This is a genomic window from Desulfuromonas acetexigens, assembly GCF_900111775.1.
Classification (GTDB): Bacteria; Desulfobacterota; Desulfuromonadia; order Desulfuromonadales; family Trichloromonadaceae; genus Trichloromonas; species Trichloromonas acetexigens.
Genome location: NZ_FOJJ01000002.1, coordinates 57,672 through 115,342 on the forward strand (window position 1 = coordinate 57,672; position 57,671 = coordinate 115,342).

Consider the following 57,671-nt stretch of genomic DNA (forward strand, 5'->3'; position numbering starts at 1 on the left):
CAACCTCGGTACCGGTGAATTACGTCAGTCGGGTTTTCCGCGCCGTCCCCTATACCCATCCCGACAGCGCCGCCCTGATGGTCCTGGCGAAGCTGCTGCGCGCCGGTTATCTCCACCGGGAAATCCGCGAAAAAGGCGGCGCCTATGGCGGCCTTGCCAACTACGGCGCCGAAGGCGGCATCTTCTCCTTCCTCTCCTATCGCGACCCGCATCTGACTCGCACCCTGCAAGTCTATGATGATGCCGTGGACTGGGCCGTCGCCGGGCGCTTCGACGATGAACAGATCAAGGAGGGAATTCTCTCTATTTTCGCCGATCTCGACCGACCGCTCTCGCCGGGAGGGCGCGGGAGCCAGGAATTCGCCAACATTGAACAGGGGTTGACCCTGGAGATGCGCAACGCCCTGCGCCGCCGAATCCTGGCCATCGACCGGGAAACCCTCTGCCAGACCGCCGCCCGCTACCTCTCCCGGGAAAAGCGCCTCAGCGCCGTCGGGGTCATCGCCGGTGAAACGGCCCTGCGCCAAGCCAACCAGGAACTTGGCGAAGATTTTCTCCACATCGAAACGATCTGATCGCAGCCTTACGGCCGCCGAAACAAAAAACCCCTCGCGACGCCATGTCGCGAGGGGTTTTTTGCTGTGTGAAAGGCGGGGAAATACGGCGTTTCTACTCGGCGTAGCGGATCGTCATGACCGGGATGGCAGACTTGCGTACCACCTTCTCGGCGGTGCTGCCGAAAAGCACATGGTCAAGACCGGTGCGTCCGTGGGTACCCATAATAATCAGGTCGGCGGACTGCTCTTCGGCCTTCTTGATGATTTCGTCATAGGGGATGCCCGGCAGCAGGAAAGTTTCGTAGTTGCCATAGTCGCCAAGCTGCTCGCGGCAGAACTTTTCCATCATCTTCTTGGCCCCCTCCTCAATCTCCTGCTCCAGCTTCTCGAAGGAGATATGCGGGACATAGAAGCCCCGCAGATCGACGGGTTCGTTGATAATGTGGACAATGAGCAGGCGCGCCTGATATTTCCGAGTCAGGGACAGGGCATACTGAAAGGCGTAATCGGAACTCTGGGAAAAATCGAGGGCAAAGAGGATGGTTTTAAAATCTTTCATGTTCGGGCACTCCTTAGAGGTTGACCGTCAGGGCGTTAGCAGAGGTGTGTGCTTCTCTCAAAAATCTTGTTCATCACCGATTTGAGAACATCGAGTTTGATCGGCTTGTGCAGGTATTCGAAGGCTCCCAGATTCATGGCTTCAAGATAGGATTCGACCTCACCGTAAGCGGTGATCATAATCACGTAAATACTCGGGTGGCGACGGCTGAGTTCCTGCAGAAAGACCAGGCCGTTCATATTCGGCATCCTGATGTCGCTGATCACCAGGTTCACCCGCTTGCCGCGCAGATACTCCAAGGCCTCGCAGCCATCGGCGACGCTGTCCACCTCGTAGCCTTCCTGGGCCAGGAGCTTGGTCAGCCCGATCCGGGCATTTTCCTCGTCATCGACGATCAATATTTTTTCTCGCCCTGCCCCCACGCGGGATCTCCTTTAAGCAAATTGATTTAAAACGTACCACAGGTGCAACGCCTGTCAAGTTCGCCAGAGGTCGCGAAAGACTTTATAATGATTGAATTTTTAGGAGATTTTCGGAGGGTGGGGCGAAACCGGGAAGGCGCGGAAGCGACTTAAGACCGTTGCCAGAGGGTCATCAAGCGATGCCCCAAATCAAGCAGGCGCCCCGCGCCGTCGGAACCGGCACGCAGCACCTCGTCGTGGGAGAGGGGGCCGGGAGAGAGGCCGGCGGCGAGATTGGCGATCAGGCTCAGGCCGATGACCTCCATGCCGAGATAGCGCCCCATGATCGCTTCCGGGACCGTGGACATGGAGACCACATCGGCGCCGAACCGTTGCAACATACGGATTTCCGCGGGGGTTTCATAGGAGGGGCCGGGCATCGCCGCGAGCACGCCGCGATGCAGGGAAATGCCCTTCTCCTGCATCTGTTCGCGCAACGGCGGATAAAGATCTTGCCGATAAAGCCCGCAAAGATCGATGAAGGGATGGAGGGGTTCGCCGCGCAGGGGATTATCCCCCAGCAGGTTGAGATGATCCTCCAGGTACATGAAATCGCCGACTTGAAAGGCCGGATTGATCCCGCCGACCGCATTGGTCAAGAGCAGACGCCGACAGCCGAGGGCGGCGGCGAGGCGCACCGGCAGGGCCACCTGGCGAGCATCGAAGCCCTGGTAGAGATGGTAGCGCCCCTGAAAAAAAAGAACCTTCCAGCCCTGAAACCGTCCGGCCACCAACCGACCGGCATGTCCTTCGATGCGCACATGGGAAAAGCCCGGGATCTCCCGGTAGTCCACATAGACCGCGGATTCGGCCTGATCGGCCAACGCCCCCCAGCCCGAGCCTAGAATCACCGCCAGATCGAAAGTATCCTCACCGAAACGCTGGGCGAGAGCCCCGGCGCTCGCTTCCTCTTCCCAGGCCATGCTCAATCCTCCAGCAACTTCTTCACCCGCTCCAGCAACTGTTCGGGCTTGAAGGACTTGCCGATAAAATCGTCGGCGCCCCCCCGATAGACCTCGCCGATCTCCTCGCTTTTGCGAAAGACGCCGCTCATGGCCAACAGCCGCACCTTGCTCAGACCCTCGTCTTCGCGGACCTCTCGGATCAACTCGTAGCCGTTTTTCTTCGGCAGATTGAGATCGAGCAGCACCAGATTCGGCCGAGCTTCCCGAATGATGCGCAACGCCTCCTCGCCGTCGCCGGCAAAAAGAAAATCCACCTCCAGCCCCTTGAGGATATCCCCCGTCAGCTCCCGAAAGAAGCGGGAGTCATCGACAATCAAGCATTTTTTTCGGAAAGCGGGAACCGCGGCAACGACATCGTCGACGGCGGCCGCCAGATCGACGCGGAAAACGTGGCCGCAGCCGGGACATTTGATCCGCGGTGCTTGGTTGCTGGCGCGGGCCGGGTCAAAACGGTAACTGGCCTGACAATTCGGACAGGCGATGCGCATGGTCAATCTCCCCCGCCTCCGGCATCACCACGAAGCGTCAGTTCACTTCGTCCCCGCAGATCGAGAGGTTGATCGGCAAGCCAAAGGTCGATGCTTTCCGGCCGATCGACCTGCAGACGCAGGGATTTCTCCGCACGCCAACTGATGTTGCTGCCGCCGGCCAGGACATATTTGCGGGGGGGAAGATCGTCGATCCAGACCTCTAGGGCGACGCGCTCCCGGGTCTCGACACGCAGCACCCCGCCGTCGGCCGGAAGCATTTCCGGGGCGGACGTCGGGGTCTCGACTGGCAAGGAGGACGGGGCATCAACGGCCGGCGCTGTCCCGCGGACGTCTTCGTCAGGCGAGTCAGCGGAAGGTTCCGGTGCTGTGCTTTCCTCGGCAACCGGGATGGAGGGTCGGCTCTCCGTCACTGGCGGGGCCGGCCGAACCTCGGTTCCGGACGACTGCCAGGGACCATAGCGCCAGGCGAGGAAAACGAGCCCTGCCAGCAAAAGAACCGCGACGAAAGCGACGGCGAATCGCCGAAGAGGCAAACGCGACCGGGACGGTTGGGCAAGGAAGGGGTCCGCGACCAGGGGAGGGATTTCGGTAAAACCGGAGTCTGCGCCAATCTGGCTGCGAAGCTCCGCCATCAATTCAGGGGCGGGCAACCCCAGAGCCTCGGCATAGTTTTTCAGGAAACCGAAAAGGTAAGCATCGCCGGGAAAACCATCGAACCGGTCCTCTTCCAGAGACTGCAGAAAGGAGAGACGAACCCGCGTCTTAGTCTCCAGTTCAGGCAGGGTCAAGCCAAGTTCTTTCCGGCGCTGTCGAAGTCGGGCGCCGACACTGGGGCGTTCGGAATCACTCATGATTTATTTCAACACCTCAATATAGCTTTTTGCGAGATGGGCTTCCTCCGAAGTCGGAGCCAGCCGCAACACTTCCTCAAAGGCCGCAAGGGCCTCGGGCGTCTGTCCGTTCTTCATGTGGGCCAGCCCCAGCTTGTAGCGAATTTCGGGCACAACAGGAGCCAACTCGGCAGCCTTGCGCAAAGAAGCGACCGCCAGCTCCCATTTATCCAGAGCATGATAGACCTCCCCCAGGCGAAAGTGAGCCAAAGCAAAATTGGGATTCTCCTTGATCGCTTGCTGAAAGGCGCCGACCGCGTCGAGATACTCTCCCTTCTGCATGTAGGCGAAGCCGATGCCGGTGTGCGCCCGCTCCGGCTGGCCAAAGAGCAGATTACTGGCCGCCAGGCGGAAATACTTGATGGCGTCATCCCAGCGTTGCATGTCGAGATAGAGGGCGGCCAGGTTATTTTGGTGCTCAGGCGAGTCCCCACCCAAGGCCAAAGCTTTGATGTAATGTTTTTCCGCTTCGGGGTAGGCTTTCTTGAACTGATAGGCCAAGGCCAAACCGTTCTGGTAATCGGCATTCTGCGGGTTGGCTTCGACCGCCAGCAAGAATTCCTTCAAGGCCTGGGTCAGCTGCTGCTGGCGAAAGTGGGAAAGGCCCATGATATAGTGGGACTCCCCTTTGGGAGGCTTCTTTTCCGAAGAACCGCACCCGGCGGAAATCGCCAGGGCACCCGCCAAAAACAGAATGAGCAACGGTTTTAACACACATACCTCCCGGTGGCTCGAAAACCACATTCCGGTAAAAGATCAAAGGGTCGCCAATAGACGGCCGAGTGCCGCCACGGCCCGCTCCCGACCATTGCCGGCACGGGTGCCGCCGACGGCGCCGATCCGCTCCGGGGACGAAGAAACTGTCCCCTCGACAAGACCACCACCGAACAACGGCAGAGACTGCCACAACTGCTGCCGCTGAAGCCCGGTCAGCAGATGGATTTCACTATCGTCGAAAAGAAAGCCCAGGGATTCGGCGAAGCGCAGACCGGCGAGTCGCTGCTCCTCGACCCCGAGGGTGGAACCGCTCTCCAGGTCATCCCGGTAGAAGGCGAGCCGGCGACTTTCGCGAAGATGGAAGACCACCGCAACCCGCGCCCCCTGGGTAGCGGCATAGACGCAGACATAGGCCTCGGCCTGCTGGGCCTGAAGTCCCGGCAAGGCGACCTGAACATCCCCCAGGGAACGATGCAGGCGCAGTACCCGTTCGGCGGGGAGCGCCAGACGCAGGGTATTCCGGTCCCACTGGAACATGGTGGTCCCTCCCAATCAATCTTCCGGGGAAAAATCCGTGAGCAGACGGAACTGCCGGAAGCGCTCATGCACCTGTTCGATGTCGAGGGTTTTCAGACGATTCAGGCTGAAATCTTCGACGTTGAACGAGGCCATGATCGAGCCGAAAATGATCGCCTGGCGGATGTTGGCGTCGGCCAGGTTGCGCGTAGAGGCGAGATAGCCCATGAAGCCGCCGGCAAAGGTGTCGCCGGCCCCGGTGGGATCGAAAACGGTCTCCAGGGGATAGGCCGGAGCGGTGAAAATACTGTGTTCGGTGAACATGATCACCCCATATTCCCCGCGCTTGACCACCAGGGTTTTCGGTCCCATGGCCAGGACCGCCCGCGCCGCCTTGACCAGATTGGCTTCCCCGGCGAGTTGGCGGGTCTCTCCCTCGTTGATCACCAGCAGATCGACATGCCGTAAGGTCTTGAGCAGCGCCTCCCGCTTCCCGGAAATCCAGAAGTTCATGGTGTCGCAGGCGACCAGCCGGGGCCGTTTCACCTGCTTGAGCACGTCCATCTGCAACTCGGGGTCGATGTTGGCGAGGAAGACATATTCGGCGTCCTCGTAGCCGGCGGGCAGTTCGGGGCGGAAGGTTTCAAAGACGTTGAGCTGGGTATCGAGGGTCTGCGCCTCGTTGAGATCGAAGCCGTAACGCCCCTTCCAGCGGAAGGTCCGCCCTGGAGCGGTCCGCAGCCCGCGCAGGTCGATCTCACGGGATGCGAGAAAGCGGCGATGCTCGTCAGGAAAATCCTCGCCGACCACGGCCACCAGCTGCACATCGGTGAAAAAGCTCGCCGCCGTGCTGAAAAAAGTGCCACTGCCGCCGAGAACCTCCTCGACCTGCCCGAAAGGGGTCGCCACCGAATCGAATGCCACCGAACCCACCACCAACAAACTCATAGGTCGATCAACCTTCCTGTGAATAAAAAGAGTGTCAAGAACTTTACCCCCGGACCCACGCCGCCGCAAGCGGGCACGGGAAAAGGGATTAGAGATAGCGCCCGATCAGCAGCTCGAGCTTGTTGCGGGTCGCCTCGGGAATTCGGTCGCGTTGGGTCATGATCGCGTACTTGAGCGCTTCGCCGCAGCCGCAGTCCCGGGGAGTCGCCAGCTGCCGCGCGGCGCGGCGGATGATGTCGCGGGCGGTCGCCACATTGTGCTCAATGATCGCGAGCACCGCTTCGATGGAAACATCCTCGTGCTCGGCGTGCCAGCAATCGTAATCGGTCGCCAGGGCGACGGTGGCGTAGCAGATTTCCGCCTCGCGAGCCAGGCGCGCCTCGGGGATGTTGGTCATACCGATAACGTCGACGCCCCAGCTCCGGTAGATATTGGACTCGGCACGGGTGGAAAAGTTCGGCCCCTCGATACAGATATAGGTCCCCCCCTTGTGGGCGACGGCGCCGGCGGCGACCGCTGCATCATAAAGCACAGCGGCCAGATCGGCGCAGACCGGATCGGCGAACTGCACATGCCCGACCACCCCCTCGCCGAAGAAGGTCGAGGCCCGTTTGCCTTGGGTACGGTCGAAAAACTGGTCGGGGATGACGATATGCCCGGGAACAATCTCCTCCTTCATGCTCCCCACCGCCGAAACGGAGATGATGCGTTCGACCCCGAGCTGCTTCATCCCGTGGATATTGGCCCGATAGTTGACCTCGGAGGGAAGCAGCCGGTGGCCCCGTCCGTGGCGGGGGAGAAAGATCATCCTGACCCCGTCCAGCAGCCCCGTCACATAGGCGTCGGAGGGCGCGCCGAAGGGGGTGTCGAGAACCACTTCGCGAATGTCGGTGAGTTGTTCGATTTCGTAAAGACCGCTGCCGCCGATGACGCCGATAACCGGTTGAGCCATACTTATTCGTTCCTCCCGTATCCGATGGAAAAAATCGTTTTAATCGCCCTGCCCGGCCGCCTCTGCCGCCGGTGCCGGCAACCGTCCCTGGGCCTTTTCCAACTTGCCCTTGAGCTGGCCGCAGGCTGCCGAGATATCCTGTCCCTTGCTGGCGCGGCGGATGGCGACGATATTGCGGTTTAAAAGATAGGACTGAAAGGCCTCGATCGCTTCGGCGGTCGGTGCCTTAAAAGGCGAGCCTTCATGCTCGTTGTAGGGAATCAGATTGACCTTGGCCTTGATGCCGTGGAGCAGCGTCACCAGACGCTTGGCATCCTGCAAGGAATCGTTCACGTCGCGGATGAGAATATATTCGAAGGTGATGCGCTGCCGGGGTTGCAGGGGAAAGTCGCGGCAGGCCGCCATCAATTCTTTCAGGGGATAGCGGCGATTGATCGGCATCAGCTCGTTGCGCACCGCGTCGGTGGTGGCGTTGAGGGAAACCGCCAGATTCACCCGGATGCGCTCCCCCAGTTCTCGCATCTGCGGCACCAGTCCGGAGGTCGAGAGGGTGACCTTGCGCACGCCGTAGTTCAACCCCTCTTCCAGATAGAGGATTTGCAACGCCTTGACCACGTTATCGAGATTGTGCAGGGGCTCGCCCATGCCCATCAGCACCAGATTCTGCACCGGCCCGTCCTTGAGCGCCGCGCAGACCTGATTGACGATTTCCCCCGGCTCCAGATCGCGCACCAAACCGAAGGTCCCGGTCAGGCAGAAGGAACATTGCATGGCGCAGCCGACCTGGGTCGAAATGCACAACGTCGCCCGCTCGTTTTCCATGGGGATGCGCACCGTCTCGACGGTCTGGCCGTCGGCCAGGCGGAAGAGGTACTTCTTCGTTCCGTCCCGGCTTTCCTCGACCAGTTCGGGACTCCAGTCGGAGATAGTCGCCCAGCTCGCCAGATCTTCACGAAAATCCTTGGCCAGGTCGGTCATATCGGCAAAAGCAGTCACACCCCGCCCGTAGATCCAGCGCATGATCTGCTTGGCGCGAAAGGGTTTCTGCCCCCGCTCGGCAAGCAGGGCGGATAACTCTTCGAGGGTCAGATTCTTTAAATCGATCAAACTTCCGGAGCTCATAAAAACGTCGTTCGTCGCTGATTTTACATGAAAAAACCCCTCGGATCATAGCCGAAGGGTCGTTTTTTCACAAGGTTAATCTGGTCCGGAGGGGGATTAGAGCAGTTCCAGCCCGGAGAAGAAATAGGGGATTTCGAAGGCGGCGGTTTCCAGAGCGTCGGAGCCGTGGGTGGCGTTTTCGCCGATGGAGGTGCCGAATTCCTTGCGCATGGTGCCGGCGGCGGCATCGGCGGGATTGGTGGCGCCCATCAGGTCACGCCACTTCTTGATGGCGCCGGCCGCTTCGAGGACCATGACGACGCAGGGGCCGCTGCTCATGAAGTCGGTGAGTTCACCGAAGAAGGGGCGCTCTTTGTGTACATAGTAGAAGCCTTCGGCCTCGACCTTGCTCATGTAGAGCTTCTTCAGGCCGACAACCTTGAAGCCTTCGGCGTAGATGCGGGCGAGAATCTTGCCGGCGTGACCGGCGGCGAAGGCATCGGGCTTGATGATGGCGAATGTTCTTTCCATGGGGCAACTCCTTGAATGACGGATTGTTTTTAACTCGCGAAAGCGTCGCGTCTTTTAGCATCCTGTATAAAGAAAGTCAAGATAATCAACGGAAATCCCCGCCCCTTCCGGTCCATTCCCCTATTCAAACTCGATCAGATAGTAGAGGTCGGCGCCGCTCTCGACGCCGACGCTCGATTCGAGCTCCCAGCGTTCAAAGAGGCGGTAACGCATGCGGAATTCGTTGGTGCTGGTAAAGAGGGAATGACCCAGGCTGATATAGAGCCGGGGGCTCAGATATTTGCCGATGGTCACCACCGAGGAGCTCACATCGCCGCTCCCCGCCTGCACCTCCAGCACATCGATGCCGAGGCGGCGCTTGAGCCGATCCTGCAGAACCACCGACTCCCCCTGGGAAAGGAGGACCCCCGCCGCCGTCATGAGCAGGTCGGTGTCGCCGCCGGCGGCGCCCAGAGGCCGCCCCAGAACCATGTAGGAAAGGATATCGGTGTCGGGCATGAGCGGGTCGGAATAGAGTTTCACCAAGGGCTGGCGGGGAGTGCCGGTGACCCGCACCCCGGCCTTGACCTCCCCGGCGTTGCGCAAGGCGAGAATGTCGAGGGTCGGGCGATCGACCGGGCCGCCGGCGAAGAGGATATTGCCGCGCTCGACCTTGAGGCCGATGCCGTAGGCGGAATAGGCTCCCTCTTTGATTTCGATCCGCCCCCGGCCGTTGATCTCTTCGAGATTTCGGGCGAGGATTTCCACCTCTCCGCCCAGCCGGGCATCGACGCCGGACGCCTTGACCAGCACGCGCTCACCGAGGATCACCCGAACTGCGGCATCGAGTTCCAAGGGCAGTTCCGCCGCCGCCTCTTCCGGAGCATCGACCAGCACCAGATCGGGACTGGAACGGATCGGCGGCTCGCTCTCGCGACCACGAACCATGGCGTAAGGCACCAGCACCTTGCCGCGCAGGCGCAGCCGCTCGGCATCCCCGGAGATTTCGAGCTCGGGACTGATATGCAACTGCAATTCGGGCAGATTGACCGCCTCGACGTTCTCTCCGGAGAGGTTGAAACGGTAGTCGGCAAGCGCCCAGTCGTTGAGAAGGATCTTCCCCTGGGCGATCAGGGTGCCGTCCCCGGAGGTGATCCGGGCTTCCTCCAGCTCGATTTCCTCGTTGGCCAGACGACCGCGCAAGCGGACATCCCTGAGGCTCAGCCCAGCAACGGGAAGATAGGCGGCGGCGCCGGAGAGGGAGAAGGTGCCAGCGAGGCGCGGGTCGGCAGGAGGGCCTGCCAAAGTCGCCGCTACCTCGAGCTGCCCGGAGCTTTCCCGCACCAGTCCGGGAAAGAGCGCGGCCAGCAAACCTTTTTCCGCGAGGGAGGCGGTCATCTCCCCTCTTATCGGCGCCTGGGGATCGACCTGCACCGGCCAGCGGGCGGCGAGGGGCCACTGCAACCGCCCGCGCAATCGACCGTGTTGGTTGAGTTCGAAATCGGCCTCGGCCAAAAGCTCTTCGCCACGCCAGGCGAGAACCAACTCGGCCTTGCGCAAGTCGGCACCGAGCTGAAGTTCCTCCTCCTGCCAGCCGAAACGGCCCCCCTCGATCGCCGCCCGCCCGTCCAGAAAAAGGTCCGATCCCTGTCGCCAGCCTCCGGTGAAGTCGGCGGTGACCTGGCCGTACAGGCTCAACCCAGTGGGCGGGGCCGGCGTCAAGCGCGCCAGGGCGAGATTGTCGAAGGTCAGGGAGAATCCCCCCGCCTCGGGCCAGATTTCGCCGGGGGGCTCGGGGGAGGAGAGATTCAGGTGCAACTGCCCGAGGTCGCCGCCATCGCCGGACAGTTCAGCGTGCAAGCCGTTGTCGTCCCAATCAAGCAGCAACCGCAGATCGCTCAGGGCGTACTGCGCTTCCCCCCGGGACAGATCTCCCGCCGCCTCGAGGCGCGCCGTCAGTTTCTCCGGCCGCCCCTGCCGCAGACTCAGGCGCAAATCCCCCTGGGTCGCGCCGTCAATGCGCCAATCCTCCACCCAGGGCTGGGCATGAGCCAGGCGCAACCCGCGCCAACCCAGGGTAAAATCACCATCCAGGGAAGCAAAGGCCAGGCTCCCGGCCAGCTCGATTTCCTCCGCCCGGGTACTGACCAGCCTGGCCGGGGCCAACTCCGCCCGGTCCGCGCCCACCCGCAGGGCAACCGGGGCACTCAGCCGCCAATCCCCTGCGGGCGTATCCGTGAAGGTCAGTTCCCGCAAGAAACCGTTCCAAGACTCCTCCCGCCAGCCCCCTTGGGCCAGAAAGCGAGCCTGGCCTGAATCCCCATCGATCTCCAGAACCGCACGATGCTCTTGCAAAAGGCCGGAGACTTCGAGGGCCACTCTCTTAATCTCGTGGCCGGCCAGCCGCCCCTCGCGCCCTCGCAGCGACCCTGCCAATGCGTCGGAGTCGGCGGATTTGCGTGCGGACACTTCCAGCGCGGCCAGGGAATACTCGCCATAGGCCAGGTCCGTCCCGTTCACTATTAGATGGCCGGCCAGGGATTTCCCGTCCCAACTTAGCCAGCCCCGGCCTCGGGCCGTTCCCGAAAGCTCGGGAATCAATCCCTGCAATCGCCCCAGGTCGAGCTCGACATCAAGCCGCTGAGCGAGGCGTCCACGTGCACGCAGGGCCAGATTGGCGCCGAGTAGATCGAGGCGGACGATCTCCAGATCCTCGCCCAGCAGCCGGGCGGAAATTTCACCGGTGAGGCTTTGGCCATGCAGGGTACTTTCCAGCAAGGAGCCGTCGATACGGAGGAGCAAAGGCTCATCGGCGGCCTGCGACAGATCTAAGCGCAGATCGAGGCTGACCTGCCCGGGCACCTCGGGTGAGAATCGGGCCAGGTCGAAACGCTGCCCACGTAAATCGCCACGGAGGGAAAAGCCCTCCAGCCAATCGAGCTCGAGCGTCCCGAAGAGGGTGCCCGCTAACCACTCTCCTTGCAATTCGGCAAGGTCCAGACCGGTGGCATCGCCGGCGAACTCGCCGGCAAGGGTACTTTTAAGCCAGTCATCGCTGCGATTGCGCAGGTCGAAACGTCCCCGGTAGCACTCCCCTTCCCCAGCGGCGGAAATGCGGGCATCCAGCAGCAGCGTCACGCCTGCAAGGTCGCTCAGATCGACCCGGCGTCCGGCGATATCCGCCTGCCAGGTCATAACTTCGTCGAAGGCGAGGCTGCCGTCAAAGGCCAGGTGGTCGCCGCGCCCAGGCAATTCAATGCGCGCCTGATCGATCCTGAGCGTTTCCCCGGCAATCACGAGGGGAAGTCGTGCCGACAGCAGCACCTTCCCCTGGCTCCAGGCACGAGCGTGGAGCTGTCCCGCCAACCAAGTTCCCTCCTCTTTCCGCAGATCGAGCAGGATCTCCGCCCGGTCGGCGCCGGCCAGCGGCTCCTTCGGCAAGGTGAGCAGCTGCCCGCGCAGGGTCCCCTCGGGCAGGTCAAGGGCGAGATTCCCAGTAATGCGCACTGAGGGGAGGACCATCTCCATGGCGGACAGGCCGACGACGCCGGATCGCCAGGCGAGGGAACCGCGCCAGGAGTCCAGCTGCCACAAGGTTTCGTTCGGCGTGCGGATGACCAGCCGCTCTAGCCGCAGATCGGGGATTTCCAAGGCCACCCGCAGAGGCCAACCGGACAGCTCGGGCCACTCGGGGAGGAGCAACCGCGCCGGTTTCACATCGGTCGGTGGTGGAGAAGACTCATCGTCGAGAAAGAGCTCGACTCCCGTCAGGGAGAGCTCGGCGATTTCCAGCCGTCCCCACACCAGTTTTCCCGGGCTCCAGTCAAGCACCGCCCGCTCAACGGTCAAAATACCGCCCTCATAGGGGACATGCAGACCATCAAGAATCAGCTGATCACCCAGTCGGCCCGTGAGCTTCCCGATATTTCCCGCCCCGGGAAGCAATCCCAAAACGCCGCGCACCAGCCAGGAACTGCCCGAGGGGGTCCAGATGAGCCAGACCACACCGACGAAAAACGCCAAGAGGATGCCCAACCCCGTCAACAAAAGAGAGCGTACCAGAACCCTTACCATGCGAACCCCACGCTCACATGCAGCCGCCAGGAGGGGTTCGGCTCACCGATCTGCCGGGCGAGATCAACCTTGATCGGCCCCACCGGCGTATAGTAACGGACTCCGAGCCCCGCGCCCTGCGCCCAATCAATATCGGACAGGTTGTTGAAGGCGTTTCCGGCATCGTAGAAGGCGGACGCGCCCCAGTTCGTCAAAAAAGCACGCTCCAGTTCGAGGCTGGCCACCCCCAGGTGCTTGCCGCCAATGACGTCGCCATTGGCGTCCTGGGGCCCCAGGGACTGATAGGCATAGCCGCGGACGCTCTGATCCCCGCCGGCGAAAAAACGCAGGGAGGTCGGCACATCGGCCAGCGGCTCATCCTGCAACGTCGTCCCCCCCTCGGTACGGGCGAAGAGAGTCCAGCGCCCCGGTAGTTCCAGCAGAACATTACCGGAAACCAGAAATTGCAGGAGACTGATGTCGGAAGCCAGCCAACGGTGGGCACCTCGAGCCTCAAGCGCAAAGGAGGAGCCGCGTCGGGGGCGGATCGGGTCGGAGTATTGCCGGCGCGAGAGGCGCAACCCGGGGATGGTCAAACGGGAGCGCCGATCCTCGTCGGCAATCCGATAATCCTCCTGCAGCAGCCGAAGATAGACCGAGCCCAGATAACCCTGCCCCAACCCCCAGACCTGACGGGCTTCGGCAAAAAGGGAACTCGATTCATAGGTTTCCACATCCTCGGCCTGATAACCGACACTGAACTCGGTGCGACTCTCCAGATGCCCCCGGTTAGGCATGACATAGCTAGCCACCAGGGACTGCCGGCGTTCTGCCAGCAGCAGATCCGCGTCGAGCAGGTGGGCGCGATGAAAAGCATTGTTGTCCCGGTACCGCAAGGACAGTCGCGCACCGGTGTCCGTCCCGAAACCCACCCCCGGGCGCAGGCGGTGCCGGGTACGAGGTGTCAGCTGGACGGAGACCGGCACCATCTCTTCATCGGTGAGCTCTTCGAGGGGGGTAAGGAGAACGTCGCGAAAGCGGTCGGAATCAAGAAAGTTAAACTGGGTCTGACCGAGCTTATCGTGGGAGAAAAAATCCCCTTCGGCATAAGCAAGATGTTGCAGCAGAAACCACTCGGGGAAATCGGGGGCGCCGTGAATCAGCGTCTTACCGAAACGTAAGCGTGGCCCGGTGGCGAGTTCAAGCTCGATTTCAGCGCTACGACGGCCACGGTCGACACGAATGACGTGCCGGGGAAAATCGGCCTGAAGATAGCCGAGATCAAGGGCGGAGGCCTTCAGCTCCCCCTTGGCGCGTTCGTAGTGATCCTGGCGGAGGATATCCCCCTCCCGCAGGGGGAATTCGGCAACGAGTCGTTGCAAGCGCTTTTCCTCGGCGCCGGCTCCGGTCACCACAACCCGCAAGGAAGTCACCCGCACCGGCTCCCCCCGTAGCACTTTCACCTTCAGCAGCCACTGATTTTTCCTCTGGTTTTCCAGCTGCGTGCTTGTTATTGTGGCAAAATATCCGAAAGGTTCAAGGGCTTTGCCGACCTTGTCGGGAACCTGGCCGACAAAGCGCGTCAGCCAATGACGCTCCACCGTGCCATCTGCCTTCGCCAGATCGGTCGGCAAGGTCAAAGCGGCGCGCACGTTTTCGAGAAGCTCGCCGGTAATCCCCGTAACTTCAAGGGACAGGGGTTCGCTCCGAGCTGTGGCGGAGAAAATTATCAGCCAGAAAATAATCAGAACGATACGAAACAGGAAAAACCTCCCTGGTAAACGCAGTCAGTTATCAGCATGTTTTATTCGTCGGAAATGACTGTTTTAAATACTGATCTGGAAGGATAACACAGCCTTATGCTGAAACCAATTCGCTCTATAACGGTCGTGGCCCTGCTGCTGGTGGCAGTCTATGCACATGGAAAAACACCGGAACCGATCCCCCCTCATACGCTCAGTTCCCAGTGGCGTGGCGAGGTTATCGGCGAACACCGCTATCATACGGTGGTCGATTCCAAGAAAACCCTCATGGAACTGGCACGGGACATGGGGCTGGGCTATACCAATGTCAAAAATGCCAATCCCGACATCGACCCCTGGTTGCCCGCGCCGGGGCAGACCGTACTCCTGCCCTACGCCTCAATCCTTCCGGTCGACGCGGTAGCTGGAATTACTATCAACCTCGCGGAAATGCGCCTCTACCATGTCTGGAATAATGCGGGGAAAGCATTGGCTCGAGCCTACCCCCTCGGGATCGGCAGCGAAGGAACCGACAGTCCCACCGGACGCTTTTCCATCCTGAACAAAGCGGAAAATCCGACTTGGACCGTCCCCCTCTCCATCCGCCATGAGCGCCCCGGGATGCCGACTTCCGTTCCACCCGGCCCGGCCAACCCCCTGGGGAAATACTGGATGGCTTTCTCTACGGCCGGTTACGGCATCCACGGCACCAACAAACCCTTGGGCGTGGGCCGGCGCGTCAGTCACGGTTGCATTCGGCTTTATGCGCAGGATATTCAGGAACTTTTCTATCGGGCTCCGGTCGGAACCGAGGTGTTGATCATCGACACGCCAGTCAAGGTCGGGCGCAAGGACGAAGTCCTCTTTCTGGAAGTACATCTTCAGGAAGGCCGAGAGCACGATTTCGCGAGCCTTAGACGGGAGATCGTCCGTCAGGCACGTCTTCTTGAATGGAACGGCCTGCTCAACTGGGACATGATCGAGGAGATTATCCGCCAGAACCGTAGCATCCCCCAGCCTATCTCCGTCGCGACTCCGCCGACTTCGGCAACGGCGCGCCGCTAGTCAAATCTTTCTGCAGATTTTCAGAACCCCAAAAAAAACGGGGACCAAGCAGCAGCCTGGTCCCTGTTTTTTTTTCGTAGCTTTGTTTTTGTGAATTACTTACGCAACCCCATTTCGAAGGCTTTCTCGGCCTTCTGCGCGGCGGCTTCGGCACGCACGGCGGCGGCATCAGCGCGATTGGCAGCGTTTTCCGCACGACCGGCTGCGTCGGCAGCCTTCCCAGCAGAGGCTTCAGCGGCAGAGGCGGCGCCTTCAGCGCGAGCAGCCGCGCTTTCAGCGGCCGTAGCCGAGGCAGCGGCAGCGTTACTGGAATCAACGGCTTGCTTCAGAAGAGTTTGGTCCGCAGGAGAAAGTTTCGCGGAACAGCCCGCGAGGCAAAGGAACATGGCACCGGCGATCAGAGAAACGATCTGAGCTTTACGCATATTGGCCTCCTTGAAGTGATTTCTTTTGCTTGTGAGTTAATCAGAATATCCACAGCTGTCAAGTGTCGGCTAAATAAAATTCGCTGAAGGGGTGAATCAAACGACCCACCCCTTCCGCGATCTTTGTCCATTCATCTACATTACGGGAGAAGCGACTTGATGTACTCCCGGTTCAACTTGGCGATGAACTTGACATCAATGCCCTTCGGGCAAGCCGCCTGACACTCGTAGTGGTTCGTACAGTTGCCGAAGCCGCACTCTTTCAGAGCCTCGGTCATCGCCTTGACGCGAGCCTTGGCCTCGGGACGGCCCTGGGGCAGTGCCGCGAGTTGAGCGACTTTGTTGCCGGTAAACAACATGGCTGAACTGTTGGGGCAACCGGCGACACAGGCACCGCAACCAATGCACTCAGCAGCATCCATGGCGTACTCAGCAGCAGGTTGGCTAATCAGAATCGAATTAGCGTCAGGCACGCCGCCGGTATGACAAGAGGTGTAACCACCTGCGTTCTGGATCGCGTCGAGAGCGGAGCGGTCGACAACCAAGTCCTTGACGATGGGAAAGGCCTTGGCGCGCCAGGGCTCAATGTAGATGCTGTCGCCATCTTTAAAAGTGCGCATGTGCAGCTGACAGACCGTGGTACGATCTTGCCCACCATGGGGGCGGCCGTTGACGACCGTAGAACACATACCGCAGATCCCCTCGCGGCAGTCATGATCAAAGGCGATGGGATCTTTCCCCGTTTTTATCAGGACTTCATTCACATCGTCGAGCATTTCCAGGAACGATTGGTCCGGGCTGACATTCGGAGCCTCATACTGTTCCAGTTTGCCCATGTCCTTGGGGCCCTTTTGGCGCCATACGTATAATGTAAGGTTCATTATTTATAACTCCTTACCGCCAGATGTACATTTTCGAATTTCAGGGGTTCCTTGTGCAACTCGGGCTCCTTATCAACCCCTTTGAACTCCCAGGCCCCAACATAGCAGAAGTTCTCGTCGTCGCGCTTGGCTTCGCCGTCGTCATACTGATGCTCGATCCGGAAGTGGCCGCCGCAGGATTCTTCACGATGCAAGGCATCGCGGGTCATCATTTCGGCGAATTCAAGGAAATCGGCCAAGCGACCGGCGTTCTCCAACTGCTGGTTGAACTCACCGGCGGTGCCGGTAACCTTGACGTTCTTCCAGAATTCCTCGCGCAAGGCGGGGATTTCCTTAAGTGCCTCGTTAAGGCTTTGTTTGCTGCGGGCCATGCCGACATTGTTCCACATGATCTTGCCGAGGGCGCGATGCATGTCGGAAACGGTTTTCTTGCCGTTGATCGACAGCAACTTGTTGATCTGACCGTTGACCTCGTCCACCGACTTCTTGAACTCGGGATGGTCGTCCTTGATCTGACCCGGCTTGACCGTCACCAGATAGTTGGCGATGGTGTAGGGAATGACGAAGTAACCGTCGGCCAGACCCTGCATCAGCGCCGAGGCGCCGAGACGGTTGGCGCCGTGGACGGAGAAGTTGGCCTCACCGAGAACGAACAAGCCGGGGACGTTGCTCATGCAGTTGTAGTCAACCCACAGGCCGCCCATGGAGTAATGGGGCGCGGGGTAGATACGCATCGGCTGTTTGTAACCGTTTTCGTCGGTAATCTTCTCATACATTTCGAAGAGGTTACCGTAACGGGCGGCAATGGTGCTCTGACCGAGGCGATTGATCGAATCGGCGAAATCGAGATAAACACCGCGTTTGCCGGGGCCGACGCCGCGATCGTCGTCGCACTGCTCCTTGGCGGCGCGGGAAGCGATGTCGCGGGGGGCCAGGTTACCGAAGGAAGGATACTTCCGCTCCAGGTAGTAGTCGCGATCTTCCTCGGGAATAGAGCTGGCCGGCTTTTCGCAGTCTTCTTTCTTTTTCGGCACCCAACAGCGGCCGTCATTACGCAGCGATTCGGACATCAGGGTCAGTTTCGACTGATGCTCGCCATGCTGGGGAATACAGGTCGGGTGGATCTGGGTATAGCAGGGGTTGGCCATGTAAGCGCCTTTTTTAGCGGCTTTCCAGGCGGCGGTAACGGAGCAACCCATGGCGTTGGTCGAAAGGTAAAAAACGTTGACGTAACCGCCGGTGGCCAGAACCACGGCATCGCCCCAGTGGGACTCAATCTGCCCAGTGGTCAGGTTGCGGACGGTGATCCCCTTGGCGACCCCGTCGACTACGACCAGGTCGAGCATTTCCGTACGGGGATGCATGGTAACGGTCTTGGCCTTAACCTGACGACAAAGAGCCGAGTAGGCGCCGAGCAGCAACTGCTGACCGGTCTGACCGCGAGCGTAGAAGGTACGGGAGACCTGGGCACCACCAAAGGAACGGTTGTCCAGGTAGCCGGCGTAGTCGCGAGCGAAAGGCACGCCCTGAGCGACACACTGGTCGATAATGTTGTTGGACACCTGAGCCAGACGCCAGACGTCAGCCTCACGGGCGCGGAAGTCCCCACCCTTGATGGTGTCATAGAAAAGGCGGTAGATGCTGTCGCCGTCGTTCGGGTAGTTCTTGGCGGCATTGATGCCGCCCTGGGCAGCGATGGAGTGGGCGCGGCGGGCGCTGTCCTGGTAGCAGAAAGCATGGACATTGTAGCCCAGTTCGCCCAGAGAGGCGGCGCCGGCGCCACCGGCGAGACCGGTGCCGACCATCAAGATTTTGTATTTACGCTTGTTCGCCGGGTTCACCAGCTTCATTTCAAAGCGGTGTTTATCCCACGATTTTTCGATTGGTCCGGTAGGACATTTGCCGTCAAGTATCACGAGGAACCCCCTAAATCTTTACGATGCCAAAGATGATGAGAATCGGAATCGAGATGTAGCCGAACAGCAACACCAAGGCAACACCCTTGCTAACCTTCTCGAGGATATGCAGGGAAGGCCCGTTGTTGAAACCGAAGGTCTGGATGAAGCTCTGGAAGCCATGGCTTACATGCAGGAACAAAAACACCATCGCGGCCACGTAGATCAGAGAAATAAGGAACTTCTGGAAGCTGAGAACCACCATCGTAAAAACGTCGGGACGGCCCAAGGCATCCGCCGGCAGAAGAGAGGCGGAAATCTCGGGGTTGGTCACATGCGCGGTGAAGTGCAGGATGTGGTAAACGACGAAAGCCAAAAGCGCCAGACCGCTGACGATCATGGTTTCCGACGCGAAATTGGCCCGGGCCATTCTCTTGACGGCGTAATTTCCGGGAGTCGCGGCCCGGTTCTCCAGAGTTAGCTGGATACCGAAGATGATATGCAGGCCGAAGACAGCCAACATGAACAAACGGAAGATCCAGACAAGAGGACCAAGATCATGAAGATGCTTGGCGTAAGCGTTAATACCATCGGCTCCCCAGTACACGGAAGAGTTGCCGAGCAGGTGAACGCAAATAAACGAGATCAAGATGAAGCCTGTAACAGCCATCAAGACCTTTCTGCCCACGGTGCTTTGAGTGAATTGCATAATTTTCATCCCTTAGAATGATTTTTAGAGCGAATAAGGAATCATCATTCCTTGTCCCTGTAGTTACTCATCCGGCGCACTCAGTCGTCGGGACCGGGGGTACTCCCACCGTCTCCCCGCGCTTCGACCGAAAAAGCAGGAACTTTTCGAGGGGGGGGTGCGCGCCAGCAAGCCAGAAATTCCATTTCCTCTCTCCTCGCCAATAGTTAGCCCACACATGAGCAATCCACAGAGCATGCCGGCAAACCCGGCAACATCATGGTCCTAATGTATACTGCATACAACACACCGTATACTAAACATCGTTTGGAGAAAAAAGCAAAAAAAAAATTAACCTAGCCCCTCATGAGAGCCCCAAGGTATCGACACTCCAGAATCCTTTACAGCCTATGCAAAATCGATCCATGCCTAAGCAAAGCGAGGTTAGCCTACACCAATAATGAACCAGAGAAAACAACAAAATACAAAAAGATCCCGCATACTCGACGCATACACACTGCAATGGATAAAAATAATCTAGTGATTTTGGGATATTACAAAAGACAATCAGGCCTATACAGAAGGGGGTGACAAGTAAGAGTGTATAAAAAGTCAATACATGTCACCTGGCCAAAAAACATCAGCATGAATTTTGGTCAGCAAATATCTTCAACCATATCAATATCTTATGTTTTCTAATTGGTTAATGCAAATATTGGCACGTTCGCTGCTTATTTTTCTGGGAAAGGCCCCTGTGAACCAGTTCAGGAAAGGAGCAGAAAATGAAAAAGCCCCTTGGCGCATCGATTTTTACACTGAGCCTGGCGTTCCCCTATCAGGCGTTGGCCGAATCCAGCCCGGATTCAGCTGAAAGCGGTTTGGCCGTCATCCTCTTTCTTTGCTTCATCGGCCTAATCATCGTCGGGCAACTACTCCCTGGGATCAAACTCTTCTTCGCGATGATCAAAGGTCTCTTCAAAAAACCATCCGAGCACATCAACAGCGCACATCATAAATGAGAACGATTTTCAAGAAAGGAGAGTCACCATGAAAAAATCGATAGCCGCTCTTGCTTCCTTGGCCCTGCTCACCCCGAGCGCCACGGCGTTTGCCTCAGTAGGGCGGAGTGACCACAGTGGGTTTGTGGTCTGGATCTTTCTCGGATTTTGCGGTCTGATCGTTGCTGCACAACTTATTCCCGCCTTACTGGTCATGCTTGGCTTGGTCAAAGGTGCAACAGAAAAACAGCCGGAACCTGCCAGGGAAAAAGTTCATTAATCTACCACCGGCGGGGAACAAAATCAGCTTGTTCCCCGCCTTCGCTCCCGCCAAACCGCCTAATTTCCCTTCGCCACCGATAACCCTTGACCTCCCCCTGCAAAAACGTTTACCTATTCCCTGAATCCGTAAGATCACAATCAGAAAAATTTTTACGAATGCAGATAAGTTATTGATTATATTCGCTATTTACGTTATCATTCAGCCCGTCGAAAACTCACTTGGCGGGTGAATTCCATGAAACGTTTGATCATTGAGAAGGCCAAAGACGAGTTCTATACCTCCCATTCCGGGCTGGCGCTCATCGGTTTGTGCCTGAATCGTTTTACCAGTTTGACCTCGCGTCTGGGGGGCGTTTCCCGCTTGAAGAAGGGGGCCATCGCCCATGCCGATGTGATCCGGAGCTACATCGGCCTGCTGTGTCTCGGCAAGAGTGACTTCGAGGCGATCAGCGGCTTTCGCCAGGATCGCTTTTTCCGGGAATCCCTGGGCCTGAAGGAGGTTCCCTCCGAGCCGACCTTGCGGCAGCGGATGGAAGAGCATGTTGAGGTGTTTCGAACCATTGTGAACTTTTGCGCCACCGAGTTTCTGCGCACGTCGCAGGCGTTGATGTCGGCGCTGCCGATGGGACATGTTCCCCTGGATATCGACGTCTTCACCATGGACAACTCCGGCACCAAGAAAAAAGGGGTGTCGCGGACCTACCAAGGATACGACGGCTACGCTCCGATCGCCGCCTATCTGGCCCTAGAAGGGTGGCTGCTGGAGATCGAGCACCGCGAGGGCTCCCAGCACAGCCAGAAGAACTTCGTCCCCTTCCTCGCCCGGGTCTTGCACAAAGCGCTGGCGCTGACCGCCGCGCCCTTGCTGGTGCGGCTCGATTCGGCCCACGATGCCTGGGAGACCCGCATCGAGCTGGCCCGTCACGAGCGGACCGACTACATCCTGAAGTGGAATCCCCGGGGGCAGAGCAAAAGTCACTGGCGGCAACGGGCTTTTTCCGAGGGATTGGTCAGTGATCCGCGACCGGGGAAACGCGTTGCGATCCTGAATGTTCGGGAGACCCATGTCTGGACCGACGATAACGGCATCAGGCAGGAACTGACCTGCCGTCGGGTCGTTCGGGTCATCGAGCGCTCCACCGACAAAAAAGGCCAGGGGCTGCTGGAACCCGAGATCGAGTTGGAAGGCTGGTGGACCACCCTGAACCTCCCCGCCGAAAAAATCATCGCCCTCTACCAGGATCACGGCACCAGCGAGCAGTTTCACAGCGAACTCAAAACCGACATGGATCTGGAGCGCCTGCCCTCGGGCAAATTCGAGGTTAACAGTCTGGTCATGAGCTGCGCCGCGCTTGCCTACAACATCCTGCGCTACATCGGACAACTCGGCCTGCTCGGCGACAAGACCCCGGTGCGGCACGGCGCCAAACGGCGGCGGCTCAAGACCGTCATGCAAGAACTGATGTACCTCGCCGCCCGGCTGATCGAGACCGGTCGGCGCTTGCGACTGCGCTTCAGTCGCCACAGCGGCCTGAACTTCGAAGCCTTTGCCGGAGTCTACCGGCGCCTGGCCTACGGATAGGGAATGAAACCGAAACGACAACCTCGAAAAAACAGTGCTCGGCAACAGCGCCCACGGCCCAACTCGCCCGAAAAACGGCATTCGGACAGTGTTGGTGGTCAAACCATCAAAGATCGTCGCGTGTAGCGGAACCCAGGAGGCCGTTTTTAGTTCAATCCACAACCCATGCCTCGAATTCGCCTCTCAGGAAAGGGAAAGTCGGGGTGCGGGCGGCGGGTCTCACGGATTCAGGTATTCGTCAATCTGGGCGGTTTCTGACCGTCACAGCGCACGCATTGCACCTAAGTAAAAGGTGCGCGACGATTTTGTCGCGTCCTCAATCCAAAAGGCGATCATGGCAACGGGGCAAAAATCGATCCAGAGCAAGCTGATTCGCGTCATCATGCTGGTCAGCGCCACGGCGCTCCTTCTTTCTTCCGCCACCTTTGTCTACAACGAAGTCATTTTCTACCAGCAATCATTACTCAGAGAACTTTCAACCCTGGCGCAGATGGTGGGCGAGCATACCCGCGCCAGTCTCATGCTCAGGGACTGGAAGACCGCAGATCGTCACTTGGTCAGCCTGACTTCCCACGCCCCAATCAAGCATGCCTATCTCTTTGATCGAGATTTCAAACCTTTTGCTCACCACATCAATTATCCGGACGGCTTCGCCCAGTCCGCACCGATCTGCGACAAACTGACCGGACCGTCCCTGCCCGCCACCGGCTCCCAATGCCTTTCATGGCGGCACTTTGCCGTATTCCTGCCGATCTTCAACGATGGTGAACAGATCGGCACGGTTTTCATCCAGGCGGATCTCAGTGGGCTCTATGTACGCCTCGGCCGCTTCATCCTCGGCACCCTGGTTGTTCTCGGGCTAACCTTCCTCGTCACCTATCTCATGGCCAGGCGGTTGCAGAAAAGGATAACGGAGCCGATTCTGGACCTGCATGACACCATGAGCCGTGTCACTTTGGGCGCCAACTATCATTTGCGCGCCCGCAAGACTTCCGAGGATGAAATCGGCACCTTGATCGACGGCTTTAACGACATGCTCGGCCAAATCGAAAAACGTGACGCGCAACTGTTCGCTCACCGGGAAAATCTGGAGCAGGTCGTAGCGCAGCGTACAGAAGAGCTCCGCGAAACCAACCAGCAACTGGAAGACTCCATCGCCCAGTTGAACCGAGCAAAACTCGCGGCCGAAACCGCCCATGCCTCCAAGTCCCAGTTTTTCGCCAATATGAGCCACGAAATCCGCACACCGATGATCGGCGTTCTGGGGATGTCCGAACTTTTGCTCACCACCCCCCTCGACGAAAACCAGAAGGGGCTAGCCCGCACCATCCACGGTTCAGGGGAGGCCCTCCTGAGACTGCTCAATGACATTCTCGATTTCTCCAAAATGGATGCGGGAAAGGTGCACCTCGAAGAGATCGGGTTTGATCTGCAAACCCTGCTCGAGGGGGCCGTAGCCCTGATGGGGGAAAAAGCCCAGGCCAAGGACCTGGAGCTTCTCTGCCGCATTGCCCCTGATCTGCCCCGGCGCTGGCGTGGCGATCCCGGCCGGATCCGGCAGATCCTTCTGAACCTGATCGGCAACGCCGTCAAGTTTACCGATAGTGGCGAGGTGATAGTAGCGGTCGATAGGATTAGGGAGGAGGGCAAAGACTGTCTCGCCCTGTCCGTAAGCGATACCGGCATTGGCATGACGCAAGAGATCCAGCAGAAAATTTTTGAATCCTTCACCCAGGCCGAGGATTCAACCACTCGCAACTATGGCGGCACCGGGCTCGGTCTGGCTATCGTTCGGCAACTCGTCGACCTGATGGCGGGCGACATCACCGTCGAAAGCGAGCCAGATCGAGGCACAACCTTCCGCATCCTGCTCCCCTTGGAAATGGAATCAGAACTCTTGCCGGCGATGCCGACATCGGCTCTCAGCTTCCGCAGGATTCTGCTCATTCATCCCAAAGCATCCGGCCGTGCCCTGCTCAGCGAATTGCTGCAAGCGCAAGGAGCCTCGATCGTCGCCGCAGCCGATCTGGAACAGGGGCTTCTCCAGACCAGGGAAGACCTTCAGCCCATTTCCCTGGTCCTGATCGATACGGACATTCCGGAGCAGACCGCGGAAAAATTCCAGGCGATGTTCCCTACATCTCCTCGCCCCCCCCTCCTTCTCAGTTGCCCGCGCCGCGCAGATCCCGGCGAAGACCAATGTGCGCGGATGGGCATTCATGGGCTGCTTTACAAGCCGGTCCTCCCTTCCCAAGTGACCCCGGCCGTGATCAAGGCAATGAAAGCGGTACCGGCGCCGGTGACCGAACCGAAAGTGATTCCGCTGGCGCACCCCGGTGAAAAACGGGTTCTGGTGGCGGAAGACAACCCGACGACGCAAGCCTTGTTACGCCGACTTCTCGAAGACTTGGGCTGCCGGGTCGATATTGCCGCAAACGGCAGAATCGCCGTGGAACAACTGGATCGACACCAGCTGATACTGATGGATCTGCGTATGCCGGAGATGGACGGCTTCGAAGCAACGCGGCAAATCCGTCGGCAGGGGAAAACCGTCCCGATTATCGCCCTCACCGCCCACGGGGAGCGCCAGAACGTCGACGAATGCCTGGCCGTCGGCTTCAACGCTTATCTGCAAAAGCCTTTTCGTAACCGGCAACTGCAAGAACTTGTCGGGCATTGGCTCGGGCAGGGACAAATCGAACCCGTGAGTTCCTTTGTCCAAAACTCCCCAGAAACTTTCACCATTCCAGCCCCGCCCCGGGTGCTGGTGGTCGATGACACCGAAGCCAACCGCCGACTCATGCAGATCCTCCTCGCACAACGGGGCTACGCCGTCGAGGTCGCCGAAAACGGAGCCATGGCGTTTAAACTCCTCACCCAACGCCCCTTCGACCTGGTCTTCATGGATTGCCGCATGCCGGGCATGGACGGCTTCGAAGCCACCCGTCGCCTGCGGCAAACCCATGGCCGACTGCCAGTCATCGCCCTCACCGCCCGCCATGGGGAGGCGGTTCGTGAAGAATGTCTGCGCCAGGGAATGAATGACTATCTGGCCAAGCCCTTTAAGCAATCGCACCTGGAGGAGATTCTCCAGCGTTGGCTACCGGCGCCGGTGGCGGCAGATGGTGAAGTGAGACAGGTGACGGAGTGCAGCTCATGCGCTTAGTCCACTGGAAGCCGCTCACGATCCTGGGCATCTCGGCCGTTTATTTCGGGCTGACCGTCGCCCTGGCTCTGCCTCTGCTCGGCCATCATCGTCCTTCGGAGGCATTGCGCCTCGAATCCGTCGACCGCCGCCAGGGGAGCGTCGGCCAGCCTCTCTCAATCCGGTTGAAGGGCGCAGGCTTCGATGCGGACACCCGCTTTACCCTGGTCCATGACAGCGGCAATCAGCAGGCCATAGAGCGGCGCATAGCGATGTTTTCCGGGGTTCGAACCATGTTGCAGGACGGTTCGCACATTTATCTCGGGACCGGCGACCGGCGGGTTTGGAAAATCGACCTGAATCAGCCAGAAAATCAACAAGGGGCGAACCGCTGGAGTATGAACGGTCAGCCGACCGCCCTGCTCAAAAGGGGGGAAACTCTCTGGATCGCCAGCGGACAGGGAGAATTGATCCAGGTGGCGGTCGACGGTCAAAGTCGAAAAACCCGTATCGCCGGCACCATCCTCTCCCTCGCCCCAGGCAGGGACAACACCTTGCTGGCGGCGGCCGGTCGCCAGGGATTACTCGTGCTGAAACCGGGAGACGAAACGAACGGCCCCGACATCATCGGTTCCCTGGACATTTCCGGCTCCGCCCTCGCTGTCACCAACAGAGGAGAACTTGCTTTTATCGGCACCGCAACTGCCGGGTTACAGATCTGCGACCTGAGCGACCCGACCAGCCCCCGGACTCTGGCGCGGCTTAACCTAACCGGGGCGGTACAAAACATCAGCCTGCAGGGCTCGCTGGCGCTGATCGGAACCTCTCTCGGCTTATCGATTGTCGATATCGCCGATCCCGCCACCCCAGTTCTCCTGAATCACCTCCAAATGGGAAGGGTCAATCAGGTTCTTGTTCAAGGGGATCTGGCGTACCTGGCTACCGGTGAAACCGGTCTCTTGCAACTGGATCTTCGTGATCCCCACCGCCCCCTAATCACCGGCCACCTATCTCCGGGGGAGGCGATCCACGCTTTCGCTCTCAACGGAGAGCGGGTCTTTCTGGGAACACAGAGCGCCGAACTGCTGCTCGCCGATCTCAACCGCATCGCTGAGCACCCGGCGTGGCGTCCTAATTTTTACGGCCGAACGTTTCCCGTTCACCCGACCCCGGAAACAGCTCCTCTTTCCGAGAAAGTGTTGGACGAAGTCTTGACCCGTCTTCGGAACCAGTTCCCCGAAAAGACCTCGATCACGACGATGATCTACAATGCCGATACCTTCTATCTTGCGACCAGCCAGGGTCTGGTAAGTCTTGCCCGAAATGGAACGGGCCGACCTGAAGTTACGGCATCAGGCATTACCGAAATCTCGGGGCTTGGACTTGCGGGGAAGACTCTCTATCTCTACGGAAAAATCGGGGCGGAAGAAGAGGATTCCGGCACCTCGGCGCAAAACCGCTACGGAGTCGAACTCTTCTCCATCGACGAATTCGCAGAACCCCGTCCGCTGACCCAGATTCCAACGGCACATCCGATCTCAAAAATACACATCCGTAACAACCATATGTATCTGACCCTTGTCGGCCAAGGCGGGCAGATCTTCGATCTTCAAGATCTTCGCCATCCCCAACAACTCGGTTCTTTCCAACTCCCCTGGCCGGAACAGACCTTCGCCAACAGTCAAGATTTCGTCCTCAAGGGAGAAACCCTCTATCTGGCCAACGGCCGCGCCGGCTTACAGGTTTTCGACGTTTCCGACCCCGTCAACCCCCGTCGCCTCGGCGCGCTGAACCCTCCCGGCGGGCACCTCAGCAGAATCGCCCTCCATGAAGACCGCCTTTTCGTTTACGACTATAACGGCGACTTGCAGCTCTACGACATCACCAATCCGCACGAACCCTGGCTTTGCGGTGTCCTTGATCGGATCGCCTCTTTGAATACCCTGGAAGTGCGGGATCATAAACTGCTCCTCGAGCCGACAACCTATTCGATAATCGAAAAGGCGCTGCCTCTGGTCGCCGAAAAAATCGACCTGAAAAGCAGCGCCCTGGCTGAAATCACCTTCCCACCGCCGGTCTTCCCCGGCAACTATTTTCTTTACGCCTTTGACAACCGGGGACGGCAGGTGCTCGCCGACCTCATCCGCGTCGAGGAACCTCAGAAGTAATATTCCATCCCCGCCCAAAACTGACGCCCCAGTTCATAGGTCTGAATCTCCTCCGCCGCTCCCGCCGGCACTTTCTGATTGAAGACGTTGTTGATTTCGAGACTGATTTGGAGGCCGTGGTTGCGGTAAAGATTCCGGCGCCAATCAAGCTTCCAGTTGAAAATCCAGGATTCGGGCTGTTTCTCTTCCTGATAGGCCATGGCCACTTCTTCCGGAACCCCCTGAGTGGTCCGCTCGCTGCTGGTGAGGGCGTCGAGACCGACATAGCCACTGCGGTATTTGGTGTGGTTGGTGAAGGTGAAGTTATAAGGGAGCTTCACCGAGTAGACCAGATTTGCCTCCCAGGGGCGGTTGTAATCCCTCCGGGGCAACTCGGAACAGGCATAGCTTCGGCCATCGAACCAGCAGGTTTCTACAAGATCGAGTCCATCCAATGCATCGTCATAACCTTCGTTGCTGGTGGTCGATTCCTGATAGGTGCCGTTGACCGCCAGATAATGGCGCCCCCAGCGGCGTTCCCATTCGGCACTGTACGCCTCGTAACGACTGGACCCGTTATTGTTCAGCGAAACATATTTAGCGCCGTCCTCGCGGGGTTCGGTATCCTTTTGACTGGCAAACTGATCTTCACCGTCCCGCTTGACGTATCTCAGTTTGACCGTGCCCCCCAGCATCCGCTGGTCAACCCCCAGAACCAGTTCATCGGTATAGGGCGTTTTCAAGCGAGAATAGAGATATCCGGGTCCATAGGTGAGAGTTTCCCATTCCCCAGTCGCGACATTCAACTTCTGATTCAGCGTGGGACGACCGGCCTCGCGCAGTTTGTAGGCCAGCAGGGTCTTGCCGTAATAACGGTTCCAGCCGGCAATCGCAACAGTACTCCCGTTGCCGAACAGGTCGTAACTACCGGCCAGCCGAGGGGCATAGTCCGAATTTTTCATGAAATCGTTGTAGCCCACATTGAGCCCCGGGCGCAGCTCTAGGCGCATCCAGCGGATCAGGTCTTCGAAATAGACATTGTACTGGTCGATGTCTTCTACGACGGAAGCCTCCTGAAAAACCACCCGCCGGGTAAAATACTGCTCGCCATCAATACAATCGATCGCCCCCTCGTTGCAGACCACTGTGGCGGAGGACATAGGGGAATAAAAGTTGTAGGAATCAGCATCCCGTTCATGGCTGCCCCGGATCCGCTCATAATCGGCCCCGATCTTCACGGTATGCTCGAGCCTCCCCGTCCGTACCGGAGCAAAAGAAAACTTCCCTTTCAACTGATAGTCCTGCTGGCTTTCCTCCAGGGACCCTACCATCCCTTCACGGCTGGAGGTCGAGTCGACCAGTTCTCCCCAGGGCTTTGAGGGCGAGACTTTCCAGATGTAGAGATGCGGTGGGGCATTCCTTTCGCTGTCACTCTGCAGAAAACCCGCTTTGAGCTCCAATTCACCCAGGCTAAAATAATGTTTGTAGCCGGCCTGATAATTGTAAATCATCCGTTCCACGGTGTAATCACTTGCGTAAGAATCGGGATAGAAATACTCCCCCTCTTCCGGCTGGAACGCGGCGGTAAGAGTCAGGACATCCCGTTCCGTCAGGTCGACTTCATACTTGAGAAAAAGATTCTCCCGGCGGCGCAACTGATCTTTGGTTTCCCCCAAATGGGTCAGATGGAGATCGGAATTCAGGATTGAATAGGAAGCGACCAGCCCCATCTGATCGGTCAGGGGAACATTAAGTGTTATGCCGGCGTCCTGCTTGGTGAATTTCGGCTGCATGGAAGCGCTGTTCGAGTCACTAAAGGACTCTTCGTCTTCAACGTGGAATTCAGTCCATTCATTACGGGTCGTGCGATAACGAAGCTTGCCGCCGAACTCAGCCCCGGGCGAGATGGTATCAGCGCTGACCACCCCACCGGAAAATCCGGAAAATTCGGCGGGCACATTATTATCGTAGACGGTCACTCGGGACACTAGGGAGGTATCGATGACCATCGTCTGGGGGGAAGACGGCAGAAAGAGGCCGCTATTGGTCGAGGAACCGTACATGGGATCGAGTTGGTTATTGATTCCCATCCCGTCCAGAAGAAAATTGTTGTCGTAAACCTTCCCCCCGGAAATCGAAAGCAAAGGCGGCGAAATCTCCCCCCCCTGCAATGACGTATTCGTCATTTCCCCGGCCTGCACCCCCGGCAAAACGATCAGCAGGTCGTTGAGGTTGCCGTCGCCTTGGGGCAGGGCTTCCAGTTGTTCGGCGGCAAGACGACTACTGCCGCTTATGCGGTCTTCGGCGACACCGGTCACAGTGACAGGCTCCAGGATTGTAGCGCCGTCGGCGGCATGAGTGGAAACGGCACAACCCAATAGAATCAGCAGTGCGGCCAAAGCTGAAAACTCGGCACAAAAAACCTTCATCGGGACATCCATTTCTATGCTTTATATAGATATTCTAATGACTTACAGGAGACTTCCGTCACTTTAAAGAGATTCCCCGTCAGTGTCACGCTTTTTTCGGCGCCGTCACCATATCGTCAGGGGGAAAGGACTTCGACTTCGCGACTTGACCGCAGAAGGGCCTTTCGGATATATAACCCTCCAACCCCTCACTATCGTCCCCGGATACTCCGTGAAACATTCGCCCCTCCTCGCCGCACTCACCCTTTCCTTGGGAATCCATGCTGTTATTGTGCTCTTTCCCGAAGAGGTCGGCGACGTCCGCCCCGCGCCGGAAAAGACCACGGAGGTGGGCCTCGTCTATATCGCTCCACCCACGACCTCCCCCCCCCAACCCGCGCCCGCGGCCTCGGCAGCGCCCCTGAAACCAACCCCGCCCCCGACGCCTCCAGAGCCGAAAGCGCCCCCGAAGAAGCGACCGCTCCCCGAGAAACCGCGCCGGACGGCGGCCAAGAACATCCCCCCCCAACAGGCGGCAGCGGAAGTCCCGCCCCTGCCGCAAGAGCCGGTCCTACCGTCAGCAACCTTGACCGACCTACCTGTCTCCACCGAGGCGCCGGTAACGGAATCCGTTCCCGCCGACGGGCCGCCGCCGACAGCCCAGACGCAACCCCTTCCGCAGTCGACTGGGACGCCTCCCGTAGCGCCCGCCCCCCTTTTCAAGAAAACGATCCAGCCACCCCGATATCGCTTCACTCCTAAACCGGAATATCCGGGCCTGGCCAATCAACGCCGTTGGCAGGGGGAGGTGTTGCTCAGGGCACTGGTTGATGACCAGGGAGCTGTGACCCGGGTGGAAGTGGAATCCTCTTCCGGCCACGACATCCTCGACCAAGCGGCCCTGAAAACGGTTCGTCGCTGGAAGTTCGATCCCGCCCACGACGGAGAGAAAAATGTTTCCCATGAGGTTTTCCTGCCCGTTCGTTTTGAATTACCCCGCCGCTGACTTCCCACGCAAACGGGGATAACAGAGCGGCCATATAATTTCCCCCTTCTCTTGACTTGTGCGGCCGACTTCATGCTAATATTCGGAGTCGAATTCAATTACCACGGCAACCTCGATGCTTGGTAGCGGGAGTCAGCCCGCTTGGAGGAAGGACAATCATGCAGAGTGAATTTCAATCGATTATCAATGCGGTGGGGGATTTGCCGCCTATGCCGATGGTGGCGACCAAAGTCGTTCAGTTGATGCAGGACCCGAATAAAACGGCGAAGGATCTGGCCGATGCCATTTCCAAAGACGCAGCCGTTTCGGCGCGCCTCCTGAAAATCGCCAATTCTTCCTTTTACAGTATGCAACGCCAGGTCAAGACGATCGAACACGCCATCGTCATCCTCGGCGAAAAGACCTTGAAAAGCCTGGTGCTGGCCTCCAGCCTCAAGGGGGTCAACAAGACCTTCGGCCTGACGGAAAAGATGCTCTGGGAAGATTCCATCGGCGCCGCCATCGGTTCGCGCCTGGTTGCCCAGCGCTTTAAATCGTCTGATCCCGAAGAAGCCTTTCTCGGCGGCCTCTTTCGGCACATCGGCAAGTTGGTCATGAACAACACCGATCCGGATAATTTTCTACAGATCATTCAAGGGGTGTACAACGGCGAGGGAACCTTCGAGGACCTGGAGAAGAAATTCTTCCCCTATTCCCACGCCCTGATCGGCGAAGCTGTACTGCAAAAGTGGAATTTCGCCGAAAACCTCACCCAAGTGGCCCGCCACCACGAGGATCTCGACGTTTCACGCAAAGAGCAGCCCGAACTTTACCGTCTGATCTTGACTGTCCATATCGCCGACAAGCTCTGCCGCAAGCTCGGCATCGGTCAGCGTGAACCGGATGAAGGCCTCGATCTCTTCGAATCTCTCAAGGATAAGGCGCCGGGCATCAAACCGGAACACCTCGACAAGGTCCTGGAAGAGTTCCGGGTGATTTTCGAACGGGACCGTGACGCCTTCCTCGAAAACTGAACCTCAGAGCCAACGCGACAAAAAACGCCGGCCTCGTCAGAGTGCCGGCGTTTTTTGTCGGAAAAGACTTCGCCCCCGCCGGAACGCATCCGACGGGGGCGAGTTTTATCCGGAAGGCTTCGGCTTACTTGCCGTAGCCTTCCATTTCATCGAACTGCAGGTACTTGTAGATCTGCTCGGCCTTGGGCGCGACTTTTTCTTTGTAGACAGCCAGATATTCGGCCGGAGTCGGCAGTTTGCCCATGTTGGTGATGACCGCGCCGAGTTCGGCGGAGCCGAGGTAAACCTTGGCGCCGTTACCGATACGGTCGTCGAAGTTACGGGTCGAGGTGGAGAACATGTTCACTCCGTCAGGAACCCGGGCCTGGTTACCCATGCACAGCGAGCAACCGGCGATCTCGATCCGGGCGCCCATGGCGCTGTATACCGAGAAGATGGCCTCGTCCTTGAGCTGCTGCTGATCCATGCGGGTCGGCGGGCAGATCCAGGTGCGAACGGCCGGATTGAACTTCTGGCCGCGCCAGATTTCGGCAGCGGCACGGAAGTGGCCGATGTTGGTCATACAGGAACCGAGGAAAACATCGTGAATCTGGGTGCCGGCAACCTCGGAGAGGAGCTTGACGTCGTCCGGGTCGTTCGGGCAAGCCAAGATCGGCTCCTTGATATCGGCCAGGTCGATCTCGATGACCGCGGCGTACTCGGCGTTGGCATCGGCCTTGAGCAGTTTAGGCGCCTTCAGCCACTCATTGACGGCATCAATACGATTCTGCAGGGTCTGGGGATCCTGGTAGCCCTCGGCGATCATCTTCTTCATCAGGGCGACGTTGGAGCGCAGATAGGTGCAGACCGACGCTTCGGAGAGCTGGATGCAGCCGGCGGCGGCGGAGCGCTCGGCGGCGGCGTCGGTCAGCTCGAACGCCTGTTCGACGGAGAGCTCGGGCAGACCTTCCATTTCGAGAATGCGGCCATTGAAGATGTTCTTCTTGTTCTTCTTGGGCACGGTCAGCAGGCCCTGCTTGATCGCCCAGAAGGGGATGGCGTTGACGGCGTCACGCAGGGTGATGCCGGGGTTGAACTTGCCTTTGAAACGCACCAATACCGATTCGGGCATATCCAGGGGCATGAAGCCCATGGCGCCGGCGAAGGCGACCAGACCGGAACCGGCCGGGAAGCTGATCCCCATCGGGAAGCGGGTATGCGAGTCACCGCCGGTGCCGACGGTGTCGGGGAGCAGCAGACGGTTCAACCAGCTGTGAATGACGCCGTCACCGGGGCGCAGGGCGACGCCGGCGCGCTCGGCGATGAACTTGGGCAGGTTCTTGTGCATCTTCACGTCCGCCGGCTTAGGATAGGCGGCGGTGTGGCAGAAGGACTGCATGAACATGGGCGCCTGGAACTTGAGGCAGGCCAGTTCTTTCAGCTCATCAGCGGTCATTGGGCCGGTGGTGTCCTGGGAACCGACGGTGGTCATCTTCGGCTCACAGGCGGTGCCGGGGAGAACCCCATCAACACCACAGGCCTTGCCGACCATTTTCTGCGCCAGGGAGTAGCCCTGACCGGCCTTGGGCACCGGGTTGACCGGCAGGGTAAAGATGTCGGTGGCACCCATGCCGAGGGCGGCGCGCGCCTTCTCGGTCAACGCGCGGCCGATGATCAGGGGGATACGGCCGCCGGCACGGAATTCGTCAGGGACGGTATTGGGGGCGATTTCAAAGGTGGTGATGACCTTGCCGGCCTCATTGGTCACTTCGCCCTTTTTGGTATTGATGATGATGACGTCGCCAGTGTTCATGGCGGTGACATCCATCTTCAGCGGCAGAGCGCCGGAATCCTGAGCGGTATTGAAGAAGATCGGAGCGATGACGCCGCCGATGATAACGCCGCCGGTCTTCTTGTTGGGCACGGCGGGAATTTCGTTGCCGATGTGCCAAAGCACGCTGTTGCAAGCCGATTTGCGGGAGGAACCGGTACCGACGACGTCGCCAACAAAGGCCACCTGGAAGCCGTCGGCGCGGAATTTGGCGATTTCAGCGTTCCCGGTGGGGAAGCGGGTCTTGCCCATGGCCAGAGAGTGCAGCGGAATGTCGGGGCGGCTCCAGGCGTCACCGGCCGGGGAGAAGTCGTCGGTATTGATCTCGCCGTCAACCTTGTAAACCTTGACCTTAATGGTCTCGGCCAGGGCCGGCTTGTTGGTGAACCACTCGGCATTAGCCCAGGAGGTGAGAACCTTCTTGGCGGCGGCGTTGGATTTGGCAAGGGCCGCCACTTCGTCAAAAGCATCGTATACCAGGGTGATACCGGAAAGGGCGCAGGCGGCATCATCGGCCAGTTCGGCATCTTTGAGGGCGTCAACCAGGGGTTTGACGTTGTAACCGCCGATCATGGTGCCGAGAATCTTGACCGCGTCCTTTTTGTTGATCAAAGGGGAGCTGACCGCGCCCTTGAGCAGCTTACCGAGGAAATCGGCTTTGACTTCGGCGGCCGGATCGACCCCCGGGGAGATGCGCTCCTTGAACAGGTTCAGCAGAAAGCTTTCCTTGCCGGCGGGGGGGGCCTGCAACAGCTTGCACAGATCAGCGGTCTGCTCGGGGCTCAGGGGAAGCGCGGGAATGCCTTGGGCCTTACGCTCTTCCTCATGCTTCAGATATGCTTCGATCATCTCTCTCCTCCTCAATGTAGTGGGGACGCTCTCCTTACGGAGCGGCCCCTTGAAAACTGCCGGCAGAGGTCTCTACTAAAAGCCTGCCAATTCGGTAAAAACGGTGCGTGAATCCGCGCGACGGAACCGGAAACCTGCATACTGTATACGATTGCGCGGGTTATTGTCAACGCGGAAGTCGTTCAAAAATAAACCCTTGGCGGGATACTGAAGAGGGGTTTCATGGCGGAAAGGATTAAAATGGCGCGACGGGCGGAACGGTTTGGCCAAGGGGTCGGATAATCCGCCCTTTAGCGCGGACCGTTGAACTCGATGCCAAAAAAACTGACATCATCCCCCGGCAGTCGCCCCCGTCCGTAGCCCTGAAGGTCAGACATGAGGCCGTGTATCACCCGCTTCAGGGGAAGATGACGATGGCGCAGAAGAAAATCGAGCAAGCGGCCGTCGCCGTAGGGTTCGCCGTCGGGGGAGAAATGTTCGGTTACGCCGTCCGAGTAGAGATAGAGACGGTCCGCTGGCGCCAGCTGCACCTGCCCCTCCCGGTAGGGAAGCACGCCGCCGAGACCGACCAGGGTTCCCCCCTCGCCGAGCAAATCCCAGGACCCGTCAGCCCGCACCAGGATCGGCGCCGGGTGTCCACCGTTACAGTAGCGTACCCTGCCGGTGCGGGGGTCAAGCAGCAAATAGACGATACTGAAGAACTTCTCGAATCGTTCGAAGGGGTATTCCTTATCGAGTGCGGTCAGGACCTCGGCGGGACCCGACACCTCGAAATAGGGCGGGCGGTCGAGAACCCTCTTGACCAGACGTCCGGTTTGCGCCGTCAGGCTTTGATAGACAGAAACCGTCACCATCGCCGAAGGGATGCCGTGACCGCTCACATCGATCAGATAGACCATCAGGGCGTCTTCTGAAAGGGGGGCCAGATAAAAGAGATCGCCGCCGACGGTTTCGCAGGGGAGAAATTCCCAGGCGAAAGAAAAGGCGTCGCTCTGGGGGAGGGAACGGGGGAGCAGGCTACGCTGGATATGGGAAGCGGAAGCGAGGCTCTGCTCGCTTTCAATCTGGCGCATCAGCAGCTGTTCCTCGGCCAGCATCCGCGCCTGGAAAAGCTGACGCATCCTGAGTAGCAAACCGACCTGTTCGAGCACATGGTCGCGATCTTCGGGATTGACGATGGTGGCCCAGGCACGGGGGGTCAGTTCCCGCATCCGTCCCTGCTCCATCCCCTTCGAGGCAAAGCGCAAACAAGGGATATCGGCCGCGAGCAGCTGGGCTTCGAAAGCACCACGCAGGTCGCCGGAGGCGCGGGCCAGCAGTTCGGCATCGAGCAGCACCAGGGCCGGAGACTGACGCAGACATTCTCCCGCCGCGATGATTTCACCGGCATGAAGGATTTCATGGCCGACGCTGTCGAGAATCCCCCCCAATCCGCAGCGGTCGGAATCGGCACTGGTGAGAAGAATTTTTTCCCGCATTGCACAGAACTCCAGGGAAGGAGAATCGTTCCATTGCCTTCTTTTAAGCTAAACACAGCCGGCCAAGGCTGGCAAATGTATTTTCCCGGCGGGGAACTTCCGCGAATCCCTCATCCCCCCTGGTTACGGGTTTCGAGTTCCTCCCAGCGCGCAAAGAGCTGTTCCAGCCGAGAATCCAGATCCCCCAAGGATTTAGCCACTTCTGCCAAATGCAGGCGGTCCCCCAGTTGCGCCGGATCGGCGAGTAACTGTTCATATTCGGCCTTGCTCTGTTCCAGTTCGGCGATTTCCCGCTCCACCGCTTCGAGTTCGAGCTTTTCCTTGTAACCGAGACCGATCTTCTTCCGCGCCTTTGGCTCGGCGACGGCTGGTTTCGCCTCAAGTTTGCGCGCCTGCCGTTCACCCTCTTCCCGCAATTCCTGAAAACGCAGAAAATCCTCGTAATTCCCTTCGTAATAGACCACCTTCCCGGATTCCTCGAAATGGAGGATGCCGGTGGCAACCCGGTCGAGAAACCAGCGGTCGTGGGTCACCACCAGCACACAGCCGGGGAAATCGGCAAAGGCCTCTTCCAGCACCTGCATGGTCGGGATGTCGAGGTCGTTGGTCGGCTCGTCGAGAATGAGCAGATTGGCCCCCTGGAGCATCAGGCAGGCTAGCAAAAGCCGTGCCCGTTCGCCGCCGGAGAGGGTGCTGATGCGTTTGCGCTGCTCCCCGGCGGGGAAGAGGAAATCCTCCAGATAGCCGATCTTGTGCCGTTTCTGCCCGGCGACCTCGACCCATTCCCCCTCCCCGAGCGCCTCATGGACAAATTGCTCAGGATCGAGTCCGCTGCGAGCCTGGTCAAGATAGCCGATGCGGGTGTTGCTGCCGAGGACCACCTCGCCGGCGGTGGCCGCCAGTTCCCCGAGCACGGTCTTGAGCAGACTGGTCTTGCCGCAGCCGTTGGGACCAAGAATACCGATGCGTTCGCCTTTACGCAGGATGAAGGAGAGCTCCTCGACCAGGCGGCGGCCGCCGAGCTTTATCCCCAGGTCGCGAAATTCGAGAATGGTTCCGCCGAGACGCTGCTCGGCAGCAAACTCCAGCTTGACGTCGCGTACCCGTAAATCTTTTTTCTGCCCGCGCAGCTCATCGACCCGACCGATGCGCGCCTTCTGCTTGGTGGTGCGCGCCTTGGGGCCCCGGTGCAGCCAGGCCTCCTCGCGGCGCAACAGGTTCATCAGGCGGCTCTGGGATCGGCCTTCGGCTTCGAGCCGCTCCTGTTTCTGCCGCAGATAGTCGCTGTAGTTGCCCCGATACTGGGTCATTACCCCCTGCTCCAGTTCGAACATGCGACCCACCACCCGATCGAGAAAGTAGCGGTCGTGGGTCACCAGCATGACCGCGCCGGCATACTGGCGCAGCATAACTTCGAGGGCGGCGATGGTCTCGGCGTCGAGATGGTTGGTCGGCTCGTCGAGGAGCAAGAGCTCCGGCTCGCGCAAAAACATCCCGGCCAGAGCCACCTTTTTGACCCAGCCGCCGGAGAGCTCCCCGACCCGCTGGGACATTTCGACGATGCCGAAGCGGCCGGAGATGTCGGCGATACGATGACCGAGATCCCAGGCGCCATGATGATCGAGCCAGAGTTGCAACGTCTGCTGTTCCGTCAACAGCCGTTCCCCTTCGTCGGCGCCGACGGCGGGCAAGCGCGCGGCGATTTCATGGAAACGTTCCAGTTTTCGGCGCGCCTCGTCCAGCGCCCGCTCCAGGGTTTCGGCGATCGTCAGATCGGGATCAAGTTCCGGTTCCTGGGGCAGATAGGCCGCCGTCAACCCCCGCTTGCGCATCACCTCGCCGGCATCGGCATCCTCGCCACCGGAGAGCACCCGCAGCAGGGTCGACTTGCCACAACCATTGCGGCCGATGACCCCCACCTTCTCGCCCTCGGCCACGGCGAAAACGAGGCCGTCGAGCACCAGGCGCGCGCCGTAACTCTTGTGTAGCCCATTGACATCGATCACATTCATGCGTTTCGTCCTCTCGAAATCACTTCCCGTCAGCGACGGAGCGGCCCTCATATATACAGGATGCGCCGAAAAATACCAAATCAATCCCCAAGTAAGGGCGCCGGCAACGATTGTGACTTATTCTGTCACACAACCGGCAGATCATCGGACCATCCCACCAGAAAGGAATGATGGCCATGTTCGAAATGTTGATGCTTTTGGGCTTTTTTGTCATCGGTTTTTCCCATCTCATCCCCCCTTCCGGCCCGCGGCCGGAACGAGAAAGGCCGCCCGCGAAAACCACGCCGGCGACTGAACGCCACTATCCCCGGGGGCAGCGACCGGCGGCGCGAGGGAGGGCAAAGGCAACATCCCCGGTCCGTCGAGAAGAGCGGTCGGTGCCGAGCGCCACATCAGCGCCGAGCGCCCTAGGCAAAATTCGGCGGCTGTGCTAACCTCGCCATCGACCCGAGTTTCGGGTCGATGACCTATTTGGGAGGCCTGCTTTTGTTCAAGACACGCGCCCTGGCGACCCTACTCTTCTGGCTGGCCCTGACCGGCGTTCCCCAGGCCGAAACCGGGCTCAGCCAGCGCCAGTGGGTGGTCAGCCTGGTGGAAGCCCTCGGCTGGTCCTTCGGCCTCCCCGACCACCCCCAGGACCTCGACTATCACCGTCTCCTCGATGGCCGGCGGCAATGGCGCATCGAAGGCGAGGAGAGCTTTCAGCCCGGCGATGCGGTCTCGGTCAAAACCTTCGAAACCTTCGGCCCCTACAGCGGCTCCGGCTGGCTCAACGGACTCTCCGGCCGTACCTCTGCCACCCTGCGCTTTCTCCTTCCGCATAGCGGAAATTATCGACTCAGCGCGGCCCTGCGCCGCCCGGGGCACCGCATCACCCTCGGCGGCCGCACCTGGGAGGCCGACGGTCCCCTGGAGTTTGGTCGGGTGGTGCTCGGGGAGGTCGAGTTGACCCCCGGTATGCAGGAAGTGCTCATCGATCTCCCCCCCGACGGCAGTTTCGATTATCTGGAACTGAGCGCCCCGGAACAGTCACTGATCGAACCTCTCGGTGGCTGGCACTTCGAAGAAGCGCTAACTGCCGAGGTTCTGGCCCTTTCCGTAATCCAGTTGTTACATCTCGAAGCCGCCCTTCCCCCGACCCCCGAAACCTTCATCATCGAGGCAGAAGATGCCGCCTTTCGTCAGGGGGCCGAGCCGACCGAAGCGCGCCTGCTGGGAGAACCGAGCGGCGGGCTTTGGCTACGGGCCGGTAACCTCGCGGGGAAACTCCGCCTCGATTTTTTCCTCCCCAGCCCCGGCATCTGGACCCTGAGCCTGCGCGGCGCCGGCGAAACGCCGATCTTGGCCCGACTCGACAAGCGCCGAACCTTGAACTATCCCAGTCCGGGCTACCTGCAGGATCAGGCTCTCGGTTCGCTTCTGCTCGGGGAGGGAAATCACTCCCTAGAGCTGCAGCTGCCGCCGCGCACGGGGATCGACTATCTCCGCCTCGACCGGCGCGCCTCCCGGGGGGAAGATTATCGCCGCCTGGTCGGACTGCCCCCGGAGGGTGTGTCGTTCAACCCGACCCAGATCGATCGGCTGCTCGCCCTGCTGGCGGCCATCGGCGCGCCGCGCTGAGAAGAACACCATGGCGATCTGGCACTTCCTGTCGGCCTATGCCGCCGGCCTGGCCAGCGCCCCTTACCTGCCCGCCCCCTGGGACAGCCCCCTCGTTCCCGGCCTCTGCGCCTTTGTCGCCGGAATCAGCGTCCTTTTTATCCGCCGCCTCGGCATCGTCCTCCCGATCCTCTTCTTCTATCTGCTCGGCATCGCCTTCTACCAGAACGCCCTCAGCCCACCGACCGCTCCCGACCACATCCGCGCCTTTACCGGCACCCAGACCTGGGTTATCGAGGGGCGGGTGCGCGCCCTGGCCCAGCGACAAGGAGGAGGATTCAACCTGGAGATAGCGACGGAAAGAATCGTCGACGGCGAAGAAAGCCGTGCCGTTTCCGGGATCCTTTTGGTTTCCATCGACCAGGGGGAGAGCCCGGTGCGCAGCGGCAGCCGGGTCCGCTTCATAGCGCGACCGCGGGCACCCCGTCCCTTCGGCCTGCCCGGCGAGTTCGACTATCCCCGGCATCTTGCCTATCGCGACATTTTCGCCACCGCCCACCTGACCGACACCCGCGAACTGGTGGTCTTCGCCGATCCTCCTGGAGTGGGGCTGACCCCGTCGCGCCTGCGGGAAGGGCTGGGCAAGGCCATCGACCGGGCGGTTTCCGATGAGGCGGCGCCCCTGGTTCGCGCCCTGGTCATCGGCGACAAAAGCCTCCTGCGCCAAGAGGATCGCGAACGCCTGGCCCGGGGTGGGGTCTCTCATCTTTTCGCCATCTCGGGACTGCATCTCGGCCTGGTCGCGGCGCTCCTTTATGCCGGTGCCAATCTCCTCTATCGCCGCTCCGAACGCCTCCTGCTGCTGGCCCCCGCGCGGCGACTGCTGCCGCTACTGCTGCTCGCTCCGCTCTTCGGCTATCTGCTCCTCACCGGCGACGGCATCGCCACCCGCCGCGCCTTTGTCATGCTCACAGCGGTCGCGCTGCTGATGTCAGCAAACCGACAAACACCGCCGGTAAAACTTCTGGCCAGTTGCGCTCTGATCTTTCTCCTCGCCGAACCGCTGATCCTCTTTCAGCCGGCCTTCCAGCTCTCCTTCGCCGGGCTCTTCGGCATCCTGGTACTGGTGCCCCGCTGGCATCCGGGAACGCGACGCTGGCCGAAAGGGCTGAGCTATGCGGTCGGCCTCGCCTTGACCACCGTCGCCGCGACGGTCACGACAACCCCGCTGGTCCTGGCCAACTTTCACCTGCTCGCCCCCGCCGGGCTCGTCACCAACCTCTTCGCGGTCCCCCTCATCGGTCTCGTCGCCGTCCCCCTCGGGCTGGGAGGGGCGCTTCTGCTTCCCCTGTGGGAGGCGGGCGCCAACCTGCTTCTTACCGGCTGTGGGCAAGTGACCCTCGGCGTGTTGGAACTGGTCGACCGCACCGTCGACCTGCCCTTGCTCCGGGCGCTGACCTGTTACGCCTCTCCCGGCCTGCTGGCAGCCTCGGCACTTCTCGCCCTCAGCCTGCTGCTGCCCGGAGGAAGTCGGCGGCGTTGGTTGGGAAGAGCCGGCTGCGCCCTGTTCGCCGGATTGCTCCTTATCGCACCGGAAAGAAGTTCGTCGGCGCTGACTGTCACGTCCCTCAGCGTCGGTCAGGGGGATGCCACCCTGCTGACTTTGGATGGCGGACGGCATTTCCTCATCGACGGCGGCGGCTTTCATGATACCCGTTTCGATGTCGGCCGTCGTCTGCTCGCACCGGCCCTCGGCCGCCTCGGGGTACGCCGTCTCGAGGCGGTCATTCTCACCCACGACCACCCCGATCACAGCCAGGGGCTGACGGGGGTATTGGAAACCTTTCCCGTCGATGAATTCTGGACGGCGCAACCGGCCGAAAAGCTGAACGATGCCCTGCGCGCCAGCTTGGCCAAGAGCGGGGTCCCTGTCGTCATACAACCGCCGGGCTGGAGCCTGCGACGGGAAAGGGACGAGCGATCACTGTGGATTTTTACCCCGGAGCAGAACACGGACAATCTCAACGATGCCTCTCTCGTGCTGCTCGTTCGGGATGGCGATAACGGCGCCCTTTTGACCGGCGACCTGGAGGAAGCGGGGATCGAACAACTGCTTGCGCACCCCTTGCCCTATCAAGTCAATCTACTGAAACTGCCCCACCACGGCAGCGGCAAATGTCATCCCGAATGGCTGCTCGACGAAGTGCGCCCAAAACTTGCTTTCGCCTCGCTGGGATTCGGCAACCGCTTCCGCTTTCCCCACGTCCGGGTGACGGACGCCCTGGAAGCGCGGGGCATTCCCCTCTGGCGCACCGACCGCGATGGCAGCCTGAGATTCGTCAGCGATTCCCGCACCTGGCAAGCAACCCATTGGAACCAAAGGCTATTCCGTTGACACTAAATTGGCACTCTGCTACTCTGCTATTCTAGCTATGAGGAGCACCTCGGAATGAAGAAACCTACCATTCTGGTTGTCGATGACGAACTGTTCTTTCGCCGCCTCTATTCCGAGTTGCTGGCCGAGGAAGGCTACCAGGTCGAAACCGTCGCCACCGGCGACAGCGCCCTGACCCGCCTGCGCCAGGGGGGAGTCGACGTCGTCCTGACCGACATGGTCATGCCCGGCATCGGCGGACTGGATGTTTTGCGTCTGGCGCGGGGCCTCGACAATCCTCCCGAAGTCATCCTCGCCACCAGCCACGCCAGCCTGGAAACTGCCATCCACGCCCTGAAAAGCGGCGCCCGCGACTATCTGCTGAAACCCTTCGACCCCGAGGAACTGCGCCACTTGGTCCGCAGCTGCATCGAACAACGGCGCCTGCTCGACGAGAACTCCCTGCTCAAGAGCCAGATCCGTCTCTACCAGGCGGGACAGAACCTGGCGTCGCAGATGGAACTTGACCGGCTCATGTCCCAAAGCATTGAAACGCTGCTGCGAGAGATCGGCGAAGGACGCGGCTTTGCTTTTTTGCAGGAACGCAACCGCACCCCGCGCCTGCTCGGCAAGCAGGGGACCGACAGCGACGTCCGGTTGATCGCCATGGCCCAGGCTCTCTTTCCGGAGCTGCGCGATATCGGCGGGCTGCGCCTGATGCGGCGCGGCGAGCTTCCGGAAAATGTCGCCATCCCCCAGGATCTGCGCGAACTCTGTGTCTTCCCCCTGCGCTTCGGCAAACATCTGCGCGGCGCCCTCTTTTTATACAACACCCCCGGCTCGGACCTGCCCACCCCCTTCCCTTACGAAAACCTCCTGTTTTTGGCCGAACAGGCGGCCAGCGGTTTTTATAACGCCTGCCGTTTTCAGGGGACCAAGGATCTCATCTACATCGACGACCTGACCGGGCTGCACAACTACCGCTACCTGCAGGTCATGCTCGATCAGGAAATCCGGCGCGCGGATCGCTACGGCCAGGAACTCTCCATGATTTTCATGGACCTCGATCACTTCAAGGGGGTCAACGACAGCCATGGGCATCTGGCCGGCAGCCGGGTTTTGCGGGAAGTCGCCGATCTGCTGCGCGGCTGTATCCGTGAGGTCGACCTGGCCTTTCGTTACGGCGGGGACGAATTCACCGCGCTGCTGGTGGAAACCGGCGCGACCGGAAGCGCCGTGGTCAGCGAAAGGATCCGCAAGACCATTGAAGACCATGTCTTCCTGGCGGAAAGCTCCACGCCGGTGCGGATTACCGCCACCGTCGGGCATGCGGTCTACCCCAGCGACGCCGCCAACAAACAAATCCTTATCGATCTGGCCGACCAGGCCATGTATCAAGGCAAGCTGGTACGCAACGTCACCCGCGCCGCCGCGGAACTGAAAGAATGAAACACCCCCCGCGCAACCCCCGCTTGAAAGACTGAGACCCTTCGCCGCACGGATCCGAGACCGCTGACCCGACCGGGCCCCGGCCTACCGCCTCCCCTCTGCGATTACTCCATCGATATTTTCCCGAATTCAATGAAAGGTTTGCTGGCGTGAGCATCACAGGCATCAAGGGCATGAACGACATCCTGCCCGGAGAAGTGGAAACCTGGCAATTTCTCGAAGAACAGGCGCGCCGGATCTTCAGCCTCTACGGCTTTTCCGAGATCCGCGTCCCGGTGGTGGAAAAAACCGAACTCTTCCAGCGCTCTATCGGCGAAACGACCGATATCGTCGAAAAAGAGATGTACACCTTCCGCGACAAGAGCGACAACTCCCTGACCCTGCGTCCGGAAGGAACGGCGCCGGTCATGCGCGCTTTCATCCAGAACAAGCTGCATACCCGCGACCCCATCGCCAAACTTTATTACATGGGGCCGATGTTCCGTTACGAACGCCCGCAGAAAGGGCGCTACCGTCAGTTCCACCAGATCGGCGCCGAAGTGATCGGCGTCGAAGATCCGAAAATCGATGCCCAGGTTCTGACCATGCTCGCCCACTACTTCGAGGCCGTGGGCATCACCGATGTCGAGCTGCAGATCAACTCCCTCGGCTGTCCTGAATGTCGCCCCGGCTATCGGCAGGCGTTGACTGCCTTTCTTGAAGATCGCCTGGAAGCGCTCTGCGAAGACTGCCGCCGCCGCTACCGGACCAATCCTCTGCGGGTGGTGGACTGCAAGGTTCCCGGCTGCAAGGAGGCGACCGTCGGAGCGCCCTCGGTCCTCGACCATCTCTGCGGCGATTGCACGGAGCATTTCACCCGCGTGCAGGAGCATCTGCGTGAAGTGGGCACGGCCTTTTCCATCAATGCGCGCATGGTGCGGGGCCTTGATTACTACACCAAGACGACCTTCGAGATGGTGACCGGCAGCCTCGGCTCGCAGAATGCCGTCGCCGCCGGCGGCCGTTACGACGGGCTGATCAAGGACCTGGGCGGGCCGCCCCTGCCCGGCATCGGTTTTGCCATGGGTGTCGAGCGCCTGGCGCTGATGAAGGGAGAGGCACGGATCGAAGCCGCCCGGCCCGATCTTTTCCTGGCGGCCCTCGGCGAAGAGGCCAGCCGCTACGCCTTCGCCCTCATGTCCCGGCTGCAACGACGCGGGCTGCGTACGGAAATGGACTACGAAGGGAAAAGCCTCAAAGCCCAGTTGCGCCGTGCCGACAAGCTGATGGCCAAACGGGTACTGATCCTCGGCGAGGACGAAATGGCAAGCCGGCAAGGCCAACTGCGCACCATGGAAACCAGCACCCAAGAGAGCGTCCCCCTGGACGGCATTGAGGAATTCCTGGTGGTGGCAGCGCCCCCCGCCCCCTGACGAAAGCCCCGCGGGATAGTTCTTGACGACCCCCGGACCGCGTCACTATAATTGCCAATTCGCTAAAATCAGCCATTAAGAAACCAACTTATCGATACGGGGAGGATATGAACTTGAACGACGTGCTGGGAGACTGGAAAAGAAGTCATTATTGTGGGCAGGTTACTGCCGTGGAAGTCGGCCGGGAAGTCTGTCTGATGGGTTGGGTGCAGCGCCGCCGCGACCACGGCGGCCTGATTTTTATTGACCTGCGGGATCGCGAGGGGGTCATACAGCTGGCCCTCGACCCCGACCGCGATCCGGAAGCCCACGGCAAAGCCGACCGGGTACGCAACGAATTCGTTGTGGCGATCAAGGGCAAGGTCTCTCCGCGCCCTGAGGGGACCGTCAATCCCAAAATGAAAACCGGCGAGGTCGAAGTCGAAGTCAGCGACCTGCGCATTCTCAATACCGCCAAGACCCCGCCCTTCATGCTCGACGAATATACTGAGGTCGCGGAAAATATCCGCCTCAAGCACCGCTATCTCGACCTGCGCCGCCCGGCGGTACAGAACAACCTGATGCTGCGCTATCAGGTCACCCGCACCGTCCGTCGCTATCTCGACGGCCAGGGTTTCCTCGACATCGAAACTCCCGTTCTGACCAAGAGCACCCCCGAAGGCGCCCGCGACTATCTGGTGCCGAGCCGCGTCAATCCCGGCACCTTCTACGCGCTACCCCAGTCCCCTCAACTCTTCAAACAGTTGCTGATGGTTTCCGGCTTCGACCGCTATTTCCAGATCGTCCGCTGCTTTCGCGACGAGGATCTGCGCGCCGATCGCCAGCCCGAGTTTACCCAGATCGACTGCGAGATGAGCTTTGTCGACCGCGACGACGTCATCCGGGTCATGGAGGGAATGATCGCCACCATCTTCAAGGAAGCGATCGGCGTCGACGTCTCCCTGCCGATGGCGCGCATGACCTACCAGGAAGCCTTGGCCCGCTACGGGGTGGACAACCCTGATCTGCGCTTCGGGCTGGAGCTGGTAGAAATCTCCGACCTGGTCGCAAGCTCCGGCTTCAAGGTCTTCGCCGACGCCGTCGGGAACGGCGGCATGGTCAAGGCGATCAACGTCAAGGGCGGGGCGACCCTGTCGCGCAAAGAGCTGGATGAGCTCACCGAGTTTGTCAAGATTTACGGCGCCAAAGGTCTGGCCTGGGTGAAGATGACCGAGGAAGGTTGGCAGTCACCCATCGCCAAATTTTTCACCGCCGATGAACTGGCCGCCCTCAACGGGCGCCTGGATGCCCAACTTGGCGACCTGTTGTTGTTCGTGGCCGACTCCTTTCGAGTCACCAACGAAGCCCTCGGCCGCCTGCGTGGGCACCTGGGGCAGCGCTTGTCCCTGGCCAAAAAGGACGACTACCAATTCGTCTGGGTCACTGACTTCCCCCTGCTCGAGTGGGATGAGGAAGCCCGCCGCCACGTCGCCGTCCATCACCCCTTTACCGCGCCAATGGATGAAGACGTTCCCCTGCTGACCACCGATCCGGGCAAGGCCCGGGCCAAGGCCTACGATCTGGTCCTCAACGGCTCGGAAATCGGCGGCGGCAGCATCCGTATTCACGATCAGGCCGTGCAGAGCCAGATGTTCGAGCTGATGGGCATCGGTGAGGAAGAGGCACGGGTCAAGTTCGGCTTCCTGCTTGACGCCCTGGAATTCGGCGCCCCGCCCCATGGCGGCATCGCCTTTGGTCTCGATCGCCTGACCATGATCCTGACCGGGTCCGAATCGATCCGCGACGTCATCGCCTTCCCGAAAACCCAGAAAGCCACCTGTCTGATGTCGGAAGCACCGGGAGTCGTCGACGAAAAACAGCTGCGCGAACTGCACATCAAACTGGCGGTCAAACCCAAGTAAGACCCACGACCGGAAGGGCGCCTACAAGCGGCGCCCTTCCGGTCCAACCTCCCTTCACGAATTCAACGGCCGACAAAGATCGTCGCATGAGCCGATTTCTTCTTCCTGCACTTCTCCTTATCCTTCTCAGCCACGGCTGCGCCTCTGCCCCCCACCGGGAACTTGAAGCCGCGCGTGCGGCCCTTGCCGAAGCACACTCCTCTGGTGCCACCGAGCTGGCACCCGCACGCTATCGGACCGCTCAAGAGGTTCTGGAGAACAGTGAAGCTCTCATGGCCAGCGGTCAATATCGCCAGGCTCGAGAAACCCTTCCTTACGCAGAAGCCCTCGCTCGGCAAGCCATCGAAGCGGCCCACGAGGAACGAAAACGGCGTACCAGCGAAGCCCGGATCACCCAGGAAATGCTTCAGGGACTCAAGGAACAACTAAGGGAAGAAGCCAAACTCCGGCCACGCCCGATGACATCAGACCCTAAGCCCTCCCGGCCCGTGCCTGCCACCGGCAAAGACAATGCCAAGGGGAAGACCAATCCGGCAACGGTTCCGACGGATGAAATCCCCCCCGTACCCGCCCTGCCCTCCCGTTACACCGTCACCGACGGTGAAACCCTCTGGATCATCGCCGGCAAGAAAGAAATTTATCAGGACCCCCTACTCTGGCCCCTGCTCTACCGTGCAAATCGGGATCAGATCAAGGATCCCCGGCGGGTTTACGGCGGCCAAACCCTCACCATTCCTCGCGACCAGAGCGAATCGGATCTCGCCGAAGCCAGGGCCTCGGCACGGGAATCGGACGCCTTCCCCATCGCCCCCCGCATGAACGCCGGATCCACCCCGGATACGCCCTAGCCTACACCTGTAAAAGCGCCATCCCCGCAGCAAACCCCCTAAGAGCGCAACACAATTTTTCTTGACATATATTAACCTTTTGCATACTGTATACACGCTTTAGGGGCAGAAAATGAGTTCTCAACCCCCCTTTAGTGATTAAATTCAAAAGGTTCCAAGCCCGACGCAACGGTCGTTCCGCTCGGATCCAGGTTGTTCGATGCAAGACGATCCTGAGTTTCATCCAAGCTTACCGAAGGCCGGTCATTCCCGCCCTTCGGCTCTGAGCTCTGGCGATACCGGCATAAAAACTAAGGAGAGAACATGACAACGAAAACAGCAACGATTATCTGGTCCGAAATTGACGAAGCCCCGGCGCTGGCGACCTACTCCCTGCTCCCCATGGTGCAGAAGTTCCTTAAGGGATCCGGCGTCAATGTTGAAACCAGGGACATCTCCCTCTCGGGCCGTATCATCGCGAACTTTCCCGAAAGCCTGACCAAAGAGCAGCAGATTCCCGACTTTTTGGCGCAACTGGGTGAACTGACCCAGTCCCCCGACGCCAACATCATCAAACTGCCAAACGTCAGCGCTTCCATCCCCCAGTTGCAAGACGCCATCAAAGAACTGCAAGAAAAAGGCTATAAAATTCCGGACTATCCGGAAGAACCCAAAAACGACGCTGACAAGGCCCTGCAGGTACGCTTCGCCAAATGCCTGGGCAGCGCCGTCAACCCGGTATTGCGTGAAGGGAACTCCGACCGTCGCGCCGCTGCTTCGGTCAAGAAATTCGCCCAGAAAAACCCGCACAAAATGATGCAGCCCTGGCCGGAGAACTCCAAAACCCGCGTCGCCCATATGACCGACAACGATTTCTACGCCAGTGAAACTTCCGTTACCGTTCCCGCCGCGACCAAAGTCACCTATGAGTTCGTCGGCAAGGACGGCAGCGTCAAGGTCCTGAAAAAAGACATGCCGCTGCAAGCCGGTGAGGTTCTGGACTCATCTTCCATAAGGATTGCAGCTCTTCGCAAGTTCTTTGCAGAGCAGATTGAGGTCGCGAAAAAGGACGGCGTATTGCTCTCCCTGCACCTCAAAGCAACCATGATGAAAATATCCGACCCTTACATGTTTGGGCAATGCGTCACCGTTTTCTATAAAGACGTTTTCGATAAATATGGCGATGTCTTCAAGGAAATCGGCGTTAACATCAGCAACGGCCTGGGCGACGTCTATGCCAAGATCAAACGCCTGCCCGAAGCCAAGCGCGCCGAAATCGAAGCGGCCATCATGGACGTCTACAAAACCCGTCCGGCCCTGGCGATGGTCGACTCCCGCAAAGGCATCACCAACCTGCATACCCCCAATGATGTCATCATCGACGCCTCCATGCCGGTCGTGGTGCGCGACGGCGGCCGCATGTGGAACCTGGAAGACAAACTCCAGGACACCATCGCCATGATTCCCGACCGCTGCTACGCCACCATCTACAAAACCATCATCGAAGACTGCCAGAAGCACGGCCAGTTCAACCCGGCGACCATGGGCCATACTTCCAACGTCGGCCTGATGGCGCAGAAAGCCGAGGAATACGGCTCTCATGACAAAACCTTCTTCGCCCCGGCGGACGGGAAAATCCGCGTGGTCGACGCCTCCGGCAAAGTCCTGCTGGAGCAGACGGTGGAAGAAGGGGACGTTTTCCGTTCCTGCCAGACCAAGGACGAGCCGATTCGTGACTGGGTCAAACTGGCGGTCTCCCGCGCCAAGGCTTCCGGCGCCCCCGCCATCTTCTGGCTCGACGACCGTCGCGGCCACGATGCCCAGATCATCCAGAAGGTCAATACCTACCTGAAGGATCACGACACCAGCGGGCTCGACATCCGCATCATGCGTCCCGACGATGCGATGAAGCTGGCTTGCGAACGCGCCCGCGCCGGCAAAGACACCATCACCTGCACTGGTAACGCCCTGCGTGACTACCTGACCGACCTCTTCCCGATCATCGAGCTCGGTACCAGTGCCCGCATGCTCTCCATCGTTCCCCTGCTCAAAGGCGGCGGACTCTTCGAAACCGGCGCCGGCGGTTCCGCGCCCAAGCATGTCGAGCAGTTCCTCAAAGAAGGGCACCTGCGTTGGGACTCCCTGGGTGAATATTGCGCCCTGGTCCCCTCTCTCGAACTGGCGGTCAAACAGACCGGCAACGAAAAAGTTCAGCTCTTCGCCGACACCTTGGACGAGGCGGTCACCAAGTATCTGGAAAACGCCAAGGCGCCTTCCCGTAAGGTGAATGAAATCGACAACCGCGGCAGCAACTTCTACCTGATCATGTACTGGGCACAGGCCCTGGCCGCCCAGACCAAGGATGCCGAGATCGCCAAGCGTTTCGCCAAAGTCGCCGCCGACATGGCCGCGAACGAAGCCAAGATCAATCAGGAACTGCTCGCTGCTCAGGGCAAGCCGGTCGATATCGGCGGCTACTATCGCCCCGACCCGGTCAAAACGGCCAAAGCGATGTGCCCCAGCGCGACGCTGAACGCAATCATTGAAGCGATGTAACTGTCTAGCGGAATCGGGGGAACAGTCTCCCCCGATTCCGTACTTTCATTTCCCAACATAAGGAGAGATCATCATGGCAAGAGCGAAAATCGCACTTATCGGTGGCGGACAAATTGGTGGCGTTCTGGCTCAACTCTGCGCCCTGCGCGAACTCGGCGACGTCGTCCTGTTCGACATCGTCGAAGGCCTGCCCCAGGGCAAGTGCCTCGACATCGCCGAAGCTTCTCCCGTTGACGGCTTTGACGTTTGCCTGAAAGGCACCAACGACTACAAAGACATCGAAGGCGCCAACGTCGTCATCGTTACCGCCGGCCTGCCCCGTAAACCCGGCATGAGCCGCGACGATCTGATCGAAGTCAACAGCAAGATCATGACCTCGGTCGCCGAAGGCATCAAGAAATACGCTCCCCAATCTTTCGTCATCATTATCTCCAATCCTCTCGATGCAATGGTTACCCTCTGCCAGAAGGTCACCGGCTTCCCCTACGAGCGCGTTATCGGCCAAGCCGGCGTTCTTGACTCGGCCCGGTTCAAAGCCTTCATCGCCTGGGAACTGGGCGTATCGGTCAAAGACGTTGTCGCTATGACCCTCGGCGGCCACGGCGACGACATGGTACCTCTGGTCCGTTATGCCAGCGTTCAGGGCATCCCGGTCATGGAACTGCTCGAGCAGAAGTACGGCAGCGCCGCCAAGGCCGCTGAAGTTATGGAAGCCATGGTTAAGCGCACCCGTGGTGCCGGTGGTGAAGTTGTCGCCCTGCTCAAAACCGGCAGCGCATTCTACAGCCCGGCCTCTTCCGCCATCGCCATGGCGGAGTCGATTCTCAAAGACCAGAAGCGGGTTCTGCCCAGCTGCGTTTATCTCAACGGCGAATTCGGCGTCAAAGGCTACTTCGTCGGCGTTCCCACCGTCCTTGGCGAGAAGGGTGTCGAGCGTATCCTGCAGTTCAAACTGGATGCCACCGAGCAGGCCATGATGGACAAATCCGTCAATGCGGTCAAAGAACTTGTCAGCAGCATGAAGTAATTTCATGAGGTTTTGCCGGACCCAAGGAAGGGCAATGGCGACATTGCCCTTCCTTTTCTGTTGGATCCTTTATTTTTTTTACTGGAAAGTATTAATTTTGTAGCACACCACAAGGTCATGTGTTAGGATTTCGACGCTTTTTCTGGCGGTTACGCCGGCGTCAACTACCTAAAAAGGAGATCATCGGGAATGAGCAGTGCAAGAATTGAAGTCATCGAAAAGTACTGCAAGGGGTGTTCGATCTGCGTCGAATTTTGCCCGAAACAGGTACTGGAGATGGACGCTTTCGTGGTTACGGTTGCCAGGCCTCAGGACTGCATCGCTTGCATGCAATGCGAACTGCGGTGTCCTGACTTTGCCATCAAGGTACACAAAGATTAATAATTAACGGGAGGACGGTTAACGTGGCTAAAAAAGTTGCTGTTATTCAGGGGAACACTGCGTGCGCCCTGGGGGCTGTGTATGCCGGATGTAATTTTTTCGGCGGCTACCCTATCACTCCGTCTACTGAAGTTGCCGAGGTCATGTCCGAGCAACTTCCCAAGGTTGGCGGTAAATTTATTCAGATGGAAGACGAGATCGGAGCAATCGCGTCCTGCATCGGCGCTTCACTGGCCGGCTCCAAAGCCCTGACTGCGACCTCGGGTCCTGGTGTCTCCCTTAAGCAAGAACTGATCGGCTATGCCTGTATCGCCGAAGTCCCTCTTGTCATCATCAACGTCATGCGCGGTGGTCCGTCGACCGGCATGCCGACCGGCCCCGGCCAGTCCGACGTGCAACAGGCCAAATGGGGTACCCATGGCGATCACGCGACCATCGCGTTGGTTCCCTCCACCATTCCGGAAATCTTCTCCGAAACGGTTCGTGCTTTCAATCTGGCTGAAAAATACCGCATGCCGGTACAGGTACTGTTCGATGAGATCGTTGGCCACATGCGTGAGCCGATCGAGTTCCCCGAGCCGGGCGAACTGGAAGTCATCAACCGTACCGCCCCCTCCGTTCCGCCGGAAAAATACAAGCCTTACGACACCTCCTTTGGAGATGTACCGCCCCTGGCCGCCTTCGGCAGCGACTATCGCTTTCACGTCACTGGCCTGAACAAAGCCCAAGACGGCTTCCCGACCACCAAGGCCGAATACGTTGACGCCGAAGAGCGCCGTCAGGTTCGCAAGGTGGAATCCCCGGAGAATGCTGCCGCCATCGAGAAGAACGAAGAATACAAATGTGACGACGCCGAGGTGTTGATTTTTGCCTACGGCTCTACTGCCCGTAGTGCTCGCTACGCGGTCAACAAGCTGCGTGAAGAAGGCATCAAGGCCGGCCTGTTCCGCCCGATCACCCTCTGGCCCTTCCCCGAGAAGAGAGTCGCAGATCTGGGTAAGCAGGTTAAAGGCATCGTCGTTCCGGAAATGAACCTGGGGCAGATGATTTTGGAAGTTGAGCGTGTCACCAAAGGCAGCTGTGCCCTTGGCGGTGTCCACCGGGTTGACGGCGAGCCGATCAATCCCGACCAGATTATGAGTAAGGTCAAGGAGGTAATGTAATGTCGTACGATTACGAGAAGTGGATCCGTCCCGGGAAACTTCCCCACATCTGGTGCCCCGGATGCGGCCACGGGATTGTCATGAAAGGCCTGATCCGGGCTTTGGACATTTGCGGCCTGGAAAAAAATAATACCGCCATCGTTTCCGGTATCGGTTGCGCCAGCCGTCTCCCCGGTTACATCGATGCCTGCACCCTGCACACCGCTCACGGACGTGCCGCCGCTTTCGCCACTGGCGTTAAGATGGCCAAGCCGGAAATGACCGTGATCTGCTGCGGCGGCGACGGCGACGGTACCGCCATCGGCGGTAACCACTTCATCCATGCCTGCCGGCGCAACATCGATATGACCTATGTGTTGCTGAACAACCATATCTACGGCATGACCGGTGGTCAGTTCTCGCCCTGCACCCCGACCGGCGCCAAAGCCTCCACCACGCCTTACGGCAACCCTGATCCGATTTTCGACATCAGCAAGCTGGCCATCGGCGCCGGTGCTACCTTTGTCGCCCGCACCACCGCTTTCCATGCCACCCAGATTGACAAATTGATCGCCGAAGGCATCAAGCACAAGGGGATGGCTGTGATCGAAGTTGTCGACGATTGCCCCACCACTTACGGTCGTCGTAACAAATTCCGCAGCGTTGTGGATATGATGAAGGTTCTCAAGGACACGGCCGTACCGGTTGCCGCCGCCGCCAAGATGACTGCCGAGCAACTCGAGGGCAAGCTCCTGACCGGTGTTCTTTACAAAGAAGACAAGCCCGAGTACTGCGAACAGTACGCCAAGATTATTGCCAAAGTCAAAGGCGCCTGATTCGGCAAACCGTGAACTAAGGAGAGTGTAAAAATGGCTGAAAGATATGAAATCCGGTTTTCCGGGGCTGGCGGCCAGGGTCTGATCACCGCCGGCATCATCCTTGCCGAGGCGGCCGCCATCGTCGAAAAACGGCATGCCGCGCAATCCCAGAGCTACGGCCCTGAGGCTCGTGGCGGTGCATCCAAGTCTGAGGTTATCATTTCCGATGGCCCAATCGACTACCCGAAAGCGACCATTGTCGACGCCTGTCTGGCCATGACTCAGGAATCCGCTGACAAATACGCCAACGGCATCAAACAAGGTGGTATCCTGCTGATCGACACAGACTTCGTCAAAAACGAACCCCAGGGTGATTTCAAAACCTACAAGATGCAGATCACCCGTACCGCCAAGGAAGAGCTTGGCCGCGAAATCGTTGCCAACGTTGTCGCCCTTGGTGCCATGATTGCTTTGACCGGCGTGGTTTCCCGTGAAGCCGGGGAAACAGCGGTACTGGCCAAGGTTCCTGAAGCCTTTGTTGACCTCAACAAAAAAGCTTATGCCCTTGGTTTCGAAAAAGGCAAAGCGCTGCTGGCTTAATCACTAACCAGTAGACTTTCCTGAAGGAACGAAAAAGCCCGGCGGTGATCCCGCCGGGCTTTTTCGTCTTCAATTTGGATAACGGAAGCGCTCAGCCCATCCGGGTGACGAAATCGACCGCGCGGGCGACGTCATCTTTACAGCCGATGAATACGGGCGCGCGGTCTTCGATGCTTTGCGGTTGCAGATCGAGAATAGAAACGCTCCCGGTGGAGGCTGCGCCCCCCGCCTGCTCAACCAGGTAGGCCATGGGATTGAGTTCGAAAATCAGCCGCAGCTTACCGTTGGCGGCGTTTTTGAGATGGGGATACATAAAAATCCCCTTCCCCTTCATCAAAATCTGGTTAATGTCAGGAACGAAACCACCGCTATAGCGCAGCTTGGCCCCTCGTGCCTCCAGATCCTGGACGAAGGCCTCGGTGCCGGCACTGTAAAGATTGCGTTGCCCGCCCGGCGCGTAAATGCCGCCGGCCTGGGACATAGTCACATTCTCCCGCACCAGGGTATATTCCATCAGGGCATTCATGGCGAATTCATGAACGCCGCGCCCCGTTGAGTAAACCAGGGTATTGCGTGGTCCATAGAGGATGTACATAGCCGCGACCTGATTGCGCCCCGGTTGCAGCAGATTGCCCCCCTCGAAGATAGAGACGATGGTGCCCACGGCAAGATTGACATCGACCAGCGAGGAGCCGTCGAGGGGGTCGAAGGCGACCGAATACTTCCCCTCATAGTCACTGGAAACAGGAATGATGTCAGGGGTTTCTTCCGACAACATATTGGCGACAACCCCTGAATTAGTCAGGCGCTTACGCAGGATGCGGTCGGAGAGGACGTCCAGGGCAAGCTGTTCTTCGCCATAGAGGTTGGATGTTCCCGCAACCCCCAGATCCCCGGTGCGGATCGAATTGACGATGTACTTGGAGGCATCGGCGATCTCGCAGATCAGGCGAGTCAGGTCGCGATTTTCACCCACCTCACGCAAATGCCGGCGCAGATCAATCTGAAATTTGGTCTTACCGGGTTCTACCATCGCTTTCTCCTTCCGCACCTGAAGTTATAAATTAGTTTAGTAATTTTGAAATTTTAAATCAAAACCCCGTGACCGGCAAGGACAAACACCTCAAGGATAGACGCAAAACATTGACTTAGAATTCCATAATGATATTATCGAGGCAAAATTTTTTCTTATTCAGGGAGGAACCAAATGCAAGAAGAGAATGAACCGAAAACCGAGAAAAAATCGAATATCGAAGAAATGTGGAATACAGCGCTGAAAACGACTCAGGATACGGTCAAGAGCCTCGTTCGCCCGGCGACCTGCTATGTGCAGGCGGCCCAAAAGAAAATCGAACTGACCATCCTCTCCCGCAAAATTGCCATGGCGCAAAGTGATCTGGGCAAACGAATCGACCAGGCCCGGGACAACCAGGTGGCCAACGTTTTCGAGGATGCCGAGGTCAAGGCGGCCCTGGAAACTCTCGACCCGCTGAAAAAGACCGCCGCCAAATTGAAGGAGGAAATCGACAATCTCCAGAATCAGGTCTGTCCTGCCCCCCCCGAAGACAACGAACCCAAAGCGTAAGCCGTAAAAAAGGCCCCTGAATCAGGGGCCTTTTTTCATTCAACGCATATGTTTTCGTGGTCGTGGAACGCTGTGCAGGTGTTCGTCCTTATATTCGCGATCCCGTTTGCGCAGTGACTCGCAAATGTCGTTTTCCGCCGCCACAAGCTCGGCGGCGTGCTGATCCATGATTTTGAGGGATTCTTCCAAATGATCGAGCGGCCGATTGGATTGCGGGGTGACCAGAGGATTTTCACTGCGATTCACTTCGGTCATGACTACTCCTTCCTCCTGGGCCTTCGGCCCCTTCAACCCCGTGCCGAAGGGTACCGGCGGCCTTTAAGCGACATCTATCGGAAGTCAGTATAGCACAGGGACGATATCTTGCCCGCCCCCCTTCCCTGTTCATGGCCGGAGTCCATTTTGCAGAACCTGGACCATCTCCTCGTGAATCAAGCCGTTGCTCGCCAAACATTCCTGACCGTAAATATCATAGGGCCGACCGGAAAAATCACTGAGCCGCCCCCCGGCCTCCTCCACCAGAAGCTTGCCGGCGGCCACATCCCAGGGTTTGAGCTTCATCTCCCAGTAGCCATCAAAGCGGCCGGCAGCGGTACAGGCCAGGTCGAGACTGGCGGAACCGGCCCGGCGACAAGCGCGCGCCGCCCGCTGAAAATTAACGAAATGATCGAAATTATTAACCGGGCTGGTCTTGCGATCATAGGGAAACCCGGTCGCCAGAAGGGAGTTGGCTAACTGATCGGCCGCGGAGACCCGCAGGGGGTAATCATTGAGAAAGGCGCCGGCGCCTTTCTCTGCAACGAACATTTCCTGGGAAACGGGATTAAAGACGACACCGAGCCGAATCTCCCCGGCGACCTCCAGGGCGATGGAGACAGCGAACCAGGGGAAGCCGTGGGCATAATTGGTGGTGCCGTCCAAGGGATCGATAATCCAGCGGTAATGGGAATCGGTCGACCCGTAATCGCCTTCTTCGGCGAGGATGTCGTGGCGGGGAAAGGTCCCGCGTAAAACTTCGACAATAGCCACTTCAGCGAGACGGTCCGCTTCCGTCACCAGATCGACCTCCCCCTTGTGACTGACGGCGATGCCTCGCTGGAATTTTTCCAACAGAATTTCTCCCCCTCGACGGGCCGCCGCTACCGCAATCGCTTTCATCGCTCCCTCACCCTCGCTGGTCGACGGATTCCGCCGAAGAATAATCCTGCTCCTCACACCACAGCCGGGTCGCACTGACCACGGCCACTGGAATGCAGGCAAACTGGAGAAAAGGAATCGCCAGCAACGCCAGGACGCCCGCGCCGAAACCAAGCATGGTGGTTTTACGCGCCAGAATGTAACGTCGCTGTTCGGTAAAATTCAGGCGCTTACGGGAAAAAACGAAACCCATGTATTCCACTACCAGAAAGAAGAGGGTCAACAAAACCGCTAGAACCGAATAGAGCAGGCTGCCGAAGACCGGTAGCAGATTGAGCAGCAACAGGGCCAGCATCGCAAAGACGAAGAGGGAGATTTTTTTTACCTCCACCGCCAGGGTGGCCAGGGCATCGCGACCGAAGGTCGCAAGGGAAAAGGGCTCCTCGTCCCGTTGGCCGGATATCAGGTTTTCCGTCCGCTCCGAAAGGAGATCATTGAAGGGCGAGGCGACGAGATTGCCGATGACGGTGAAGGAAAAGAAGACCACCACCGTCGTCACCGCCACCGCGATGATCCAGAGAAAATAATAGAGCGTGGCCCAGTACCAGGCCTCTCCCCGGGGGATCAGCTGAACAACGCTGTCGTTGAAGAAATCCATGCCGAGATAGACCGACCCGGAAAAGACCACCAGGTTGATCAGAAAGGGGATGAGAACAT

At 59.2% G+C, this 57,671-nt stretch carries 47 protein-coding genes (2 of these 47 cut by a window edge); 22 read left to right on the plus strand and 25 right to left on the minus strand.

From position 1 onward, the window contains the following. A protein-coding gene (locus BQ4888_RS03115; RefSeq protein WP_092053586.1) for an insulinase family protein crosses the window boundary here: on the plus strand, positions 1–575 show its 3' portion. 2,383 nt of this gene lie to the left of the window's left edge; 575 of the gene's 2,958 nt are visible here — the last part of the coding sequence; its start codon lies beyond the left edge, outside the window; its stop codon occupies positions 573–575. Positions 576–669: 94 nt separating this feature from the next. Here BQ4888_RS03115 and BQ4888_RS03120 read toward each other — a convergent pair whose 3' ends face one another. The 13 genes from BQ4888_RS03120 to BQ4888_RS03180 form a co-directional block, all read right to left on the minus strand. Further along, positions 670–1,116: a universal stress protein gene (locus BQ4888_RS03120; protein WP_092053588.1), complete on the minus strand. Its 447-nt coding sequence runs from the start codon at positions 1,114–1,116 to the stop codon at positions 670–672. A gap of 35 nt (positions 1,117–1,151) precedes the next feature. Next, complete coding sequence (locus BQ4888_RS03125) at positions 1,152–1,538, minus strand: response regulator (RefSeq protein WP_092053590.1); 387 nt, start codon at positions 1,536–1,538, stop codon at positions 1,152–1,154. 149 nt (positions 1,539–1,687) lie between these two features. Continuing rightward, positions 1,688–2,500, minus strand: coding sequence for a purine-nucleoside phosphorylase (locus BQ4888_RS03130; RefSeq protein WP_092053592.1), 813 nt, complete (start codon positions 2,498–2,500; stop codon positions 1,688–1,690). 2 nt (positions 2,501–2,502) lie between these two features. Further along, positions 2,503–3,030: a response regulator gene (locus BQ4888_RS03135; RefSeq protein ID WP_092053594.1), complete on the minus strand. Its 528-nt coding sequence runs from the start codon at positions 3,028–3,030 to the stop codon at positions 2,503–2,505. A 2-nt stretch (positions 3,031–3,032) separates the two neighbouring features. Further along, entirely contained in the window at positions 3,033–3,884 is an 852-nt protein-coding gene (locus BQ4888_RS03140) for a helix-turn-helix domain-containing protein (protein ID WP_092053597.1), read from the minus strand. Positions 3,885–3,887: 3 nt separating this feature from the next. Next, positions 3,888–4,637 (minus strand): tetratricopeptide repeat protein, encoded by a 750-nt coding sequence (locus BQ4888_RS03145; protein ID WP_170232939.1) that lies wholly within the window; start codon positions 4,635–4,637, stop codon positions 3,888–3,890. Between the two features lie 42 nt (positions 4,638–4,679). Further along, entirely contained in the window at positions 4,680–5,177 is a 498-nt protein-coding gene (locus BQ4888_RS03150; RefSeq protein WP_092053601.1) for a hypothetical protein, read from the minus strand. A 15-nt stretch (positions 5,178–5,192) separates the two neighbouring features. Continuing rightward, positions 5,193–6,104, minus strand: coding sequence for a PfkB family carbohydrate kinase (locus BQ4888_RS03155; RefSeq protein WP_092053603.1), 912 nt, complete (start codon positions 6,102–6,104; stop codon positions 5,193–5,195). An 88-nt stretch (positions 6,105–6,192) separates the two neighbouring features. After that, positions 6,193–7,056 carry an S-methyl-5'-thioadenosine phosphorylase gene (gene mtnP, locus BQ4888_RS03160; RefSeq protein ID WP_092053605.1) on the minus strand — a complete coding sequence of 288 codons (864 nt, stop codon included), beginning with the start codon at positions 7,054–7,056 and terminating at the stop codon, positions 6,193–6,195. 39 nt (positions 7,057–7,095) lie between these two features. Next, positions 7,096–8,178: a dual-specificity RNA methyltransferase RlmN gene (gene rlmN, locus BQ4888_RS03165; protein WP_092053608.1), complete on the minus strand. Its 1,083-nt coding sequence runs from the start codon at positions 8,176–8,178 to the stop codon at positions 7,096–7,098. Positions 8,179–8,274: 96 nt separating this feature from the next. Continuing rightward, a complete protein-coding gene (ndk, locus tag BQ4888_RS03170; RefSeq protein ID WP_092053609.1) occupies positions 8,275–8,688 on the minus strand; it encodes a nucleoside-diphosphate kinase in 414 nt (137 codons plus the stop codon). Between the two features lie 120 nt (positions 8,689–8,808). After that, complete coding sequence (locus BQ4888_RS03175; protein WP_092053612.1) at positions 8,809–12,741, minus strand: translocation/assembly module TamB domain-containing protein; 3,933 nt, start codon at positions 12,739–12,741, stop codon at positions 8,809–8,811. Further along, complete coding sequence (locus tag BQ4888_RS03180) at positions 12,735–14,507, minus strand: autotransporter assembly complex protein TamA (protein ID WP_338084871.1); 1,773 nt, start codon at positions 14,505–14,507, stop codon at positions 12,735–12,737. The genes BQ4888_RS03175 and BQ4888_RS03180 overlap by 7 nt, the downstream gene beginning before the upstream one ends. A 72-nt stretch (positions 14,508–14,579) precedes the next feature. Between BQ4888_RS03180 and BQ4888_RS03185 the strand changes: the two genes are divergently transcribed. Then, on the plus strand, positions 14,580–15,527 hold the full coding sequence (locus tag BQ4888_RS03185; RefSeq protein ID WP_092053616.1) for a L,D-transpeptidase: 948 nt from the start codon (positions 14,580–14,582) through the stop codon (positions 15,525–15,527). A gap of 95 nt (positions 15,528–15,622) precedes the next feature. Here BQ4888_RS03185 and BQ4888_RS03190 read toward each other — a convergent pair whose 3' ends face one another. The 4 genes from BQ4888_RS03190 to BQ4888_RS03205 form a co-directional block, all read right to left on the minus strand. Then, positions 15,623–15,952, minus strand: coding sequence for a hypothetical protein (locus tag BQ4888_RS03190; protein ID WP_092053618.1), 330 nt, complete (start codon positions 15,950–15,952; stop codon positions 15,623–15,625). Positions 15,953–16,092: 140 nt separating this feature from the next. After that, entirely contained in the window at positions 16,093–16,833 is a 741-nt protein-coding gene (locus BQ4888_RS03195) for a succinate dehydrogenase/fumarate reductase iron-sulfur subunit (protein ID WP_092053620.1), read from the minus strand. Continuing rightward, entirely contained in the window at positions 16,833–18,749 is a 1,917-nt protein-coding gene (locus tag BQ4888_RS03200) for a fumarate reductase/succinate dehydrogenase flavoprotein subunit (RefSeq protein ID WP_092053622.1), read from the minus strand. Before BQ4888_RS03200 ends, BQ4888_RS03195 begins: the two co-directional genes overlap by 1 nt. Positions 18,750–18,759: 10 nt before the next feature. After that, the gene (locus tag BQ4888_RS03205) at positions 18,760–19,437 is read right to left on the minus strand and encodes a succinate dehydrogenase cytochrome b subunit (protein WP_092053624.1); all 678 of its coding nucleotides are present in this window, start codon (positions 19,435–19,437) and stop codon (positions 18,760–18,762) included. A 761-nt stretch (positions 19,438–20,198) separates the two neighbouring features. On the opposite strand from BQ4888_RS03205, the gene BQ4888_RS03210 reads away from it, so the two are divergent. The 5 genes from BQ4888_RS03210 to BQ4888_RS03230 all read left to right on the plus strand — a co-directional run bounded on the left by BQ4888_RS03210 (position 20,199) and on the right by BQ4888_RS03230 (position 27,591). Continuing rightward, positions 20,199–20,435 (plus strand): hypothetical protein, encoded by a 237-nt coding sequence (locus tag BQ4888_RS03210; RefSeq protein WP_092053627.1) that lies wholly within the window; start codon positions 20,199–20,201, stop codon positions 20,433–20,435. A 28-nt stretch (positions 20,436–20,463) separates the two neighbouring features. Continuing rightward, positions 20,464–20,694 carry a hypothetical protein gene (locus BQ4888_RS03215; RefSeq protein WP_092053630.1) on the plus strand — a complete coding sequence of 77 codons (231 nt, stop codon included), beginning with the start codon at positions 20,464–20,466 and terminating at the stop codon, positions 20,692–20,694. Positions 20,695–20,931: 237 nt separating this feature from the next. After that, positions 20,932–22,278, plus strand: coding sequence for an IS1380 family transposase (locus BQ4888_RS03220; protein ID WP_092053632.1), 1,347 nt, complete (start codon positions 20,932–20,934; stop codon positions 22,276–22,278). Positions 22,279–22,612: 334 nt separating this feature from the next. Beyond that, positions 22,613–25,444, plus strand: a complete 2,832-nt coding sequence (locus tag BQ4888_RS03225; RefSeq protein ID WP_092053635.1) for a response regulator — start codon at positions 22,613–22,615, stop codon at positions 25,442–25,444. Continuing rightward, on the plus strand, positions 25,435–27,591 hold the full coding sequence (locus BQ4888_RS03230) for an LVIVD repeat-containing protein (protein WP_092053637.1): 2,157 nt from the start codon (positions 25,435–25,437) through the stop codon (positions 27,589–27,591). Before BQ4888_RS03225 ends, BQ4888_RS03230 begins: the two co-directional genes overlap by 10 nt. Here BQ4888_RS03230 and BQ4888_RS03235 read toward each other — a convergent pair. After that, complete coding sequence (locus BQ4888_RS03235) at positions 27,582–29,999, minus strand: TonB-dependent receptor plug domain-containing protein (protein ID WP_170232940.1); 2,418 nt, start codon at positions 29,997–29,999, stop codon at positions 27,582–27,584. The two genes, BQ4888_RS03230 and BQ4888_RS03235, sit on opposite strands and share 10 nt — an antisense overlap. 211 nt (positions 30,000–30,210) lie before the next feature. On the opposite strand from BQ4888_RS03235, the gene BQ4888_RS03240 reads away from it, so the two are divergent. Both BQ4888_RS03240 and BQ4888_RS03245 read left to right on the plus strand, forming a co-directional pair. After that, positions 30,211–30,984: an energy transducer TonB gene (locus BQ4888_RS03240; RefSeq protein WP_170232941.1), complete on the plus strand. Its 774-nt coding sequence runs from the start codon at positions 30,211–30,213 to the stop codon at positions 30,982–30,984. A gap of 158 nt (positions 30,985–31,142) precedes the next feature. Then, positions 31,143–31,997, plus strand: a complete 855-nt coding sequence (locus tag BQ4888_RS03245) for an HDOD domain-containing protein (protein ID WP_092053643.1) — start codon at positions 31,143–31,145, stop codon at positions 31,995–31,997. Between the two features lie 124 nt (positions 31,998–32,121). Here BQ4888_RS03245 and acnB read toward each other — a convergent pair whose 3' ends face one another. From acnB to BQ4888_RS03260, 3 genes are all read right to left on the minus strand, one after another. Continuing rightward, positions 32,122–34,656, minus strand: a complete 2,535-nt coding sequence (gene acnB / locus BQ4888_RS03250) for a bifunctional aconitate hydratase 2/2-methylisocitrate dehydratase (protein WP_092053645.1) — start codon at positions 34,654–34,656, stop codon at positions 32,122–32,124. Positions 34,657–34,946: 290 nt separating this feature from the next. After that, positions 34,947–36,134: a PP2C family protein-serine/threonine phosphatase gene (locus BQ4888_RS03255; protein WP_092053647.1), complete on the minus strand. Its 1,188-nt coding sequence runs from the start codon at positions 36,132–36,134 to the stop codon at positions 34,947–34,949. A 110-nt stretch (positions 36,135–36,244) separates the two neighbouring features. Continuing rightward, positions 36,245–38,146, minus strand: a complete 1,902-nt coding sequence (locus BQ4888_RS03260) for an ABC-F family ATP-binding cassette domain-containing protein (protein ID WP_092053649.1) — start codon at positions 38,144–38,146, stop codon at positions 36,245–36,247. A gap of 486 nt (positions 38,147–38,632) precedes the next feature. Between BQ4888_RS03260 and BQ4888_RS03265 the strand changes: the two genes are divergently transcribed. The 12 genes from BQ4888_RS03265 (at position 38,633) to BQ4888_RS03320 (ending at position 54,232) form a co-directional block, all read left to right on the plus strand. Continuing rightward, positions 38,633–39,766, plus strand: coding sequence for a hypothetical protein (locus BQ4888_RS03265; RefSeq protein ID WP_140396583.1), 1,134 nt, complete (start codon positions 38,633–38,635; stop codon positions 39,764–39,766). A 10-nt stretch (positions 39,767–39,776) separates the two neighbouring features. Next, a complete protein-coding gene (locus tag BQ4888_RS03270) occupies positions 39,777–42,140 on the plus strand; it encodes a DNA internalization-related competence protein ComEC/Rec2 (protein WP_092053653.1) in 2,364 nt (787 codons plus the stop codon). Positions 42,141–42,194: 54 nt separating this feature from the next. Further along, positions 42,195–43,568 (plus strand): GGDEF domain-containing response regulator, encoded by a 1,374-nt coding sequence (locus BQ4888_RS03275; protein WP_092053656.1) that lies wholly within the window; start codon positions 42,195–42,197, stop codon positions 43,566–43,568. A gap of 173 nt (positions 43,569–43,741) precedes the next feature. Then, complete coding sequence (gene hisS, locus BQ4888_RS03280; protein WP_217882306.1) at positions 43,742–44,980, plus strand: histidine--tRNA ligase; 1,239 nt, start codon at positions 43,742–43,744, stop codon at positions 44,978–44,980. A 113-nt stretch (positions 44,981–45,093) separates the two neighbouring features. Continuing rightward, positions 45,094–46,881, plus strand: a complete 1,788-nt coding sequence (gene aspS, locus BQ4888_RS03285; RefSeq protein ID WP_092053701.1) for an aspartate--tRNA ligase — start codon at positions 45,094–45,096, stop codon at positions 46,879–46,881. A gap of 86 nt (positions 46,882–46,967) precedes the next feature. Continuing rightward, complete coding sequence (locus tag BQ4888_RS03290; protein ID WP_092053660.1) at positions 46,968–47,729, plus strand: LysM peptidoglycan-binding domain-containing protein; 762 nt, start codon at positions 46,968–46,970, stop codon at positions 47,727–47,729. A gap of 303 nt (positions 47,730–48,032) precedes the next feature. After that, positions 48,033–50,264: an NADP-dependent isocitrate dehydrogenase gene (locus BQ4888_RS03295; protein ID WP_092053661.1), complete on the plus strand. Its 2,232-nt coding sequence runs from the start codon at positions 48,033–48,035 to the stop codon at positions 50,262–50,264. Between the two features lie 73 nt (positions 50,265–50,337). Continuing rightward, positions 50,338–51,291, plus strand: coding sequence for a malate dehydrogenase (gene mdh / locus BQ4888_RS03300; RefSeq protein WP_092053664.1), 954 nt, complete (start codon positions 50,338–50,340; stop codon positions 51,289–51,291). 189 nt (positions 51,292–51,480) lie between these two features. Continuing rightward, a complete protein-coding gene (locus BQ4888_RS03305; protein WP_092053665.1) occupies positions 51,481–51,672 on the plus strand; it encodes a 4Fe-4S dicluster domain-containing protein in 192 nt (63 codons plus the stop codon). 23 nt (positions 51,673–51,695) lie between these two features. After that, entirely contained in the window at positions 51,696–52,835 is a 1,140-nt protein-coding gene (locus tag BQ4888_RS03310; RefSeq protein WP_092053668.1) for a 2-oxoacid:acceptor oxidoreductase subunit alpha, read from the plus strand. Continuing rightward, positions 52,835–53,650, plus strand: a complete 816-nt coding sequence (locus BQ4888_RS03315) for a 2-oxoacid:ferredoxin oxidoreductase subunit beta (RefSeq protein ID WP_092053669.1) — start codon at positions 52,835–52,837, stop codon at positions 53,648–53,650. Before BQ4888_RS03310 ends, BQ4888_RS03315 begins: the two co-directional genes overlap by 1 nt. A gap of 33 nt (positions 53,651–53,683) precedes the next feature. Continuing rightward, complete coding sequence (locus tag BQ4888_RS03320) at positions 53,684–54,232, plus strand: 2-oxoacid:acceptor oxidoreductase family protein (RefSeq protein WP_092053672.1); 549 nt, start codon at positions 53,684–53,686, stop codon at positions 54,230–54,232. Between the two features lie 91 nt (positions 54,233–54,323). Here the strand turns inward: BQ4888_RS03320 and BQ4888_RS03325 are convergent, their stop codons facing one another. Next, entirely contained in the window at positions 54,324–55,265 is a 942-nt protein-coding gene (locus BQ4888_RS03325) for a class 1 fructose-bisphosphatase (RefSeq protein WP_092053673.1), read from the minus strand. Between the two features lie 174 nt (positions 55,266–55,439). Here BQ4888_RS03325 and BQ4888_RS03330 point away from each other — a divergent pair, with 174 nt between their 5' ends. Continuing rightward, positions 55,440–55,817: a hypothetical protein gene (locus BQ4888_RS03330; RefSeq protein WP_092053676.1), complete on the plus strand. Its 378-nt coding sequence runs from the start codon at positions 55,440–55,442 to the stop codon at positions 55,815–55,817. A gap of 39 nt (positions 55,818–55,856) precedes the next feature. Here the strand turns inward: BQ4888_RS03330 and BQ4888_RS03335 are convergent, their stop codons facing one another. From BQ4888_RS03335 to cysZ, 3 genes are all read right to left on the minus strand, one after another. Then, the gene (locus BQ4888_RS03335) at positions 55,857–56,072 is read right to left on the minus strand and encodes a hypothetical protein (RefSeq protein WP_092053678.1); all 216 of its coding nucleotides are present in this window, start codon (positions 56,070–56,072) and stop codon (positions 55,857–55,859) included. Positions 56,073–56,201: 129 nt separating this feature from the next. Continuing rightward, on the minus strand, positions 56,202–56,975 hold the full coding sequence (locus BQ4888_RS03340) for an inositol monophosphatase family protein (RefSeq protein ID WP_092053680.1): 774 nt from the start codon (positions 56,973–56,975) through the stop codon (positions 56,202–56,204). A gap of 7 nt (positions 56,976–56,982) precedes the next feature. Continuing rightward, on the minus strand, positions 56,983–57,671 hold the 3' portion of the coding sequence (gene cysZ / locus BQ4888_RS03345; RefSeq protein ID WP_240746388.1) for a sulfate transporter CysZ. Its footprint extends 106 nt past the window's final position; 689 of the gene's 795 nt are visible here — the last part of the coding sequence; the start codon falls outside the window, past its right edge; its stop codon occupies positions 56,983–56,985.

What these genes read in the sequence shown, in the direction of transcription:
- BQ4888_RS03120 (WP_092053588.1), bottom strand. Translation starts at nt 1,116, where the DNA reads ATGAAAGATTTTAAAACCATCCTCTTTGCCCTCGATTTTTCCCAGAGT.
- BQ4888_RS03130 (WP_092053592.1), bottom strand. Translation starts at nt 2,500, where the DNA reads ATGGCCTGGGAAGAGGAAGCGAGCGCCGGGGCTCTCGCCCAGCGTTTC.
- BQ4888_RS03135 (WP_092053594.1), bottom strand. Translation starts at nt 3,030, where the DNA reads ATGCGCATCGCCTGTCCGAATTGTCAGGCCAGTTACCGTTTTGACCCG.
- BQ4888_RS03140 (WP_092053597.1), bottom strand. Translation starts at nt 3,884, where the DNA reads ATGAGTGATTCCGAACGCCCCAGTGTCGGCGCCCGACTTCGACAGCGC.
- BQ4888_RS03150 (WP_092053601.1), bottom strand. Translation starts at nt 5,177, where the DNA reads ATGTTCCAGTGGGACCGGAATACCCTGCGTCTGGCGCTCCCCGCCGAA.
- BQ4888_RS03155 (WP_092053603.1), bottom strand. Translation starts at nt 6,104, where the DNA reads ATGAGTTTGTTGGTGGTGGGTTCGGTGGCATTCGATTCGGTGGCGACC.
- mtnP (WP_092053605.1), bottom strand. Translation starts at nt 7,056, where the DNA reads ATGGCTCAACCGGTTATCGGCGTCATCGGCGGCAGCGGTCTTTACGAA.
- rlmN (WP_092053608.1), bottom strand. Translation starts at nt 8,178, where the DNA reads ATGAGCTCCGGAAGTTTGATCGATTTAAAGAATCTGACCCTCGAAGAG.
- ndk (WP_092053609.1), bottom strand. Translation starts at nt 8,688, where the DNA reads ATGGAAAGAACATTCGCCATCATCAAGCCCGATGCCTTCGCCGCCGGT.
- BQ4888_RS03175 (WP_092053612.1), bottom strand. Translation starts at nt 12,741, where the DNA reads ATGGTAAGGGTTCTGGTACGCTCTCTTTTGTTGACGGGGTTGGGCATC.
- BQ4888_RS03185 (WP_092053616.1), top strand. Translation starts at nt 14,580, where the DNA reads ATGCTGAAACCAATTCGCTCTATAACGGTCGTGGCCCTGCTGCTGGTG.
- BQ4888_RS03190 (WP_092053618.1), bottom strand. Translation starts at nt 15,952, where the DNA reads ATGCGTAAAGCTCAGATCGTTTCTCTGATCGCCGGTGCCATGTTCCTT.
- BQ4888_RS03195 (WP_092053620.1), bottom strand. Translation starts at nt 16,833, where the DNA reads ATGAACCTTACATTATACGTATGGCGCCAAAAGGGCCCCAAGGACATG.
- BQ4888_RS03205 (WP_092053624.1), bottom strand. Translation starts at nt 19,437, where the DNA reads ATGCAATTCACTCAAAGCACCGTGGGCAGAAAGGTCTTGATGGCTGTT.
- BQ4888_RS03210 (WP_092053627.1), top strand. Translation starts at nt 20,199, where the DNA reads ATGAAAAAGCCCCTTGGCGCATCGATTTTTACACTGAGCCTGGCGTTC.
- BQ4888_RS03215 (WP_092053630.1), top strand. Translation starts at nt 20,464, where the DNA reads ATGAAAAAATCGATAGCCGCTCTTGCTTCCTTGGCCCTGCTCACCCCG.
- BQ4888_RS03220 (WP_092053632.1), top strand. Translation starts at nt 20,932, where the DNA reads ATGAAACGTTTGATCATTGAGAAGGCCAAAGACGAGTTCTATACCTCC.
- BQ4888_RS03225 (WP_092053635.1), top strand. Translation starts at nt 22,613, where the DNA reads ATGGCAACGGGGCAAAAATCGATCCAGAGCAAGCTGATTCGCGTCATC.
- BQ4888_RS03230 (WP_092053637.1), top strand. Translation starts at nt 25,435, where the DNA reads ATGCGCTTAGTCCACTGGAAGCCGCTCACGATCCTGGGCATCTCGGCC.
- BQ4888_RS03235 (WP_170232940.1), bottom strand. Translation starts at nt 29,999, where the DNA reads ATGAAGGTTTTTTGTGCCGAGTTTTCAGCTTTGGCCGCACTGCTGATT.
- BQ4888_RS03245 (WP_092053643.1), top strand. Translation starts at nt 31,143, where the DNA reads ATGCAGAGTGAATTTCAATCGATTATCAATGCGGTGGGGGATTTGCCG.
- acnB (WP_092053645.1), bottom strand. Translation starts at nt 34,656, where the DNA reads ATGATCGAAGCATATCTGAAGCATGAGGAAGAGCGTAAGGCCCAAGGC.
- BQ4888_RS03255 (WP_092053647.1), bottom strand. Translation starts at nt 36,134, where the DNA reads ATGCGGGAAAAAATTCTTCTCACCAGTGCCGATTCCGACCGCTGCGGA.
- BQ4888_RS03260 (WP_092053649.1), bottom strand. Translation starts at nt 38,146, where the DNA reads ATGAATGTGATCGATGTCAATGGGCTACACAAGAGTTACGGCGCGCGC.
- BQ4888_RS03270 (WP_092053653.1), top strand. Translation starts at nt 39,777, where the DNA reads ATGGCGATCTGGCACTTCCTGTCGGCCTATGCCGCCGGCCTGGCCAGC.
- BQ4888_RS03275 (WP_092053656.1), top strand. Translation starts at nt 42,195, where the DNA reads ATGAAGAAACCTACCATTCTGGTTGTCGATGACGAACTGTTCTTTCGC.
- hisS (WP_217882306.1), top strand. Translation starts at nt 43,742, where the DNA reads ATGAACGACATCCTGCCCGGAGAAGTGGAAACCTGGCAATTTCTCGAA.
- BQ4888_RS03290 (WP_092053660.1), top strand. Translation starts at nt 46,968, where the DNA reads ATGAGCCGATTTCTTCTTCCTGCACTTCTCCTTATCCTTCTCAGCCAC.
- BQ4888_RS03295 (WP_092053661.1), top strand. Translation starts at nt 48,033, where the DNA reads ATGACAACGAAAACAGCAACGATTATCTGGTCCGAAATTGACGAAGCC.
- mdh (WP_092053664.1), top strand. Translation starts at nt 50,338, where the DNA reads ATGGCAAGAGCGAAAATCGCACTTATCGGTGGCGGACAAATTGGTGGC.
- BQ4888_RS03305 (WP_092053665.1), top strand. Translation starts at nt 51,481, where the DNA reads ATGAGCAGTGCAAGAATTGAAGTCATCGAAAAGTACTGCAAGGGGTGT.
- BQ4888_RS03315 (WP_092053669.1), top strand. Translation starts at nt 52,835, where the DNA reads ATGTCGTACGATTACGAGAAGTGGATCCGTCCCGGGAAACTTCCCCAC.
- BQ4888_RS03320 (WP_092053672.1), top strand. Translation starts at nt 53,684, where the DNA reads ATGGCTGAAAGATATGAAATCCGGTTTTCCGGGGCTGGCGGCCAGGGT.
- BQ4888_RS03325 (WP_092053673.1), bottom strand. Translation starts at nt 55,265, where the DNA reads ATGGTAGAACCCGGTAAGACCAAATTTCAGATTGATCTGCGCCGGCAT.
- BQ4888_RS03330 (WP_092053676.1), top strand. Translation starts at nt 55,440, where the DNA reads ATGCAAGAAGAGAATGAACCGAAAACCGAGAAAAAATCGAATATCGAA.
- BQ4888_RS03335 (WP_092053678.1), bottom strand. Translation starts at nt 56,072, where the DNA reads ATGACCGAAGTGAATCGCAGTGAAAATCCTCTGGTCACCCCGCAATCC.
- BQ4888_RS03340 (WP_092053680.1), bottom strand. Translation starts at nt 56,975, where the DNA reads ATGAAAGCGATTGCGGTAGCGGCGGCCCGTCGAGGGGGAGAAATTCTG.